The organism is Luteolibacter sp., assembly GCF_039920825.1.
In the GTDB taxonomy this organism is placed as follows: domain Bacteria; phylum Verrucomicrobiota; class Verrucomicrobiia; order Verrucomicrobiales; family Akkermansiaceae; genus Luteolibacter.
Window position 1 is genome coordinate 57,672 of sequence record NZ_JBDSCX010000046.1, and the last position, 46,702, is coordinate 104,373.

Annotated in this window: 33 protein-coding genes and 1 CRISPR repeat array (1 of these 34 running past the window's edge); of the genes, 7 read left to right on the top strand and 26 right to left on the bottom strand. The window is 58.5% G+C overall.

What is annotated here, in order from left to right; translation table 11 throughout:
• Window positions 1-285: the 3' portion of a hypothetical protein gene (locus tag ABIQ96_RS15085; protein WP_348215440.1), read on the top strand. 27 nt of this gene lie to the left of the window's left edge; only the last 285 of its 312 coding nucleotides appear in the window; its start codon lies off the left edge, out of view; it ends in the stop codon at window positions 283-285.
• A 207-nt stretch (window positions 286-492) separates the two neighbouring features.
• On the opposite strand, the gene ABIQ96_RS15090 is transcribed toward ABIQ96_RS15085, so the two are convergent.
• Window positions 493-945: a DUF5069 domain-containing protein gene (locus ABIQ96_RS15090; RefSeq protein ID WP_348215441.1), complete on the bottom strand. Its 453-nt coding sequence runs from the start codon at window positions 943-945 to the stop codon at window positions 493-495.
• On the opposite strand from ABIQ96_RS15090, the gene ABIQ96_RS15095 reads away from it, so the two are divergent.
• From ABIQ96_RS15095 to ABIQ96_RS15110, 4 genes are all read left to right on the top strand, one after another.
• Entirely contained in the window at window positions 944-1,675 is a 732-nt protein-coding gene (locus ABIQ96_RS15095) for a TetR/AcrR family transcriptional regulator (protein WP_348215442.1), read from the top strand. The genes ABIQ96_RS15090 and ABIQ96_RS15095 overlap by 2 nt on opposite strands.
• A gap of 440 nt (window positions 1,676-2,115) precedes the next feature.
• The gene (locus ABIQ96_RS15100; protein WP_348215443.1) at window positions 2,116-3,030 is read left to right on the top strand and encodes a PEP-CTERM sorting domain-containing protein; all 915 of its coding nucleotides are present in this window, start codon (window positions 2,116-2,118) and stop codon (window positions 3,028-3,030) included.
• A gap of 169 nt (window positions 3,031-3,199) precedes the next feature.
• Entirely contained in the window at window positions 3,200-3,415 is a 216-nt protein-coding gene (locus tag ABIQ96_RS15105) for a hypothetical protein (protein ID WP_348215444.1), read from the top strand.
• Window positions 3,403-4,053: a hypothetical protein gene (locus tag ABIQ96_RS15110; protein WP_348215445.1), complete on the top strand. Its 651-nt coding sequence runs from the start codon at window positions 3,403-3,405 to the stop codon at window positions 4,051-4,053. Before ABIQ96_RS15105 ends, ABIQ96_RS15110 begins: the two co-directional genes overlap by 13 nt.
• 76 nt (window positions 4,054-4,129) lie before the next feature.
• Here ABIQ96_RS15110 and ABIQ96_RS15115 read toward each other — a convergent pair whose 3' ends face one another.
• From ABIQ96_RS15115 to ABIQ96_RS15155, 9 genes are all read right to left on the bottom strand, one after another.
• On the bottom strand, window positions 4,130-4,789 hold the full coding sequence (locus ABIQ96_RS15115) for an HAD family hydrolase (RefSeq protein WP_348215446.1): 660 nt from the start codon (window positions 4,787-4,789) through the stop codon (window positions 4,130-4,132).
• Window positions 4,790-4,836: 47 nt separating this feature from the next.
• The gene (infC, locus tag ABIQ96_RS15120) at window positions 4,837-5,493 is read right to left on the bottom strand and encodes a translation initiation factor IF-3 (protein ID WP_348215447.1); all 657 of its coding nucleotides are present in this window, start codon (window positions 5,491-5,493) and stop codon (window positions 4,837-4,839) included.
• A 382-nt stretch (window positions 5,494-5,875) separates the two neighbouring features.
• Window positions 5,876-6,184 carry a type II toxin-antitoxin system RelE/ParE family toxin gene (locus ABIQ96_RS15125; RefSeq protein WP_348215448.1) on the bottom strand — a complete coding sequence of 103 codons (309 nt, stop codon included), beginning with the start codon at window positions 6,182-6,184 and terminating at the stop codon, window positions 5,876-5,878.
• Window positions 6,181-6,405: an addiction module protein gene (locus ABIQ96_RS15130; protein WP_348215449.1), complete on the bottom strand. Its 225-nt coding sequence runs from the start codon at window positions 6,403-6,405 to the stop codon at window positions 6,181-6,183. The genes ABIQ96_RS15125 and ABIQ96_RS15130 overlap by 4 nt, the downstream gene beginning before the upstream one ends.
• A 52-nt stretch (window positions 6,406-6,457) precedes the next feature.
• Window positions 6,458-8,332, bottom strand: coding sequence for a threonine--tRNA ligase (gene thrS / locus ABIQ96_RS15135; RefSeq protein ID WP_348215450.1), 1,875 nt, complete (start codon window positions 8,330-8,332; stop codon window positions 6,458-6,460).
• A gap of 127 nt (window positions 8,333-8,459) precedes the next feature.
• On the bottom strand, window positions 8,460-9,776 hold the full coding sequence (locus tag ABIQ96_RS15140; protein WP_348215451.1) for a bifunctional UDP-3-O-[3-hydroxymyristoyl] N-acetylglucosamine deacetylase/3-hydroxyacyl-ACP dehydratase: 1,317 nt from the start codon (window positions 9,774-9,776) through the stop codon (window positions 8,460-8,462).
• 83 nt (window positions 9,777-9,859) lie between these two features.
• Window positions 9,860-10,267, bottom strand: a complete 408-nt coding sequence (locus ABIQ96_RS15145) for a type II toxin-antitoxin system VapC family toxin (RefSeq protein WP_348215452.1) — start codon at window positions 10,265-10,267, stop codon at window positions 9,860-9,862.
• Window positions 10,264-10,491, bottom strand: a complete 228-nt coding sequence (locus ABIQ96_RS15150) for a type II toxin-antitoxin system Phd/YefM family antitoxin (protein ID WP_348215453.1) — start codon at window positions 10,489-10,491, stop codon at window positions 10,264-10,266. The genes ABIQ96_RS15145 and ABIQ96_RS15150 overlap by 4 nt, the downstream gene beginning before the upstream one ends.
• A 65-nt stretch (window positions 10,492-10,556) precedes the next feature.
• Window positions 10,557-17,444 (bottom strand): hypothetical protein, encoded by a 6,888-nt coding sequence (locus ABIQ96_RS15155; protein WP_348215454.1) that lies wholly within the window; start codon window positions 17,442-17,444, stop codon window positions 10,557-10,559.
• A gap of 447 nt (window positions 17,445-17,891) precedes the next feature.
• Between ABIQ96_RS15155 and ABIQ96_RS15160 the strand changes: the two genes are divergently transcribed.
• Entirely contained in the window at window positions 17,892-19,232 is a 1,341-nt protein-coding gene (locus ABIQ96_RS15160) for a DEAD/DEAH box helicase (protein ID WP_348215455.1), read from the top strand.
• 289 nt (window positions 19,233-19,521) lie between these two features.
• Here the strand turns inward: ABIQ96_RS15160 and ABIQ96_RS15165 are convergent, their stop codons facing one another.
• From ABIQ96_RS15165 to eboE, 14 genes are all read right to left on the bottom strand, one after another.
• On the bottom strand, window positions 19,522-20,391 hold the full coding sequence (locus ABIQ96_RS15165; RefSeq protein ID WP_348215456.1) for a hypothetical protein: 870 nt from the start codon (window positions 20,389-20,391) through the stop codon (window positions 19,522-19,524).
• Window positions 20,392-20,410: 19 nt separating this feature from the next.
• The gene (locus tag ABIQ96_RS15170; RefSeq protein ID WP_348215457.1) at window positions 20,411-21,571 is read right to left on the bottom strand and encodes a serine hydrolase domain-containing protein; all 1,161 of its coding nucleotides are present in this window, start codon (window positions 21,569-21,571) and stop codon (window positions 20,411-20,413) included.
• Window positions 21,572-21,631: 60 nt separating this feature from the next.
• On the bottom strand, window positions 21,632-22,720 hold the full coding sequence (locus tag ABIQ96_RS15175; RefSeq protein ID WP_348215458.1) for an Ldh family oxidoreductase: 1,089 nt from the start codon (window positions 22,718-22,720) through the stop codon (window positions 21,632-21,634).
• 185 nt (window positions 22,721-22,905) lie between these two features.
• Window positions 22,906-23,931 carry a hypothetical protein gene (locus tag ABIQ96_RS15180; protein ID WP_348215459.1) on the bottom strand — a complete coding sequence of 342 codons (1,026 nt, stop codon included), beginning with the start codon at window positions 23,929-23,931 and terminating at the stop codon, window positions 22,906-22,908.
• On the bottom strand, window positions 23,928-24,431 hold the full coding sequence (locus tag ABIQ96_RS15185) for a hypothetical protein (protein ID WP_348215460.1): 504 nt from the start codon (window positions 24,429-24,431) through the stop codon (window positions 23,928-23,930). Before ABIQ96_RS15185 ends, ABIQ96_RS15180 begins: the two co-directional genes overlap by 4 nt.
• A gap of 7 nt (window positions 24,432-24,438) precedes the next feature.
• Window positions 24,439-25,143 (bottom strand): hypothetical protein, encoded by a 705-nt coding sequence (locus ABIQ96_RS15190; RefSeq protein ID WP_348215461.1) that lies wholly within the window; start codon window positions 25,141-25,143, stop codon window positions 24,439-24,441.
• A 263-nt stretch (window positions 25,144-25,406) separates the two neighbouring features.
• Entirely contained in the window at window positions 25,407-25,907 is a 501-nt protein-coding gene (locus ABIQ96_RS15195; protein WP_348215462.1) for a peptidylprolyl isomerase, read from the bottom strand.
• Window positions 25,908-25,967: 60 nt separating this feature from the next.
• Window positions 25,968-30,221 (bottom strand): choice-of-anchor Q domain-containing protein, encoded by a 4,254-nt coding sequence (locus ABIQ96_RS15200; RefSeq protein WP_348215463.1) that lies wholly within the window; start codon window positions 30,219-30,221, stop codon window positions 25,968-25,970.
• A 133-nt stretch (window positions 30,222-30,354) separates the two neighbouring features.
• Window positions 30,355-31,848, bottom strand: coding sequence for a DUF642 domain-containing protein (locus ABIQ96_RS15205; protein WP_348215464.1), 1,494 nt, complete (start codon window positions 31,846-31,848; stop codon window positions 30,355-30,357).
• 193 nt (window positions 31,849-32,041) lie between these two features.
• Window positions 32,042-32,797: a DUF6261 family protein gene (locus ABIQ96_RS15210; RefSeq protein WP_348215465.1), complete on the bottom strand. Its 756-nt coding sequence runs from the start codon at window positions 32,795-32,797 to the stop codon at window positions 32,042-32,044.
• 530 nt (window positions 32,798-33,327) lie between these two features.
• Window positions 33,328-34,024: a CRISPR direct-repeat array (repeat unit 36 nt; unit sequence GCCGTGGTTGACCTCCTGATTTCAAGGTCCTAAAAC).
• Window positions 34,025-34,070: 46 nt separating this feature from the next.
• Window positions 34,071-34,397 carry a CRISPR-associated endonuclease Cas2 gene (cas2, locus tag ABIQ96_RS15215; protein ID WP_348215466.1) on the bottom strand — a complete coding sequence of 109 codons (327 nt, stop codon included), beginning with the start codon at window positions 34,395-34,397 and terminating at the stop codon, window positions 34,071-34,073.
• Entirely contained in the window at window positions 34,394-35,293 is a 900-nt protein-coding gene (cas1, locus tag ABIQ96_RS15220) for a type II CRISPR-associated endonuclease Cas1 (protein WP_348215467.1), read from the bottom strand. The genes cas2 and cas1 overlap by 4 nt, the downstream gene beginning before the upstream one ends.
• Window positions 35,269-38,643 carry a type II CRISPR RNA-guided endonuclease Cas9 gene (gene cas9, locus ABIQ96_RS15225; RefSeq protein WP_348215468.1) on the bottom strand — a complete coding sequence of 1,125 codons (3,375 nt, stop codon included), beginning with the start codon at window positions 38,641-38,643 and terminating at the stop codon, window positions 35,269-35,271. The genes cas1 and cas9 overlap by 25 nt, the downstream gene beginning before the upstream one ends.
• Window positions 38,644-38,960: 317 nt before the next feature.
• Complete coding sequence (eboE, locus tag ABIQ96_RS15230; RefSeq protein WP_348215469.1) at window positions 38,961-40,124, bottom strand: metabolite traffic protein EboE; 1,164 nt, start codon at window positions 40,122-40,124, stop codon at window positions 38,961-38,963.
• Window positions 40,125-40,302: 178 nt separating this feature from the next.
• Here eboE and ABIQ96_RS15235 point away from each other — a divergent pair, with 178 nt between their 5' ends.
• Complete coding sequence (locus ABIQ96_RS15235) at window positions 40,303-40,752, top strand: gamma-glutamylcyclotransferase family protein (RefSeq protein WP_348215470.1); 450 nt, start codon at window positions 40,303-40,305, stop codon at window positions 40,750-40,752.
• Between the two features lie 284 nt (window positions 40,753-41,036).
• On the opposite strand, the gene ABIQ96_RS15240 is transcribed toward ABIQ96_RS15235, so the two are convergent.
• Window positions 41,037-45,950 (bottom strand): autotransporter-associated beta strand repeat-containing protein, encoded by a 4,914-nt coding sequence (locus tag ABIQ96_RS15240; RefSeq protein ID WP_348215471.1) that lies wholly within the window; start codon window positions 45,948-45,950, stop codon window positions 41,037-41,039.
• A 93-nt stretch (window positions 45,951-46,043) separates the two neighbouring features.
• Window positions 46,044-46,484, bottom strand: coding sequence for an AraC family transcriptional regulator (locus ABIQ96_RS15245; RefSeq protein ID WP_348215472.1), 441 nt, complete (start codon window positions 46,482-46,484; stop codon window positions 46,044-46,046).
• Window positions 46,485-46,702: the final 218 nt, after the last annotated feature.

The following is a 46,702-nucleotide window of genomic DNA, read 5'->3' on the forward strand; positions in this document are numbered from 1 at the left end:
GCCTTTTCTGCCGTAACGATCGCCATCTGCCAAGCGGCCGCCGTGCGCCTGAGCTGGACCGGCCAAGGGCTTGCGGGCGATGTGCGTTACGGGGTCCACTCGATCATTCCCGGGGAGAGCGGATCATCGGAAACATTCCCGCAATCCCTGTTGTCCAGCAGCATGGAGGTTCATGATGGATCGATCTACTCCATGGACGAGGACTTTACCAACCGGGTTTCGCGGGTTTACAGGACCGATATCCAGAGTGGTTCCAGAACGCATGACAGAGGGACAGGCCTTTAGTCTTTGGCCTTTAGTCATAGCGGAGTAGATGGGTGGCGGAAGTTTCGTGTGGCAGGAAATGAGAATGAAATTTCCCAATTCCCGGCTACGAGGAATTTCTTCGGGAATCAATTCCAGACTGCCGCCACCCACCGTCGTTTCCTTCGGCAAACCAAGCTCACCACCGCCCGAATGCCGCAGCTTCGGACACAACCGTCCTGGGCCGAATCATGGTCTGCCACCAAAGCTGACATAATCGTCCGCCTCGATGTACTCGAACCAAGTCTGGATGTCCGCGCGGTGGGCGATTTTTGCCGCAGTAACCAGCTCATTAAAAAACGCGCGCCATTCATTGTCCGAGGGAACGGCCTGATTGACGGAGGCGGTCCACAGGGCGATTTCCCAGCCCATGTGTTGATTCGGCGCGTTTGCGGTGATCCACGCGAGCGCTTCCGTATCACTGAGCCCCTTCGCGATTTCAGCCTTCAGCGTCTCTGGATCGATTCCTGTGAACTGGAAGAAGCGCTGGTCCGTCGGGCAGGCGTAATGGTATTCGCCCTTCTTGCCTGCAAGCGTGGCGCGGCACTTGTCGAGCATGCGGGGCAGGATGGCGTAGCCGCCGAGCTGGGCGCGGGGACTGCGGGGCGGATAGGCGGCGAGATCAGGGGCGGAATAGTTCATGATTTTGATGTTCTGGTGGCGGCGGTCGAATGTCGCCGGGCAGATAGATACAGATCTGTCTACATTGCGTCAACAAGGAAGCAGACAAATCTGTCTTGTCGGCCTGCGGATGCGCGGTAAAATCCCAGCGATGAGTCACACCCCCTCGAAAAAGATCGCAACAGGCTCTGGCGCCCTTTCTCCACGGGACCGCGTATTGCAGACCGCGTCGAGCCTCTTTTACAAACATGGCGTCCACTCCGTGGGTATCGATCGCATCATCGCTGAAAGCAAAGTGGCGAAGATGACCTTCTACCGCCACTTCCCATCCAAGGCGTGCCTCATCGCCGCATACCTGGCTGCGAAGGAGGAAACATGGCTGCAGCTCGTCGGACGATTCACGGGCGACACCTCGCAGCCGGCGCTCGAACGATTGCTCGCGCTGTTCGATGCGCTCGATCTCGCGATCACCGATCCGGATTTCCACGGCTGCCCCTTCATCAAGTCTCTTGCGGAATTCGGTCCCGAACGCGACGAGCCCGAAGTCCACGCCCACATCGGCAGACACTTTGCATCAATCGAGAAGCTGGTGAACCAGTTGCTCGGTCAAATCGCGCCCGGGGACGCAAAGAACCTTGTGCTTCCCATCCTTTCCCTCATCCACGGCACCATCGTGGTCGCGCAGACCGCGGGTGGTGTGGAGGCAGCTCGCCACAACAAGGAACTCGCCCGAAAAATTCTGTCTCGTTGAACATTGGACCAAGGAACTTGGTTCGGACCCAGAGATCCCGTGCGGCGAAATACAGCCTCAAGGGCGCGGGCGATCCCGGTTTTCCTGAATCCGGGCTTCCTGGCGGTTGCGGCGACATTGTTCCAAGGCTTCTTCCGCAGTGACCTCACGGTTGTTTTTCGGAATCATGTTCTGACTTTAAAAGGGTCTAGCGATAATCGAAGGGGTCAGTCGAAGGGGGCAGTTACTAACATCGAAGGGGGCAGTCCCGACTAACAAGCGTTGAACCGATCAAAGCCTGAAAGACGAGCGCCGAGAATCCAAGGAAAGCGGCTTCCCTTCATGGATTTCTGAATTTTCACTTCATTCTCCCTGCGAGAACTCCCGAGCCTCACTCTTCCAACCGCTGTAGATTTTTTCACTTTCGAAACTCGAAAGGGAATTCAATGCTCCGCTCCCCGATGAAATCCTCCCTTGCCGTCCTGTTTGCCTTTTCTATCGTAACGATCGCCATCTGCCAGGCGGCCGCCGTGCGCCTGAGCTGGACCGGCCAGGGGCTTCCCGGCGATGTGCGTTACGGTGTCCACTCGATCATTCCCGGGGAGAGCGGATCATCGGAAACATTCCCGCAATCCCTGTTGTCCAGCAGCATGGAGGTTCATGATGGATCGATCTACTCCATCGACGAGGACTTTACCAACCGGGTTTCGCGGGTTTACAGGACCGATCTCCAGAGTGGTTCCAGAACGAAGTTGTATGAAATCAACCACGCGACCAGCGCCGGGGAATTCGCAGTCACGGACAATTACATTTATGTGAGCGACTCCTTCTACGACACGATCTGGCGGACCGATCTGAATGGTGGCAACCTGGAAACGGTTTACAGCCTGACTCCGCTAACGGCCCCTTCTCCCGTCTATCTGGCTGCCAACGAACAGCAGTTGTTCTGGACCCAGCTCGACGTGAACTCCAATGGCCGCGGGTCCATCTGGAGCCTCAATCAATCCAATCCCGCCACGCCCACGCTGCTACTGGGCGGGCTGAACCAGCCGCGCCACATCTCCGTCAATTCCTCCAGCCTTTTCTGGTTCGATAACATCGATCACAAAATCTACAGCATGAACCAGGACGGGACGAACCGCCAGACCCTCGTCTCTTCCGTCGGGACGCAGGGGATGGCGGTCGATGATGACTCCCTTTACTGGAGCGAGAACGCCAGGATCATGCGGTATGATCTCTCCAATGGCCAGATCGAGACGTTCCTGAATCTCCAAGGGGACGTTTACAAGGTGTTCCTCGATCAGATCCCGGAACCGGGCACCTGGCTGCTGGCGGCAGCCGGCGCGGGGTTGATGGTGCTGAGGAGAAGGCGGTGATTGGTGCCAGTCCTCGGATGGCAACATCGAGAGGGCGAAAATAGCCGCGACAGTCACGTTTTTGGGCCGCCATGACAAGGGGGATGCCTGAGAGGAGAGCTAAGATCGAATTCCCGTCCGCCTCATTCGCTCTTTTCAATCCGATGGCAGCGGTGCTAGTTTTCCCCGCATGGAGGAGGTGCCTGTCATTGAAACCGAGTGGGGCAGCGAACTGCACCGCAGGCTGATTGCGGAAAAGGCACGGCTCCGCATGGAATGGCGTGAATCTCCCGGTGCCCTTGAAGATGTCAGGCAGATGGCCATCGCGCCTCCCTTGCAGTGGGACGGAATCGCAGTGCCTGCCAAGAGCACGAGGAAAACGCCCATCTATCTATGGACAAGATAGTCTCGCTGTCGGATTTCTCCGTCGTGGTGAGGCAACTTGCGGACGGTTCCGAGTCCGACTTCGTGGTCATCGGTGGATTGGCGGTGGGAGCTTGGGCGCAGTATTTTGGAATCCCGACGGATGGTCCCATTTTCAGCAAGGACATCGACCTGCGCGGAGGTCGGCTTCTCGCACAGGCCTTCGGACAAGGGATGCGTTTGCAAGGGTGTCAACTGAAAGGCTTCGTGACGGCCACCAGGAACGAGCCGCCGGGGCTGGGTAAAAATTATGTCATTCCGCTGGTTCTGCCCGATGGCAGGGAGACGGTAATCGAAGTCCTTGAGGCGATGCCTTGGGTGGATGACGGGCCGGATCGTCCCTATGGCTTCGGAGTGATCATCGACGGCATTCCGCTGTTGGATCCGTTGTCATTGTTTATCGGCAAACTCCATGCCTGGCACCCCGGGGATCTTCCCGAGGTGGCAAACAACGACCGGATTCATCTGGAACTGCTGGCAAAAATCATCCCGGCATTTTCCTCGGAGGCGGAACAGCGCGGCCTTGACATTTCCGAGCGTAAGAATGCCTTGAAGGCGATTCTGGACGCACACAAAACTCCTGTTGATACTGAAACTGCCGCTGCGTTTTTCGATCCGTGAGCAGTGGAAATGGAATTTCCGGATAAGGAAAACGATCAGTGAGGAAATCCAGCTACGTTAGAGCCGATACACTGATTCAAATCCAAGCCAACGCCTGATCCAGCGATTCCACTACATGATCCGCACCGTGTATTTTCAACTCTTCGGCGGAAAAACGGCCGGTGGAAACCGCCAGGCAGCGGGCACCGATGGCATGGGCGCAGGCGATGTCCTTCGGCGTGTCGCCGATGACGAGCGTCTCGGCCGCTGTGAATTTCCGGCCCGCGTGGGCGGCGGCGCGTTCGAGCGCGACCGGTCCTAACAAATTTCGGTCCGCATGGTCGCAACCGTATGCCCCGAACGGAAAATGCGCTGCCAGTCCGTAGTGGCGCATCTTGCGGGCGGCACCGCCGGCGGTGTTGCCGGTTAGGAGTCCGACGGTCGCTCCGGGACGGTTTGCCAGCTCTGATAGAATTTCCGGCACTCCGTCGAACACGCGGCCGGGAAATCCGCCGTGAGCCAGATTCCACTCCAGCCGGGCGTGGTAAATCTCAAAATACGCATCGATGCGTTCCTGAGTCGGCTCGATTTCGAAGTGGGCGTGGATGTTCGCAATGATGCCGAGATCCGTGCTGCCCGCGAGATCGAGTTCCGGACCTTCGTGGCCGAACACCTCGCGCGTCGCTTCGTTCAAAGCCGTCATTCCCGCGCCACCGGTGTCCACCAGCGTGCCGTCGATATCGAAGAGATAGAGCATAAAAAAACGTGGCGGTGGAAATGATCCACCGCCACGGATTATTGAAATCAGGCTTTCGGCGACTCTTCTTCCTCCGCCGCGGGGATTTCATCCGGGACTTCGTCGGGCACTTCGTCCGGGATGTCCTCGTCGATGACTTCCTCGTCCTCGAAGTCGTCTTCTTCCATCAGCTCGCCGTGGAAGAGGTGGAACTTCCGCTTGCGCTGGTGGGCGGGAAGGGGAGAGAGGATCATGGCAACGGCGCGGCCGTTCAGGCGCGGAGCCTGGTCCACCTGGGCCATGGTCTTAAGGTCCTCGATGATGCGGTTGAGGACTACGAAACCGAGGTCCTTGTGGGCGTTTTCACGACCGCGGAACTGTAGGACGAAGCGGCACTTGTGATTTCCCTCAAGGAAACCTTCAGCACGGCCGAGCTTGATGTTGTAGTCGTGGGTGCCGGTGCCGACGCGGAATTTGACTTCCTTCATGCGGGTGGCGCTCTTCGACTTCTGCTTTTTCAGCTTCGCTTGCTCGTACTTGTATTTCCCGTAATCGACGATCTTGCAGACCGGCGGGTCCACTTGGCCGGCGATCTCGACGAGGTCGAGTCCGAGCGATTGGGCTTTTGCGAGCGCCTCGCGGGAACTCATGACGCCGAGTTGCTCGCCATTGGCGAGAACGACACGAACTTTCGGGGCACGGATGCGGTCGTTGATCCGCGTCATATCGCGGAAACGACCCCTATTTTGGTCTCTTTGTGGCTTAGCGATGGCTTTGTCCTCCAGTGGGTAGATGCGACACACCGGTGCACGGACGGACAAGGCCGCCGCACGAAATCGGTGCGAAGAGGGGTGCGGAACGATGGACCAAACGCCGGATCATAGATCGGAGACAGCGGGGCCGGACCGATCGAGAGGATCGGTTTTGAGAGTCATCATGTATCGTTCCAAGAAAATCATTGGGCGGCGGATGCCGGAATCAGGAGCGTTCGGACTGCCGAAACCTAAGGTTTTCGGCAACAACTGAACGTCTAAGGCGATTTAATAGGCAAGTGATCGGATTTCGGCAAGCCTGATTTTTCCTGCGTTCGGTGGCTGGGACAGAGATTCATCTCCGCTTTTCAAGAATGCCTTTTGCGAAGTCCGGGTTCCGTGCCGCATGAACCGCCAGCGTTACGATCCACATCTCGTCATGCAGCCGGAAATAAACCGAATAAGGAAAGGGCCTGATGATGATTTTGCGGAAATCCTGGTAGGCCATCCGGTAGGATTCTCCGTTCTTTTCGATTTTAGGGAGACTGGTGTAAAAGGTATTGATAAACCTATCCCCGAGACCGGGATGTCCTTCCCGGTCGTACCAAGCGGCGGCTTCCGCAAGATCCATCAGGACGGCCGGAAGGATCCGGATGTCTCTCATGCGCGCATCGCATCGAGCTTTTCCTTGAACTGCTCGGGAGTTAGTGCCGAGGAAGGATTTTCAAGATAGTCCGTCCAGCGCTGATCCAGCAGTTCCTTTTCTTTCTCTGAAACTTCCATGGCTTCGAGATCTGGAGCCACTGATTTCCAGATTTCGTCCACCAACTCCAGTTTTTCCCGGATAGAAAGTGCCTGAACCTGAGGAAATCCTGTCAGTGTCATGATGGGGAAGTTACCATCAAACACCGACAGGCCAAGTCCACAGTTCGCAAATTCAGAGACTCCGCTCCGCGATCTCCGATTTCACTTTGGCAACGAAATCCTCCAGCGACATGGTCGTGAGTTCTTCCGTGTCGCGGCGGCGGATGGAAACGGTGCCTTCGTCCACTTCCTTCTGACCGAGCACGATCATGTAAGGAATGCGGTCGAGACGGGCGAGGCGGATCTTCGCTCCGACCTTGTCCGGTGTGCGGTCGATGGTGACACGGATTCCGGCATCCGCTAGTTTCGCGGTCGCGGCTTCTGCGGCTTCGAGAGTCTTCTCGGAAATCGGAATGACGCGGACTTGCTCGGGTGCGAGCCAGGTCGGGAATTTTCCTTCGAAATGCTCGATCAGCAGGCCGGTGAAGCGCTCCAGCGAACCGAACGGCGCGCGGTGGATCATCACGGGAACGTGTTGGGCGTTATCCGCACCGACGTAGCTGAGGCCGAAACGAACGGGCAGATTGTAGTCCACCTGCACCGTGCCGAGCTGCCAATCACGGCCGATGACGTCCTTCACCACGAAGTCGATCTTCGGGCCGTAGAAAGCGGCTTCGCCGAGTTCTTCCGTGTAGTCCACGCCGAGCGTTTGCACGGCCTGGCGCAGCGCGGCTTCGGCTTTGTCCCAGTTTTCCGGATCGCCGACATACTTGTCCGAATCCGGATCCCGGAGCGAAAGTCGCACGCGGTAATCGTGCATGCCGAGCGTCTTGAGGACTTTTTTCACCAACTCAAGGCAGCCGGTGACTTCTTCCGCCACCTGATCCGGCGTGCAGAAAAGGTGCGCGTCGTCCTGCGTGAAACCACGGACGCGGGTCATGCCGCCGAGCTCGCCGGATTGCTCCCAGCGATAGACGGTGCCGAACTCCGCCAGTCTAACCGGAAGGTCGCGGTAGGAGTGGTGATCGCTCGCGTAGATCTTGATGTGATGCGGGCAGTTCATCGGCTTGAGCAGATAGCCTTCGTAGGTGCCATCTGATAGTCCATTGATGAGCGTGGCGCAGGTCGCGTCCTCGTCGGCGAGTTTTTCCAACACATCGCGCTCGGCGATGGCCGGATACTGGCTTTCCTGATAGTAGGGGAAATGCCCGGACGTTCGATAGAGATCGAGCTTGCCGATGTGCGGCGTGAAGACCTGCGAGTAACCCTGTTTGTCGAGTTCCTGGGTGATGAATTCCTGCAACGAACGACGGACCAGAGCGCCCTTCGGTTTCCAAAGAACCAGTCCCTGACCGACCATTTCATCGATGTGGAAAAGTCCGAGCTCGCGGCCGAGCTTCCGGTGGTCGCGCTTCTTCGCTTCCTCCAAACGATTGAGGTGCGTTTCCAACTCCTCCTTGTTTTCAAACGCCGTGCCGTAAAGCCGTTGAAGGCTGCCCTTCGATTCATCGCCCAGATAGAACGACGCCGACACCGACATCAGTTTCACGTTCTTGCACTTCGACGTGTAGCCGACGTGAGGCCCCGCACAGAGGTCGATGAAGTCACCGTTCTGGAAACAGGAAATCTGTTCGCCTTCCGGAATCTTATCGATGAGGTCGAGCTTGAAGCGCGACGGATTGCCCGGGCGCTCCGTGAGTCCGCCGAGGCGGCCGCTTTCCGCCATCGCCTTTGCTTCCTCGCGGGAAATCGCCTTGTATTCGAATTTCTGGTTTTCCTTCGAGATCTTCTTCATCTCCGCCTCGATCTTCTCGAAATCATCCGGCGTGACCCGATGCTTCATCTCGAAGTCATAATAGAAACCGGCCTCAATCGGCGGGCCGTAAGCGAACTGCGCGTCCGGCCAAATCCGCAGGATGGCGGTGGCCATCACGTGGGCGGAGGAGTGGCGGACCCGTTCCAGGTCGGTCATTTGGGCGCGTTCGTCGAGAGTCTTGCGTTCGGACATGGGAGAAGTTGATGGTTGAGAGTGGATGGTTGATAGTAAAAAGGACGATGACGAGAGGTGGGGCGAGAGGCGAATGACGGCGAGGTTTCTTCCTCTTTCCATCAACTCTCAACCATCAACCTCTTCCTCACCGATCCATCAGCGCGAACTTGAGTTCCGCTTCGGAAACGACCTCGCCATTGACGAGGCAGCGGCAGCGGGTCTGGCCGATGGCACCGCGCATCTTGACGATTTCGGTTTCGATGAAAAGCGTGTCGCCGGGGAAAACCGGACGCCGCCATTTCACGCTGTCCGCGCTCATGAAGTAGCCGATTTTTCCCGCGTTTTCCGGCTTGCGGAGCATCAGCACCGAGGAAACCTGCGCCATCGCTTCAAGCTGCAATACGCCAGGCATGATCGGGTGTCCCGGGAAGTGCCCGGCGAAATAAGGCTCGTTGATCGTGATGTTTTTCATCCCGGTGCACTTGCTGTCGCCCAGGCAATCGACAATGCGGTCCACCATCAGCATCGGATAGCGGTGCGGCAGGATTTTCAACACCTCGTTGATGTCCAAAACGCTTTCACCATTCGGGATCAAAATCGGAGCCGGCACCATCGAACGCATCCGGGCGTACTCGGTTTTCAGCTTGGATGCCATCATCGTGTTAGGTCCGTGGCCGGGCTTCACCGCGATGACATGGCCGAAAATGCGGACGCCGGAGAGCATCAGATCGCCGATGAGATCGAGCGCCTTGTGGCGGGCGAATTCATTGTGAAACCGCATCGATTCCTTCGACATGATTTCATTTCCACGGATCACCACCGCGCTCTCTAACGAACCGCCCTTGATCAGGCCCTTTTCCAACAGCGGCTTCACGTCCTCGTAGTAAACAAACGTCCGCGCGGAGCAGATTTCCTTTTCGTAGAGCTCCGGAGTCACCTCGCTGGAGAAATACTGCGTGAAGCGTCCTTCCGGGCCGACGTTGGTCACGGAAACCTTGAACGTCTTGCACGGGACGATGGTGATGATCGTGCCATCGCCCGTTTCCAAATGAATCGGCTCGCGGATTTCCCACACCTTGCGCGGGCTCTTCTGCGCCAGCGTCCCGACCTTCTTGATCATTTCCACGAACGGCCGCGACGAACCGTCGCCGATCGGCGGCTCGTTGGCGTCCATTTCGATCAGGCAATTGTCGACTCCCATCCCCGCCAGGGCGGAAATGACGTGTTCGACGGTGTGAACCTTGACCGATCCCTCTGCCAGCGTCGTCGCACGCTCCACCGTCTGCACCTTGGCCACGTCGGCATTGATGAACGGTTGGTCTGGCAAATCGATGCGGCGGAATTTGAACCCGTGGTCTTCCGGAGCTGGCTTTAGCGTGAGCGTGACCTTCTCTCCCGTGTGGAGCGAAGTGCCTTCAAGGGTGGCGGAACCGGCGAGAGTGTGTTGAACGGCTGCGGACATGGAGGCGCAGGTTTTAGTTTTACCCGGAAAGTATCAAGCCGGAATGGTGAGGTGCCGAAAACCCATGAAAACCCCGCCGCCAGCTAAGGTTTCCAAAGAGACACCAATCTCGAATTCCGGATTTTCCGGTCTTTGGTCGCCAATGGATGTTTCAGGAAACGCGCTGTCGCCACGATCAACCGGTCGGCAGGATCCCGATGGAAGCTTGCCGGAAGCCGGTTCATTTCCGCCACGATCCCGGGAGTGATCGGCTGCATCCTGACGGTCGATGGTGACGCCGCGACCCGCAGCCATTCTTCCACGGTCACATCGATTTCGACCCGTCCCATGTCCACGAGAGTGGCAAATTCCCACAAGCTGATGTCACAGAGCATCGGCCGCATGGTTGCTGGCAGCGCGTCCAGCGCATCCCGTTCCGCGCGGCTCAGGCTCGGATCGCCCAGCATCCACCAGATCCAGATGTGGGTATCCAGAATGGGTGGCAAATTCATTTCAACGCGTCGATTTCAGTTTCCTTCAAAACCGGCTCAAACGGATCGCCAACCATCCGGCCCCGGCCGCGCAGGGCCAGCCAGGGTTGCGCTTCCTTCTCCGCCACCACCCGCGCCACCGGCTTGCCACGCTTTGAAATGATGAGGTCCTCTCCGGTTCGTTGGACCTCGTCCAGCAACTGGAGACACTTCGCCTTGAATTCGGTGGCGCTGATGGTTCTCATCTGACCAGATTAAATGACCAGTCAGATGATTCAAGACGAATCCGGACCGGCCATTTCAATCGGTTTCACCGGTCATAAATCACCGTCCGCGCCCCCTTTTCCGGGTGGCTCACCAGGATGGCGACCCGTTTGACGGTGGATGGATCGACCGCCGTGTTGCTCAGGTAGTCGAATTTCCCGCGCAGATCGGTGTAGCCGTCCTTGTGGAAGACCATTTCGCCGTTGTTCATCTCGGCGTAAACCTTGACGTAGGTCTTCGGCAGCGGCTTGGACGTCACCGCGTCGAGAACCTGGATGGTCCGCAAAACGGGCGACTGCCGGATCTCCAAGGCCCGTGAATCGAGCACTTTCAGGATCTTCTTTGTCCCGGATTCGGCGGAAACGAGCAGGTTGCCCTTCTTCATACGCTCGGGGAAATCGACCGTCGTCTCCGCAGAATTCTTGTCGAGCGTCACCTCCAGATCCGCATTCGGCCGGATCGCCGGGTCGCCGCCCTGACTGCCATCGCCTTGCAGGAAGGGATCCTTCGAGAACAGCACTTCCAGATCCACGCTGAAAAGCCGCAGTTGCGCTTTTTCCAGCGAACGATGTTTGATTACCAGCTTGCCGTCGGTGGCGACTGTCAGATCGAGCTGCGGCGCGGGGGGCAACTCTTCCGGCTTTGCATTTTCCACCGGATGATCGAGCGCGGCGATTTCATCCGCCTGATCCACCACCGCCTGGAAGCGATCCCGCCAAAGTCCCGGCGGCAGCGAGGGCAGGGTTTGCACGGCGATCGCCTTCGCATCCTCCGCTTTCTCCCGGTGGAAAAGCACCACCGTCCGCAGATAGTCGTAGTTCAAGCGCCCTGGCAGTTTCGCCGGATCGATGAGGTCGAATCTCGCCAGCCCTTCCTCGATCCGATCCTGCAAAAACAGGAACGCCGTGAGAGTCAGTTGATCCGCCGCATCCAGCGATGGCTTCCATCCCGCCTGATCGAGAAATGCCTGATAGTGCTTCCGCGCTGCTTCGTGAGTGAGCCGCGATTCGTTCGCGAAACGATGCGCCCGCGCGTTCACCAGCGGATCGAACTCCAGCGTTTCCCAATCATGATGCACCCGCGGCCTCACATCGAGCAGCGGGCTGTCGAGCCAATCGCCGAGTTGTGCGACGGCCTTCGAGTTTTCCAAATACTCGCGGATCGTCGCGAGGTCGTTGTGCCGGAATCCATACGCCGCGACCGCCGGAGAAAAGAACAACCGCTCGCGGAGGATGGCGGTGACATCGAGGAAAAACGCCGCGTCCCTCAGCCGCCAGCGGATCGCTGATAGATCCAGCGTCTTCAAATTTTCCGTGCGCAGCCGGTTCAGCACTTCCTCGCTGGAACCCTCGTTCGCCAGCACGCCCCACGAAGCTGCATCCACCGGCGCGGGATCATTCGAGACCCGCAGCGTGCGGGCTTTTGTGTCCGCCAGGATCGTGCCGTCTTCGCTGACTTGCATGGGATAGACCTGGAAATCCCCGGCCACCGGGAAATAAAACGCCATCTCCAGCATCACCACGCCGTAGGGCTTCAATTCATGCGTGGACGACAGCGTTGCCAATTTTCCCTGCAACGGAATCGCACCCGCCGGGATCTGCGCCAGCACGTCGATCCGCCGGCCGATGCCTGTCGGATTCGTCACCACCAGCGACTCGCTGTAGGGAATGCCCGGCCGGAAATCTCCCGTCACCGGATTCTCCACCTGCCGGCCATTCACCGTGCGAAATGGTTCCGCCAGCGGGCTGAACGTTTGTCTAACGAGCACCGGCGATTCCTCCGCCACCTTCTCCGTGCGGCGCGTGTCCTTGTAAAATAACAGCATCGGCTCCCGGGCCTTCACCCGCAGCGTGCTGCCATCCACCTTGACCTCCGGCCGGTCCGCCTTGAACGGCAGATCCAACAGCGCAAGGCACATCAGCGCCTCGTTCGCCGTCGTGTGGCATGCATTGAAATGCGGCGAGAGAAACGACCCCTTGCCATCCCAAGCCGCGAGATCGAGCCAGAACCGGTTGAGCGGGATCAGCGATTCACCCGTGGGTTTGGTATTCTGATAGTAATTCGCTTCCAGCCAGAGACGCGTGCGGTCGGCAAACACGGGCGGCCGGACTTCGAGCCGTGCCGCGCCCGCAGTGGCGGCGAACGGATCAGAACTGCCTCCAAAGTTTCCAGCAGATTCGGATTGATTGCCAAAAGCCGGAGGGGTCATTGCATCCGCAACCGAAGCAAGATCGGGAAGTGGGGGCAGCATGCCCACATCACCGGCACCAGCTGCCGCCGCGCCAGATTCAGCCGGGCTTCCGATGACGTCCACGAGCTGTTGGACCTTGTCCAATTCACTGGGTGAGTTGGTGAGCAGAAGAATTCCATTGGCGGAAAGCGTGGCCGAAGTCCCTTCGGGAAAAGTGATTCCAGCCTGTTTCAGCAACTCCATGATGGGCCGCCTGGCGGTAAGACGCATTGACTTCCTGCCCGGTTCGGCAAAAGGATCCGCTTCACCGGCTTCGTCATCAGAAGAAAGGGCGCTCGCGAAATCGGGAGGAACCCTGAACGTGCGGGTGAAAATGTCTTCGCCTGTTTCCGTTTGTGGAACCAGCGTCACCGCAAAGTCATCCACCTTATAGCGGAGTTTTGTCTGATCGCAGATATACTTCAGGACGACCGCGATCGGCACGTTTCTTAACCGAAGCTCTCTGATCCTGAGGCTTCCCGGATCAGATCCCTCCGGCAACGACTCTCCACCGGCGGCCGCGCGGGGACGGCGAATGACGTAGTTGATCCCTTTCTTCGCAGGATCCAGTTCAGTGGTATCCATCTCCGCCGCGCGCAGGCGCAGGAAGTCGATGGCTTCCTCCACGGTGGTGTCCTCGAAATCAATCCGTGGAATGACAATCCTTCGAAGCTTGTCGGTGATGTAGGCGACGCCATCGGTGACGCTGTCACTTCCGTAACTATCCGGTGTCATCGGTGCGAGTTCCTTTCTCGCCAACCCGAGACTGTCCTGCAACGCAAGATCACTCCCGCGCAGCGTCTGCGTGAACAACGTGGTTTCCGCATCCGGCGCGGGGGCTTCGAGTTGCCAGCGCAGCGACAGCTCGCCGGAAATCCGTTCGCGTGCCTCCGGCAGGGCTTGCGACAGCAGCGCTTTCTCCGCCGCGTTGAGACGCTGCCAGGCGTAGGGCCGCAGGTAGGATTTTAGGTCGCGGCCTAGCAGGAAATCGTCGATGAAGGTCGGCTCCGGTTTTTGGGCGAGCATCGGCTTGACGTGCTTTTCAAAGAACGTCTTGTCCTTGCGGGCGAGGAAAAGATGGAACTCGTGACAGGCGTGCGTGGTCAGCAGTTCGAGCTTTTTCTCCTCGGTGAAATCCGGCCAATCCGGCAGGAAGGCAAACTCCCGCATCCGTTCGTCTCCGGTCATGCCGTAGAGGAACTGCTGCGCTTCCGATAGAGTCGTGAACGCCCGCCAATCGGCGTCCAACAGATTTTCAATCGAGGCTTCCGCATCTTTCTGCAAAACGGCGGCGCTGCGTGTGGCGAGGAAATGCGTCTGCGGATCCAGCGGTCGGGCAATCCGCCGGTCGCGCAGTGGCGTGTCGCTGGCAGGCAGCGGCAACCGCAATTCGTCACTCGCGAACGCATCCGTGGCGACGATTTCAATAAACTGGCTGCCGTTGAACTCCGCTAACGGAACACTCAGCGAGCCATCCGCATTTGGCTTCAGATCGAACTTCACGACGGCGGGCATGCCGAGGAAATCACAAACAATGGCGAGTTTCGAATCGGTGGTGTCCTCGCCTCTCGAACTCGGACGGTTTCCCGTCATGCTTGATCGTTTGGCCGCGCTGCGCCCGCTGCCACCACTTCCCGAACCACCGCTGAGAGTGCTTTGGAAGTCATCTTCCTCGGTCCAACGGTTCAGCAACATTCCGGGGCGGGGGAGCATCGATCCGGGAAATGTATTCGCCGCGCGGCGGTCGAGGATGTAGCGCATTTCATCACCCAAGCGGCGATCGATGAGATATCCGCAGCCGGTGAATCCCGGATCGAGCGTGTCCGGGATGGCCGGCGTGAACGGATAGAGTCCCGGACCGGAATTCCAGTAATGCCTGAAGCGGTTCCCCACCAGCGTGACCCGCGTGTCAGGACCGGAATTGCGGAGCTGGATGCGCACTTGATCGCCATCGATCGCGGCGGATTGGATCGCCGGAGAGCGCGGCGAGAACACCGGCAATACACGGGTCTTTGAAACAAGCAGGCCGCCGTTTTCCACACCCGGGGAAATCTCGATTTCGGTGCTGTGTTCCCCTTGCGTGAGGACGAAGTTGCCCGCAGGAAGCCCGTGGATGACGAGATCACCGGCATCGAAGGAGATCTTGTCGAAGTGGTCGCGGATCGGTATTTGATCGAGGGTTTCCAACAGCGAAAGCTTCAAATGATCGGGCATGTCGTCGGCCTGCTCGACCGGAAGCCGTATCTCCGTTCCAATGCGCAGCCGCAGCTCTTCCGGGAAATTGCGGTTGCCAGGTTTCGGCTGATAGATCGCCTTCGCGATGTCACTGCCGGTGGCGGTCAGCGAGTCGATGGCGTCGAGTTTTCCGAGATTCACCCGGCCGTCCGCATCCGTGCGGACCTGGAGTTTGACGGACTCTTTGAAATCCAAACGATGGCATTCGAGCGTGATCGCCCGCGATGGCAACCGCTCGCCATTGCGTCCGCGGACTTCGAGTCGGTGGCCCTCGGTGGTGGGTGAGAAAAACGCGGTGGCGACCCGTGAATCCTTGAGGTCGCCGTTGATTTCATAGGAAGCCACCTGACTCAGTTTGATCGGCTCGCCGCCTGTCGCCGGAGTGACGGTGCCACGCAGGGTGAGCGTGAGTTTCAACAAATCCGCCGGGACCTGGAAGGGGACTTCGAGCACGGATGTTAGTTTTAAGTCCTCGGCAATGACGCGCTCGGTGATGACACCGCCTAGCAGCTCCGCCTTGAGCACCAGCGCCGGGTCAGCGATGCGGTCGAGCGGGAGATCGTAACCGTGGTTGGTGAGGCGGACGCGGAGATGGAGTTTCGCCTCGTCGTCCGCAAGAAGTTGCTCGCGCTCCAGATGGAAACGGGCATCCATCGCGAGTTGGTCGGTGCGTGATCCGAGGTCCAGCGCCGCCGCGAGCTTGCCCGCCTGCACGATGCCGCGGGTGAATGGATCATTCGGTGCATTCGGGATGATGATCAGTCCGGATGTGTCTGCGGTTAGAGTTTCCCGTCCCAGCCTGGCGGTGGTGTTCATCACGGGATTTCCTTTCTCATCAAACACCCGGACGGTCTGTCCGCTGGCGGTGCGTTCGACATAGGGAATCAACTGGCCTTTGCGGATCAGCGCCCGTGCCGAAACCTGCCCGCCGACGAAATCCACCAGCCATGCTCCGGATCCCGTTAGTTCGGGAAGCCCGATGGTTTCGCGGTGGAGCAGGATCGGTGCCTGCGAAAATGTGAGATGCCGCTCGTGATGCGGGACGAGGCCGTCGAGATCGATGGAGACGTCGGGCTCGCCGCCGCCGCGAGCGAGTTGGGCCGGAAGATCGAGTTCGTAAATGCGGATCAGTACATCTGGCGTGTTCTTGAGGTCGAGTTTCAGCGCAACGGTGGCGTCCGAATCGAGCAACACCGGCGCACCGGGTGCGAAGCCGATGCGCGCTTCCTCCTGCAACGATTTATATTCCGCCGGATCGATGGCCGTGCCCCAGCGCGCCGGATCCGCTCCCGCTAACAGCCGGGCCCGCGCATGAAGATGAGCCAGCTCGTTGGCTTCGATGAACGGCGCGAATTCGGCGGAGGAATCGGTCTCGCCGAGGAAATGTTGGAGATACGATTGGATCAGTTTCAAATCGTCATGCACCGGCGGGCACTCGGTCGCTGTGGCGAAATCGGATTCGAACTGGATCCGTGTGAGGTTCGGCGCATCCGGAATTTTCAACAGCGAATGGCTGGTGCGCGGCAGCGCGAGGAATGTCAGGAAATCCTCCTTCGGGTAATTTCCCGCATCCTCCTGCAAGCGGAGATGATGGAAAAGGACATGCGCCTTGAGCGAGTTCAGCGCGGGCGGCAAGGTCAGAACGAAATCCCGGCAACGGCCGAGGTGGGCGGCGTGTGCTTGTGGATCGCGTTCGAAATCAGTCTCCGCACCGGGCCGCAGTTTGGTCAGATAGAGCAGGTCAAATTTGAGATTCGACCTGAGATCCGGATGGAGTTCGAGCAGCGAGGCAAGTTGGGTGGACGTGAGTTTTTCCCGCAGGGCGATGTCGTCGAATTTTACGGGGTGCTTCAGATTCATCGCCCGGTCAATGAGCGGGACGACGCCCGGAAGATCGGCGCGGTCCAGATTTTGCAGGAACCAGCGGATTTTCGCTTCGTCGAACTGCTCCACGCGTTCCAATTCTCGCAATCGCCGTTCGCCGTTGTATCCGGTGTAAGGTTGCTCCGGGGATTCCTTGGCGACGGCCTTTTCAAACGCGGCTTCGGAGATCCATTCCGGATCGACGCGTGTCGGCAGGCTTTCGGCGGCAGCGGCGGCGTCCGGACGTTCGTCGTCGAATTTCAAATCCAGCTTGCGGATCAGTTCGGCCAACGAGTGGATGGGATCTTTCTGATAGTCCATCAGCAGTTGGCGGTTCTCCAGCACCTGCATCCCGGTAGCGGACACGGCATTTTCCTTCCGTTCGGACGCTGCCTTCCAATCGGCCATGGTCTTCGCGAACTCGGCTTCGCGCCCGGCAAGCTGGTGATCGAGCGCCGTGTGGAAATACGCCTCCCGGCTGCCGGGAATCAGCTCCGCCAGCGCCGACCTGCGGGTCGCAGGATCGGCAAAACGTTCGCGGAAGGTGTCGTCGTCCGCTTGAAGCGAACCACACGCGAGGAACAGGCAAATGAGGGTTTTTCTCATGGGTAAGGTCTAGAGGTTTCTGCTAGCGGGGGAAGGGGAAAGTGCGGGGCTGGCGGGAGAAAGGGATTTTACCGCAAAGGCGCAAAGGTCGCGGAGGAACGCAAAGGGAAGACGAGGTGGATGGCGGGCGGTTGATCGTTGATGGAACAAGGAAAAATGAGATCCGGATATCCCCGATCTCCTATCAGATTTCACCGGTTTTCCTCTTCCTCCGCGTCTCTCTGCGACCTTTGCGCCTTTGCGGTAAATCTTTACCAGAGAGGAAAAGCCTTGCCATCGCCCGAATCCGAGGTATAGCAGCGGCGCACCGTGCTTCTTGCCGGTGAGGGTCGTTGTCCGGCCCACCCTTTTCCGGTCTTCATCGATGAGAGATTGTTTGAGGTTACTCCAACCGCTCATCGACACCGCCAGCCGCCCATCCGGGACGAGGCAGGCATTTTAAATAACATGACCCCGAATGAATTCGAGGCGATGCCATTGGCAGCGCCCCTCCACCGTGTTCTGCGCGAGCTGAACTACACCACTCCATCGCCTGTCCAGGCACAGGCCATCCCACTGCTGCTCGAAGGCCGCGACCTTCTCGGTTGCGCCCAGACCGGCACCGGAAAAACCGCCAGTTTCGCACTGCCGATCCTTCATGCGATCAGCGAGCGTCCGAAGCAAATCAAGCCCCGCCAATGCCGCACCCTGGTGTTGGCACCGACCCGTGAACTTGCCGGCCAGGTCGGAAAAAGCTTCAGCACTTACGGTGCCCACATCCGCTTCAAGCAAACGCTGATCTACGGCGGCGTCGGCCAGAACCCTCAGGTCTCCGCGATGCGCGGTGGCGTCGATGTTCTCGTCGCGACTCCCGGCCGTCTGCTCGATCTCATCGAACAACGCGCCGTCGATCTATCAGGCGTCGAGTTCTTTGTGCTCGATGAAGTGGACCGCATGCTCGACATGGGCTTCGCACGCGATGTGAAAAAGATTGTCGCCTTGCTTCCGTCTAACCGCCAGTCGCTGTTCTTCTCCGCGACCCTCGCACCAAGCATCGTCGAGCTCGCGCAAACGATTCTCCGCAACCCGGCCCGCGTCAGCATTGATCCGGGAACGACCACCGCCGAGCGCATCGAGCACCAGGTCTGTTTCGTGGACCGCGAAAACAAGCGTCCGCTGTTGGAGCAACTGCTCCGTGGCCAGGCCTCCGCGACCACCGGCAAGCTTACCATCGTTTTCAGCCGCACCAAGCACGGTGCCAACAAGCTGGCGAAAAGCCTTTGCGAAGCTGGATTTCCTGCGGACGCCATCCACGGCAATAAGTCCCAGGCCCAGCGTGAAAAGGCCCTCGAAAAATTCAAGAAAGGCCTCACGCCGGTTCTCGTCGCCACTGACGTTGCCGCTCGTGGTGTCGATGTGAAAGACGTCGGTCTTGTCGTCAATTTCGACCTGCCTAACGAACCGGAAGCCTATGTCCACCGCATCGGCCGCACCGGTCGTGCCGGAGCCGAAGGCCGCGCCGTTTCGTTCTGCGCGGAAGACGAACGCGAGTTCCTCCGGGAAATCGAAAAAGTCATCAAAATGGCCGTCCCACGCTGGGATGCGCACCAATGGCACGACGAAAGTCTGGCCGATCGCCATCTCCGGATGAGAACCGGCGGCGGCATGGTCCAAGGCGGCGGAAACCGCGGTCGCCAAGGCGGCGGTGGTGGAAACCGTGGCGGTGGTGGCGGAAATCGCGGTGGCGGTGGCATCGACTACAGCAACGCGACCCGCGGCAACAACCGCCGTCGTCCAGCCTCCCGCTAACAAGTAGCGGCGATCACCGGTCGCCGCGAATGACTTCTTCAGGCGTGGTGATTTCCCGAAACGGAAATCACCACGCCTTTTTTTTGATAGGGGGCGGGGACGTCCATGCCCCTGAGAGGCTTTCTGAAAAATGGCAGGGACCGTTCTCCGCAACGGTCCGGCGAATGAGGGGAGAACTTAAATGCCCATGACCGGCTTGGAAATCGACCCATGGGCGGTCGTTCGCCTCCCATTCTCTCGGACCGCCCGGAGGTCGATCCCTGCCACAGCGTGTTTTTCAGACGGCCCCTTACGGTTTGCCGATCTCCCTCAATGCTTCGGCCACCGCTTCGGCGTTCTTTTCCTGAATGTCATTGTGCCGCCCGCCGGAAATTTCTCTCAGGCGCACGATGTCTTTTCGATCCGCTGCCAGCGTCCGGCTCATCGTGACCGGGATCGATTCATCATCGCTACCGTGGAAAATGATCGCCTCCCCCGAACCTCTTGCCGCCAGTTCCGCCAGCCGTGCGGCATTATCAAAACGATGCCAGACCAGAAATCCCACCGGCAGTCCGGTCACGACGCGGCTCATGGCCATCGTGCTGGTGAACGGAGCGATGAGAACACCGCGCTGAATCTTGAATTCCGAGGCCGCGATCAAACAGGCCGCGCTTCCCAAGCTGTGACCGAAAAACCGCAACCGGGCAGACGGCGTTCCCTGCCAGCCGATCTCCCGCAGCGCCAACGGCACGGCGGTCGTTAGGTTTTCCCTGATCCGTCCCGGTGTCGGTGATCCCTTGCAATCGCCATATCCCGGAAAATCCACCAGCAGCCATGCGTCTTCGGCCGGCGCGTGGGTTTGAAGCCACTCCGCCCAATCGAGCGCGACCGTCCCATTGCCGCCGCAGACGATCCATAGGTTCCGCGGCGATTTCAGATTTCCTTGGAGAAAAGCGCGCTGCCGGCCTTGGGACGTCTGGTATTCGATGATTTTTCCACCGGTCGATTGCCGCCATTCCTTGACGGTGTCGGGTCCGTAGGGACGGGGGAAATAGATCAACTTCGATTGGCAGGCCACCAGCAACAGCATGGGGATCAAGATGAGGGAAACCAGGACCAACGCCAGCCTGACAAGCCGCCGGAGCAGGGTGGTGGGGGGGCGCTTTGCAACGATTTCCATGGATGGCGTGAAGCGAAGCCTATTTGAGAAACTTCTCAATCAGGAAACTCACCGCGTCATCGCAGGCTTTGGGGCCGAGTTGGCTGTCGATGTTGCAGGCGGCGACGGCGGCGAATTTTTTATCCGGCGCGAGCCACATGACGGCATAGTTCATGGTATTGGTGCCGTTGTGCATCAGCGCGGTGCCGCCAGCCCACGGGCGTTGCAGGATGACCCAGCCGACGCCATAGTCCTTGGCCGGAGGAACCACCGTGTGGTTGAATGTTAGGGATGCCTGGTCGAGCGGCGGGTGCTCCATCGTCCCGAGATGGAAGCTGGCGTATTTCGCGAGATCGAGGAGGGATAGATGGACGCGTCCCGCTGGAGTGATGGCGGGCGGGTTGTCATCATCGGGGCCGGTGGGAACGGGGAACGGAATGCCGTCCTTGAGAACATGTCCGAGCGGTTGGTCGGTTTTTCCCGGCGTGGCGGGCATTCCGAAGCCGGCGGAATCCATGTGGAGCGGTTTGAAAAGCCGCTGGCGGATGAGTTCCTGATAGGACTTGCCGCTGACCTTTTCCAACATCGCTCCGGCGATGGTGAAACCGCCGTTGGCATAGACGTTCTGCGTTCCCGGTGGATAGTCGGGCGGACTTGTCAGCAATGCCCGGACGAGGTCGAGGCGCTGTTTGCCCTCGGGTTTGTAGCGGTTCGCGCAGGTGGTTGCCCAGAGGGCGGGCGGAATGTCGTGGGGAACGCCGCCGGTGTTGGAGGCCATTTGTAGCAAAGTGGCTTTCTGATAGTCCGGGTGGATTTTAATTTCCGGGAAGACTTCGGCGACGGTGGTGGACCACTTGATTTTTCCGTCGGCCACAAGCATCGCGGCGAGGGTGCCGGTCATCGATTTGGTGCAGGAACCGATGTGGAATTTGTCCTCGATGGTGACGGGCGTGGGATCGCCGTATTTTCTAACGCCGGTGGCGCCGGTGGCGATGATTTTGCCATCGAGCACGGCGGCCACGACAAGGCCGGGGATTTTGCCGTCCTGGGTGAACTTCGCGAGATCCGCGGAGACGTCGGCGGGGGCCGCCAGAAGACGGGAGCAAAGGAGGATACCTAGGAATAGGGGGCATGGACGTCTCGTCCATGCGGTTGGGTGGCAATGTCCCACCGCTTTGGATTTTTTTGAGGAGCGGGTCATGATGGGCTGGACGTGAAGGGCTTAGATGACGCCGGGACGAGACGTCCCGGCCCCTTATTTTTAGGCTCTGGCGAGCTTGGCGATGTCCCAGTCGGGTTCTCCGAGTTCGGCGGCGATTTCGTTGAACTCGGCGACTTCGGCTTCGGTGAACAGGAGTCCGCCTGCGGCGTCGGAGCGTTTGCGGGCGGTGATTTCGAGCTGGCCGGGGAGCATGGCACCGTCGTTGCCGTGGCCGAGCACGTCGTCGATGACGGCCTTGAGGTTTTCCTTCTGGCTGCGGCCGTTGACGAAGTTTCCGCCGGAGATGGCGTCGGGGTGGACGATTTGGAAATAGAAGACGGCGGTGTTTTTCTCGCCGGGAGTTTCCAGCTTGCGGCCACGAAGGGTGGGGATGGATCCGCCGATGAGGCCGCCGAAAATTTCATTGAGCAGGCACATGCCGTAGCCTTTGTGACCGCCGAAGGGGAGGAGCGCTGAGACTTCGTTAGGGTCGATGGTGGGCTTTCCGTCCTTGTCCACGGCGGCACCGGGAGGGAGGGATTTGCCTTCGCGTTTCAAAGCTTGAACGCGGCCCATGGCGACGGTGGCGGTGGCCCAGTCCATGACAATGGGAGAGCCGCCATCTTCCCATGCAGGGATACCCCAGGAATGCGGGTTGGTGCCGAGGGTGGGGAATTTTCCGCCGAAAGGAACCACTTCGGCGAGGGTCGAGGTGCAGTTCGTGTAAGCGTAGTATCCACGTTCGGCGGCTTCCATGACGTAGCCGCCGCCCCAGAGGTAGTGGAAGCAGTTGTCCACGGCGATCTGGGCGATGCCGTATTGATCGGCGAGCTCGATGGCTCGATCGATGGCGCGGTAGGCGACGGATTGGCCTAACTTCTTGTTGGCGTTCCAGCGTTCGGATGCGGGGAAACGCGATGGCAGGACTTCGATTTCCGCGCCGGGGACGCAACCGCCGGCCTTGGAGCCGAATAAATGATCGAGGTGCAGGGCCTTGAGCGCATGGTGGGTGCGGATGCCGTGGCGTGCGGCTTCGGCGGCGAGCTTGGCTCCTTCAGCGGATTCGTCGGCGGTGTAACCGTGGGATTGATAGGCTTTGGAGACGAGGGAGTCGTGGTCCTGGCGGGGAATGACGAGAAATTCGGACATGAGTTTGATTTTGTGAACGGGCAGGAATGATGCCGGGATCACGGGCCATGTCGAGCGGGATGGTATCACCTGTTTGAGTGACACGCGCCGGGCAAAAAAGAGCCGGCCGGGTGACTGAGAATGCTTGGGGAGCCACATCCTCCGATCACACCGACCGGCCGTTGTTGGGGGGAGTGTTTGGAAAATCAGTTGCTGCCGTCGGAGAAATTCACCTGCATGGCGTTAACGGCGATGGTGCGCTTCGCGGAGAAAGTGACGGGCGTGGCCAGGAGTTCCATGCCGTAAACCGTCTGGCTCATCAGGGCGATGGTGTAAGTGCCGTCTTTGGTGATCTTGGTGTTAAGCTCATCCGACATGATGATTGTGGTTTGGGTCGCTTTGGGATCGTTCCACGGATAGGCCTTCAGAATGGTCCCTGTGACACCGTTGTATTGGGTGCCTTCATAGAGCATGAGATAGGTATCACTTCTCGGATAGAGATCGTAGAGATTCAATTGCACGGTCGGCATCTGATAGCGGTACTGGGTGCCGGAAACGATTCCCGAGATAGAGCCGGATGCGATGGGGTAAACCTGCACTTTCGCGGATGCGATCTGGGTTTGGGTGAAGGTGCCGTCCGACAATGCGTGGACGATGAAATGCTCCTCACCGGTGGCCTTGGTCGGGTCGGTGGCTTTGAGCGAGGAAGCGGGGTAATTGAGGACCGTCGAGCCGTTCTGCGTTAGATACGCGGAGCTGAGGGGCGTGTTCGCCGCGACAACCGCAGGGTCCAGAGAGGTTTGGCCGGTGGCGTAGTTCTGGATGTGCCGTTCCAACAGAACCTTGGTGGAGGCCTCGGGAAGCCCGGTTCCGGTTAGGAGTCCGGCCACGTCAATTTTCACGGTAAACGGCTTGTCCACGCGGGTGCGCGGAACGACCGAGTCGGTATCCAGAGTGGTGATCTTGATGTCGGCCTTGGGCAGATAGGCACCGACCAGTTTTTGATCGAGGAGATAGTCTTTCGCGAGGGTCTGATCGACGGTCCAGAGTTGGAAAAGCGAGCCTCCGGTGTCGATGGACAATGCGGAAGGTGCCGCACCGGCGGCGGCGACCGGCATGTCCCAAACAACGGCTGTTCCCTGTTGGTTCTGGCGCAAGAAGTTGACATAAGTGCTCGTCCCCGCGAATGCGTGGATGGAAGCGAGTGTGAGGAACAGGCTGATGGATTTCATCGTTGCGTGATGGTTTGGGGTTGCTTGGCGATATTGACCGAGATCGGGCCGCTTTGATGGACGGCGACGACGATCTTGTCCTGCTTGGCCCAGAACGCGACGCGTTCGGCCGGGAGTGAGACATTGCCGGCGGCTTGGTCGAAGGAGACCTCGTTGGTGGTGATCCAGGAGATGTTTTTAGTTAGGAATTCCATCCACGGGAGCAATGTTCCGACGGGCTTGACGTCCACCCGGTTTTTCAGGGCTTCCGGCAGGAAAATGACCGCGCCCTTGGGGACGAGGGTCCAGTTCGTGCCGTCGTGGAGAATCATCGACTGCTTGATGATGGATTGATCGTCGGGACGGGCGACCGGGGCCGCGTTAGCCGCCGGTCTTTCCAAGCGGGCCATCGGCGAGGACTGCTGGAGTTTCGCTAGTTCCTGGGGAGTGATCCGGGGGAGGATCGGCTGTTGGGCGAAGACGCTCGTAGCCAGTGCACAAAGGATGAGTGTGGTTTTCACGGGCGGTTCAGTTGACGATTTCGAAGCTGACGAGGACGACAAGGTCTTGCATGTCGAAGTAGGTGGTTCCCGGATCCGCATCGGAGCCTTCCCAGAGGATGATCAGGTCTTGTGCGCCGATTTTGATCTTGCCCGTGCTATCGAGATAAGGAGTCAGGAAGCTCTTGATGTTTCCCTGGCTGTAGGCAGGTGCATAGCTAGGGGGCTTGTCACCGTTTTTCAAAACCACGACGTTGGCGTCGGAGGTGTTGGTTTGGTGGTAATCATACCACGAGGTGCCGAGGGCGTTCGATCCGCCGCGGCCGCGGAATTTGATGACGTCGCCTTTGTTGATGGTGGTGTCTACCAGCACGTTGGTCGGAACTACCGAAAGGCTGGTGCCCTTGAAGAAGGTGGTCCAGCCGGAGCTGTTCTTGGTCCAGCTTCCTTCCATCGGAAAAAGAATCGATCCGGATTGGAAGGCGACACCGAGCGTGCGGACCTTCATTTTCACCTTGGCGGTGGGGATGAGATCCACTCCCACCGGTGAGACGGAAGGATACTGGATTGACCAATCAAGGTTTGAGCGACTGCCAACGCGAATCATGGTGCGGTCCACATTGAGCGTTCCGGTTGGTATGTCGCTGGCTGCGGAGGCGGTGTGGAGTGTGCACAGGATTGCAAGCAAACCAGTGATCAGACTTCCACCACGGGGGGAGTGGGGATATTTCATGGGGTGGGGGGGAGGTGTGTCAGCTCTTGCGAACCGACGGGGTCATTAGAAGCCTCCCGCGACAGAAAATCAAGATGTCCGGCTTAATCTACGCGATCACGTGGGGCAAATGAGCGTCTAACGGAAAATCGTTTTTATTTCGCAACTGATTTATTTTCAGTGAGTTTTATGCGGAACGAAAAATCCCCACCCTGCATTGCGACTGCAGAATGGGGAAAAGTCGATAGTTAAGGAACCTTAACTAAGCTGAATTTGAGGTGGTTTCAGCGGTCCAAAATCGAGTTCCAATGTTCCAGATTGTCCTTTTGCGATTCGAACAGCGCGGTTGTGTCTTCGTGGATGTCGATCGAGGTGATTTTGTCGCCCTTGGCGATCTTGTTCACCACGTCCTGCCCCGTGATGACTTCGCCGAAGACAGCGTGCTTGCCGTCGAGGTGTGGGGTTGCCAAGTGGGTGATGAAGAACTGGCTGCCATTGGTGTTAGGACCGGCGTTGGCCATTGAGAAAATACCGGGCTTGGTGTGTTTCAAGGAGCGGTCGATCTCGTCGGCGAACTTGTAGCCGGGGCCACCGGAGCCGGTGCCTGTCGGATCGCCGCCTTGGATCATGAAATTGGCGATGACGCGGTGGAAGGCGACGCCATTGTAGTAGCCACGCTTGGCGAGGTTCAGGAAATTCGCCGATGTGACGGGAACCTGAGAGGCGAAGATCCGGGCGTTGATGTCGCCGGCGGTGGTGTGGAGTGTGATTTTGATGTCGGACATGGGAGGGCTAGGTAACAGCGGAAATCCGGCGCTGGCAACCCAGTTTGCGGAGGAAACCGCTCACTTGTCCCGGCGCACGCGGACGAAGTCATGGCCCGCCATGAGTTCGACCTCCGCAGACCCCGTGAAGCCAGCGGCTGTCCCGAGGGGTAGAACCCGGCAGCCTGGTCCGGAAAAATCGAGATTCTGGTCGCATTCCAGCGTGTAGGAAAGCCCGGGGAACGACGTGAACGTGACATGGAATACGGGGTCTCCCGCGACCAGCGGGACGCCGGATGATTTTTCGAACGAAAGGATCTTCAGTAGGCTGTTGGAATTGCCGGGATCCGTCATATTGGCGATTTCCTCGCCGTCCCGCGAGCCGTCGCCATCCGTATCCCGGCTGCTGTCATTGGTGCCGACGGTCATCTGATAGGCGGGCTCCAGCCGGTCGTCGATACCGTCGTGGTCGCTATCGACGAGCGGCAGCGAGGAAAATGGAAACGCCTCGACCGCGCCGATATCGGGCAACGGGCCGTTCGGGCGGGCTTTGCCGCGCTGGTCGTAAGCGGCGTAGCTGTAGGCGGGAAAATCGAACGGCGGGGTGGACGGAAACACCGTGGTACCATCGATGGCCGGCGAGCCGGGAAGCGGTGGCATGGTTTTCGTCGGGCTGCCGTAAAAGTCGAGCGGGGCGAGCAGCGGATTCCCGCCAGTTAGATTGAGGCCGTAAAAGGCATCCACCGGTCCGTTGATATTCGGCCCGGCGACGGCCGTGTTTCCCGCGATGATGCTGTTGGCGATGCTCAGTCCCAGCTCGGGATTGGGGATCGTGGACGTCGAGGAAAGGCCGCCACCATTTCCGCCGCTGGAGCTGTTTCCGGAAATCGTCGAGTGGATGAGCTTCAAGCTTCCCGCCTCGATCGCGCCGCCGGAGCCGACCGAAGAATTGCCGGAAAACGTCGAGTTCACAATCACCATGCCGGTGCGGTAGATGCCGGTCTTGATCGCGCCGCCGTTGCCGCCGGCGTGATTTCCGGAAAACGTCGAGTCCCGCACCCAGACCAGCGCCTCGTTGTGAATCGCCGCACCATTGCCTCCCGCAGTGTTGTTTTCAAACGTGCAGCGGGTGACGTTCGCGTTGCTGAAAGAGGTGTCGTAAACGGCGAGTCCGGCGCCGTTGAATGCCGTCGAGTTGTTCCGGATGACGCAATCCGTCAGATCCAAGAAGCCCATGGCCAATGCGACACCGCTGCCGGTACTGCCGGTGATGCCGGTGATGGTCAGACCGTTGAGAGCCGCCGTGCTGAAGAAGACATCGATGACATCGGATTGATGATTTGCCGAAATGGTGATGCCTCCGGGAAGGTTCGTGGCGTCGATGGCCATCGTGACGCCGATGATGTAAAGCGCGGATCCGTTCAGCAGGATGGTTCCTCCGCTGAGAGCTGGAGCAAATCGGATCAACTCGGGTGGCAGGGGCGCGGAGGCCGGGCCGATGGCGTCACGCAGTGAAATGCCGCCGACGTTCAACCCGTCGTTTTCGTCAACCAACGTGTTGACGACGATTTCTTGGACTTCCACGGCCCCGATGTCCGGAGCCGTTCCTGACACCCGTGGTTGTCCGCGTTGATCCGTAGCAGGCAATCCGGCCGGCGCTCCCCCGGCGTCGAGCACTGGTGAATTTGTCCGCGGCTTCATGGTTTGCGTCGGGCCTCCGTAGTTTGCTAACGGAAGGAGCAGCGGATCGGCTTCCGTGAAATTGAACTCGGAAAACAGAAGGGCCGAGTTGAAAACATCCGGGGCGATTGCGGCGGTGTTTCCGCCGACAATGGTGTTTGAAAAAGTCAGGTCGGCCGATGATATGCCGCCGCCTTGGCCACCCGGTCCGGTGCAGCTATTGGCGGAAACGGTGCAGCCTAACAGATTCACGGATCCATTTCCCCGAATCGCACCACCGGCCAACGTGGACGTGTTTCCCGAAAAGGTGGTATTCCGCGCGTTGAGCACTCCGTAAGCCTTATAACCGAATAGACCGCTGTAGCCGCCGCCGTAGCTTCCCACGGTGTTGTTGGAAACCGTCGAGTCGGTGAGCGTGATCCATGCGCTGCCAAATCCTCCGGTGCAGCAAAGCGCTCCACCATTCGCCGACGCGCTGTTGCCGGACACCGTCGAGCGGGTGAAGTTCGCGTTGCCTCCGTTAAACAAACCTCCTCCGGAATCGGGGGCGTAGTTGTTAGCGAGAGTGGAGTCCATGATGTCGAGCGCGCCGGCGTTCATGATGCCTCCGCCGAAGGGGGCACCGGTATTGTTTTCCACTTGGCAATCCCGCAGCATCAGGGAGCCGTGGTTGTAAATGCCTCCGCCGAAGGTGGAAATCGCGCCGCCATCTCCATAGTTGGAGTCGCCATTCCGGATCTTGAGATGCCGGATGCTGTCAGTGCCCGAAGTTTCAAAGACGCGGGACGAGTTTGCTCCGGAGACAGTGATTCCATCTGTTAGTCCCGAGGCGTCGATCGCCACGTCCGAATTCGCGTATTTCGCGCTCAGTTGTTCCCCGCCGGCGAGGGTGATTGTTCCGTTGTTCAGTCCCGCGTCAAAAAGGATCGCATTCGTTCCCGGCCGCAGTTCCGCTTCCGCCAGCGCTTCCCGCAGCGAGTCGCCGGTTCCCATGCCGAGCGCGGGGTTGTCCTCGTCCGCCAGGGTCGTTACCATGATTTCGAAATCCGGTTTGGAGATACGGACGTTGTCGAGCATGAGGTCGAGATTCGCCGTGCTGGTGGAAACGTCCTGGAACACCAGCGTGGTGACCGGCCATTGCGCCACGAATTCGTAATGTTTGGGGGCCCAGACGTTGTTTCCTCCGCCCGTGCCGAAAATGGAAATGGTATCACTGAGAACGGCGGTAGTGGGAGGGTCCTGAACGTTTCTCACCTCCATCTTGAGGCGTTGCTCGCTGGTGTTGTAAGCAAGGACACCGGCATCGAAATCAAGAGAGTAGTGGGCTCCGACTTCAGTGGGTAAAGTCTGTGAGAGCACTCCGTTGGGAAGGCTGTTCACCGCATTGAAGGCGGCGATTTTCGCACCGTTGGTCGGGACGTAGGGAGCGCCCGTCTGAGGGCTGACATTTCCCGTGACCGTCCAGCCATCGAGATTGGATTCGAAACTGCCGTTGGCCAGCAGGTTGTTAGGATCCAGCGCCGCAAGCGACACATGAATCTCGGTATTTCCGGCCGGGGTTGAAATGACCAGCCGCCCCTCATGTTTTCCGGCGGGCAAGTCGAGCGCCAGTCCCGTCACCATGGCGCGCAGCGAAACCGTGTTTCCCGCAATCAGCGTCCCTCCCGGCGGCCAGACCGACAACCACTTGCCATCCGAACCTCCTCCGGTGACTTGGAACGATGCGCTCCAATCGACCGGTGCGGAGCTGACGTTGGCCAGAGTGTATCCTTTGTAGAGCGGACCGTAAGGCCCCGTTTTCACGAATCCCTTGGTCTCGAAAGGCTCCGCGGGATCCACGGACAGCGGAGGGCTGTGCACCGCCGTCATTGTGGTGTTTTGCGTTAGGCTGACGTGGATCGTTCGGTTGAAACTGTAGTGTTGGCCGTCTTTCAGCCATTCAAGGAACGGCCTGTTATATTCGACGGGCAATACCGAGAGCGTGATGTCGGTGTCTTCGAAATACCAGAGCGCGTCCTGCGTGTAGCCGCCATTTTTCCCGTCGATGCTATTGGGGGATGAGGTATAAACGACCCCGCCCGGTCCTCCCGGGGCATCGGTCGGAGATTGTAATAACAGAAGATGAGAAGGGATGAGTCGCACGTTGTCGAGAGTCAGATCGGTCGCAATGGAGGTCAGCGAGGTATCGGTGAATGTCAGCGTCGATGGCAGGATGGCGCTGGTGACGATGTATTCCTTGTGAATCCAGTGGGTGGATCCGTCAGCGTTGCCGGGGATGACGATGTCTTCCGAGAGTTTGATGTAAGGAATGCCGGCGATCAGTTCGGTGACCTGCACGTGCATCCGCTGCTCCTGATTGTTGAAGGAAAGGTTGCCGACGTCGAAGATCAGCCGGTTCCACCCGCCTGGCAGGACCTGGGTCTGGCTGAGCGAGCCGTTGGGAGTCGAGTTCACCGCGTTGAAGACGGCGAGCTTTGTCCCGTCGGTCGGCGCGTAGGGCGGGGAGTTCTGAATCGATACGTTTCCGGTCGTGGTCCAGCCGTCGAGCCCGGATTCAAAGCTGCCGTTCACGATGGGGCTTGCGGAAACCGGCGTATGAAGACCGCATGCCATCCACCCGAATAAAAGATAGCGTATGATCGGAAAGTTTTTCATTTGAGGAATCTTTCTGGAAGCAGTCTCCACGAAAGTGGAATGCAAGCCGGCGGTTTCCGGTAAATGTTAGATAAATTCCGCCGCCCCTCACGAACTTGCTGCCGGGGGCGGCTGAGATTTTGTTTTTTTCGGTTTACGGCACTGGAACGAGTCTCACGTGGTCCAGCAGGAGATCCTGCGAATTGGTGGACAGCGAGAGATCGTCAAACACCAGCGTCACGGTGTCGCTTTGAGGAATGAATTCATAGGACTTGGCCTGCCATCGGGTACCTCCCGACACCGATGGGGCGGGGATGTCGAAGGTGTCTTGCAGCGGCGAGTAAAAAACCGCACCCACATGTTCGGCCACCACCACCTGCATCCGTTGGGGGAGGGAAACGTAGGCGAGGTTTCCTGCATCGAATTCGAGCCGGTAACGCTGGCCGGGGACGGTCGAAATGGTTTGAGCGAGTGAGCCGTTAGGAGTGGAGTTTCCCGCGTTGAAGGCGGCCAGCTTGCTGCCATCAGTGGGAGAATACGGTGCGCCCGACTGCACGGAAACATTGGCGGTGGAGGGAACTGTCCAACCGGCGAAACCGGTTTCGAAGCTGCCGTTGGTGATGAGATCGGTGGAGGAAGCCGGAGTCAGCCTCACGTGATCCAGCACCAGATCCAGCGCGTTGGTGGCCGTTGAGACATCGGTGAAACGAAGCGTGATCACCGCGCTGCTGGTAGTGAACTCATACGACGCCGGCACCCAGGCGGTTGCCCCGCCACCCGGCCCCGAGATATCGATGGTGTCTTCCATGATTGGATAGAAGATACTGAAGATCCGGTACTGCACCTGAACCTTCATCCGCTGGTGAAGTGCGTTATAGGACAGATTCCCCACATCGAACTCCAAGCGGTAGCGTTGCCCGGGAATGATCACGAATTCCTGGCTCAACGAGCCATCCGGTGTGGAATTTCCGGCATTGAAGGCTGCTAGTTTGGTTCCCTCGGTGGGACCATAGGGAGGTGTGGACCGCACCACGACGTTTCCACTTGATGTCCAGCTTGCGAACCCGTCTTCGAATCCTCCGTTGACGAGCGAGGTCAGAGGTATCTCGGTCAGCCGGATGTGGTCGAGCACCAGATCCAGTGAGTTGGTCGCTGGCGAGACATCCCTGAAGGTGAGTCTCACGAAGTTGTCCAACGGCGTAAACTCATAGCTCGCGGCCACCCAGGCGGTTGCGCCGCCGCCGGGACCGGCGATGTCGATGGTGTCCGTGATGTAAGGTGGTCGTGCTCCCGGTGGTGGCGGGATGCTCACATTGTCCTCGATCACGACTTGCATCCGCTGATGCAGGGAATTGTAGGAAAGATTCCCCACGTCAAATTCCAGCCGGTAGCGGTGGCCGGGAACGATCGCCACGGCTTTTTCCAGGGCGCCGTTAGGTGTCGAGTTGACCGAGTTGAAAACAGCGAGCTTGGCTCCCTCCGTGGCGAGGTAGGGAGGCGCGGATTGGATTGTGACATTGCCGGTGGCCAGCCAACCGGAAAAGTCGGACTCGAATCCGCCGTTTGGCACATCGGCAGTCAGCCGGGCGGTTGATAGGATCACCCATGCGGGGACGGTGAGCCACTTGCGAAAAATGAGCGTTTTCATGATCGCGACGAGGGTTGTGGGGGGAGAGATTTCTCGTCCGAACGAATTCCGGGAAAAAACCGATGAAACTTCACTCTTCACCGGGCGCAATGCAATCTTTAAAAATGTAACGTCCGCCCGCTGGGACGAACGAAAAAGGCCGCGCCGGGAAATGGCGCGGCCTCGGGAATCGCCGGGCTTTTTCCGGCGGGAATCAAACCGTCGGCACCGGTGCTGGCGGGGTGTCCGGAGCATTCCGGCGCGTGCGTCGGCCGCGAGCGGGTGTCAGAATCAGGGTGATTGCTTCGTTCAGGCGGAGAATCAGCGTGTCGAGCGCCGGACGGGCATCCGTCGTATCCGCTTCGTCCAGCGAGCCGATCAGCCCTAGCAGCAGTTGCAACCGGTTGCCAAGCGTTCCCTTCGCGGCGGCGAGCAGGGGATAGTCTTCCGCCGCCAGTTCATCACCACGGGCGTTCAACTCCGCCTCGAAGGCGACCTGCGAAGCGCGCAGTTCCGTCAGCAGTTCACCCGCGCCGATGGCGGTTAGGGCCGCTGGCGCATCGGCAGTGGCAAATGCGGTGAAGAGCGAATTCAACGCGCCGGTTTCCCGGGCGTAGCCGAAGGAATGCAGCGAATAGCCCTGTGCGCGGATCAACCGCAGTAACAGCTCGCCCGCAGCCATTAGATCCGGGCTGGAGCGGCGGCGGGTCGCTTCCTCACAACGGCTGCGCAGCGCGATAAAAGCATCATCCCGCACGGCGTCCGCCTCCGTGATCGCGGCGGTGCGGGCGCTGCCGCGCACGCGCACCAGCACGGATTGGATCTGTGCGCGGTCCTTTCCGATGAGGGTGATAAGAGGAGCAAGCAACGGTTCCGCCGGAAGCGATTCGTTGACGAGGGTGATAATACGTTCCGCGGCGGCGTCCAGTTCGTCGCCGAGAAGCAGGGTGTGGTGCAGATTTTCGATCATGTTTTTGGATGGTGTTGAGACAACGATCCAGTAACTGATGGGAATTCTATCCGTTGGCAAGACGTCTTTTCAAAAATCTATCATCCGTCACGCGGGCCGCTTCTCCGGCATCGGGAAATGCGGAAAATCCGGACGCCATTTTCTGCCAGTAAGGAAAACGCCATTCATTTGGACTCCAATTTCAGCCAGCCTGCCGGAAATCACTTTCTGAAAACCTTGAAACGCTGCAGTCCTTGAAAATCCACCCATCCGGACGCCGGCCAGCGCCAGCCCCTGAAATCGCGCGATTCGAATGCTTGGCTGGCCCCACTCTCCGAAATTGTCCGAGTTGGGCTCCAGGCCAGTCACTGCCTGTTAAATTCCAGAAATCCGGATTCTGGCGCGCACCAGTTCCTAGAATTACATCAATCGAATACTTGGCTAGTTCCTGTCTGATAAATCGCGAAAACAGCGGAAAACTCATGTGCGAACTCCATATCGCCCATGAATAAGCTAAAATGAGGGATCCCAAACGCAATCAGATTAACAGGGCCGTGGTTGACCTCCTGATTTCAAGGTCCTAAAACACGGAGCGCATCGGCAAGGCGTTCGATCTCGCCGTGGTTGACCTCCTGATTTCAAGGTCCTAAAACGAGACACGGTTAGGAGCATCGGCGGGAAGGGCCGTGGTTGACCTCCTGATTTCAAGGTCCTAAAACGCGCCGGATGCCTACAAGAAGGCGCGGGTGGCCGTGGTTGACCTCCTGATTTCAAGGTCCTAAAACGGCACGTCAGAATTCCAGGGCGTTTGCACCGCCGTGGTTGACCTCCTGATTTCAAGGTCCTAAAACACCATGACAACCTTCGAAGATGGTCCGGCGGCCGTGGTTGACCTCCTGATTTCAAGGTCCTAAAACCGGCTCGACGGGGTTAGCCCGAGGTTGATGGCCGTGGTTGACCTCCTGATTTCAAGGTCCTAAAACAAGACTCTCGGCGTTAGCGGCAACCCAGGAGCCGTGGTTGACCTCCTGATTTCAAGGTCCTAAAACCGCATCCGTCTTTGGGAAGAAAGGGGCCAAGCCGTGGTTGACCTCCTGATTTCAAGGTCCTAAAACCAAGCCGGTGCGCTTCGTTGGGGGTAAATAGCCGTGGTTGACCTCCTGATTTCAAGGTCCTAAAACAGGGAAGGTTTTCAAATGCCTTGGAATCCTGCCGTGGTTGACCTCCTGATTTCAAGGTCCTAAAACCAGATGCCCGCAATCCCTTATAAAATAGGGGTTGCGGGCATTTTGGCTCAGAAAAAAAGCAATTGTTGACCGTCGATGCACTCGTCTGGAACTCGGTTTCCCAAGAGGATCTTCATGCGGGCATATTGCTTGTCCGTGACTTGAAGAGCTCTGATCGAACCCTCTTCCGGACATTTTCCCTGAATCCGACGGATATGTTTGTCCACGGCTTCCTGCGCACGGCACATGCGGGCATAGACCGAAAACTGGAGCATCAAGTAACCGTCGCTGAGCAGATCGTTACGGAAACGGGCCGCTGCTGTTCGTTGAGGCTTTTTGGTCACTGGCAGGTCGAAGAATACGATTACCCACATACGGCGGAGGTCTCCTTTCATGACAACGGGATTGGGAACGTGAGCATTTCGGGTTCTTTTGCATCCATCGCTCTACGGAGCGATTGCACGCAAAGCGCGAAGGTGGCGAAGAATGTCATTTCCTCACCTTCGTATGACACGGGCTTTTCCAGCAGTAGCGCGAGGGCACGGCGGTCATCCAGTGTCAGTGCTTCGGAGGAAGAGCGGTCTCCAAGCAAGCTGGCAGCTGCCTGATCGACAAACGGGCGATAAGGTTCGATTAAATCATCGGCTAGGTTGAAGGCATTGGCCATCGAGCGGTGAAACAGACCCAAGGACGGGATGAATCCATGGGCGCAAAGGTATCGAGCCAGTCCTGAACGGCAGAGTGAGTATCCGTAGTTGAGAAGGCCGTTTGGTAGATCATCGGTGTGGCGGAGAAAGTTCCGCTCCGGGAATAAGGATGGGAAATGAATCACTGCTGCCCGTGCTTCCACATTCCCAGTGTCTCCGGACTGGACCGTGGGGATGAGAGCACGAAGTAAATCCGAATTCTGCGCTCCCAGCGACTCCAGGCAGACGGCTTGAGCTCGGATTTTTTCGCAAACGATCCGCTGCCAGAGTCGTTTTTTGAGTGGAAGGCTGCATTCCAATTGGAGGTTGGTCACTTCCGCCTGCCGGTAATGCAGGCCCCATGGCTGGGAGGTCCAAGCAGGCATGTGTCGGTCGTCGCAGCCGAGAACCATGATGGAGCATTGGCTCATGCGCGTCATGAGAGCGCCGGTGAGCGAAACCTCAGGGGTATCTAGAATAAGATAGGCGATGTCTTCCAACGGGAGACGCGTGGCGGTCCCGCTATCGGCAAACTCGATGACCAGATTCCGGTGTTCAACCCGCAACCTAGCCGCCCGGCTCAAATGCACACCACGCCACGCCATGTTCGTTTTTCCGATTTAACGAGGAAGATCCTGCCGAGGCGATCCACTGAGATTTTTCGAAATGATAAAACTCCGCTTTTCGTTGAAAAAACCAAATCCTTTCCCGCTGGGTCTTTTTCCGCATTCCCATCGTCGGGCAGGCTGTAATCAATTCGGCCATTATTTCGGTTCAGCCCGTTGTAGTAGCCAGCATTGATTTCCCCATCAGTGAATTTGATTTCAAAGCGAGAGTTCTTCCAAAGGCTGAATTCAAAACGGAAAGTCGAATCAATCATTGTCCATTCGCTTTCCGGCTTTGCAGCCATGATCGCCCGCATGGGTGGTGTTCTTTCTATGAGGTGATGCTTGTAAATAGGTACCAGATGGAATTGCCCTTTTTTGGAAAAGACGTCGCAACGGACCATCGTGCCGCTGGTGACATGACCCTGGGGCTGCGGGCGCAACTGAATGGCTCTCTGTTTTGAAAAGACCTTGCGAATGACACAGCCTTGTGGATCGCGTGGAAGTTCCTCGGGGGTGATAGGAGAGCCGCGCTTGATCCATTCGAGGAGGCTATCCTTGAGCCAGCGGCTGCGCTCATCGTGGATACCCGCGATTTTCTCAAGGTCCTCCGCTTTGGTGAATGTTGCTTTGGCTTTGCCGTTTTCATTGCCGACGACCGATTCCCGTTTATAGGCAATGGTCTTTCCATTCTCGTCCTGCCGGGCACGATAGATGGTTTCCAAATGGAGCGGGCCGCCCGCGCCGCAGCGTTCGCGGCGGGACACGGTGATCAATCGGAGTGCTTCCACTACATCATTGCGGAAGTTGCCCCATGGGACTTCCAAGTTCCGCAAGGCTAGATGAGAGGCGTGGGGCTTTTCCAAGCTGCCGTAAGCCTTACTGATTTTGGCAATCCATTGGGCGTCACCTTCTGCCAGACAGGCACAAACGAGAGCATCGACAGCGTGGTGCTTGTCGCCGATGCGTTGCCCGTCGAAATCCTTTTTCAAGTTTTCCAATCCCCATGCTTTGCGGACTAGTGATGTCATCGCACCAGGGCGGGTGAAGACTCTGCGCTTGCCGCCATTTCGGGCGGAGGTGTGCCCGGCTTCTTCATAGAGTGCTTCGAGATAGGACATGATCACCTTCGAGATGTAGCGGGTGTCGTTGAGATTCCGTTCCGCGAAAATGGCTTCTTCGTTGGCGAAGGTGTCATTCAGGAGATTTCTCTTTTTGCGCCGCCTGAGGCTCTGCATCGAAAGGATGCGGGTTTGAAATCCTCTCCATTTCTCCGGTGAGGCGGAAAGCCATTCATAGGGAGTCTGGCTTTTTTTGTCCTGATTGGATTTGGTGTAAACCAGCACCTTGTTGTCGAATCCGTTGTCATGGCTGCGGCTGCGGGGGAGGATGTGATCCACCTGTAGGTCAGAGTCATAGAGTCGCTCCTGATTGGGAAGCTGCTCGCCGGAGTAGGGGCAGTAGCCGCTCTGTTCGAGATAAAGCTCGTAACGCAGGAGATCCTCGTCGCTGACAGAGCCTGAGGCACAGTTTTTGAGCTTCGCCACTTCGTCGCGGTTGGAATCCTTGGTTTTTGTCCGGTCTTTGATTCCTCGGTCCATTTCATTGCGCTCGTCAATGGATTTTCCGAGATCCCGCCCGAGTTCGATGAAGATTCGCCCCGGAAGTGCTCCCGCCTCATCGATCAAATTGACCACCTGCTTCATCACTTCTCGGATCACCGAACTCGCAACCGGATTGGTGATGTCCTTAAACGGAAAGGTCGTATCCGTATGATTGAATCCGGCCTCCGCCATCGCCTTGTCGTAGGTGAGTCCCAGCATGAGGTGAGGAATCAGTCGTCGGGAAACTTCCGAGGAGACGCCGCATGCTCCCTTGAACTCGTGAAGGGTGGGGCGTTCGCTGTTCAAGTCCTCGCGCACAGAATCCACAAGAGCACCGGCGATGTTTCCGGTGGCCAATGATCCTAGGATGGTAAAAGGAGATTCGGTATCTTCTACTACCTCGTAGAAAGCCAAACTGAAAGCGACCTGATCCAACTCGTGGAATCCTGTTCCGAGTGCATGACCCCAGACTTCCTCTCCCAACGCATTGCGGAGACGGTGAGAACCCTCCGCACAGCCGCGCTTGGAAGAGCGGTTGCAGAAATCCTCCTTCTCGATTGCTGTTTTGGATGACGGTGTTTTGTCTTTGGCTGTTTTGCGAGTTCCTTCCCTCACGTCTTGGAAATCGACGTTTTCGGGAATGTTCCAAAGTTTACGGAGTGCGGTCCATGATATGGTGCGCGTTTTCCCAAATCCTGATACAAACGAGCCGTAGCCAACTCCATCCTGAATTTGGCTTGAAAGAAGCAACTTTGATCCATCCGGACGGATTAGTGTGATGTTGTTGAGCCGTTGGAGCGCACGGGACAGCTCGAATGATGGAGCGAACGATGTTGTTCGTTTCTCGGCGGGAAGAAATGGGCAATCTCCGAGCAAAGTGACGGGATCCTGCATCGACTTCTGTGCATTCAGAATGGCCAAGTATTCCTGTTCGATAACGGCGGCTGCGTGAGAATTACCAAATTGCCGCTGCGCGTCGAAGACCGTCCTGATCTCATTCAGCAGGTCATCGCGCAGCACCATGGAGGTATAGTTTCCGTCCTTATTCCTTTTTAGTTTAACTTCGCCAGTGGTGCCATCAGCCGATTTCAAGGCGACTGTGAACCTCTCGTCTTTGTCGAACATCTCAGCAACCGTCCGGAATGTGGAGAGCGCATCGTGATTGGCCTTCGTGCTTTCCAGCGTGCCGCCTTTCGATCCTTTTGCTGCAATGTCTCCCTTGCGTGCGCTTTTGAACCCCCGGCGTTTTGAATAGTGCATGAGGATGACCGCCCATTCCCAATCGGATAATGCTCGTTCAAGAGCTTCCAAGCGCCATTGCCATGGTGTTGCTTGTTCATGGCGGAGACGCCATTCATCTTTCATGCAGTGGTAGTCTGCCGGAAGCACGCCGCAATTTATCAGATATTTACGTGTCTTTATCATCCGGTGTGCCCGCCTTGCTGTCACTCGGCGCAAAAGGCGCTTTCCACGGCGTTCCGGGTTTTTGAGCTTAACCCCGGTTTTCTCCTTGGTTTCCGGAATATCAAAAGCGCGAACGCCCAGAAAGCTGATTACCCCAGGGAGGTTTTCAAAACCTCGGACGGTTCTTTTCTCTTTCGACGTCGATATCAGTGCTTGTCCGCATGAGCCGATGCCCAGATCTAAGCCACAAAACAGCGATTCATCGATTCTTGTCGGAAAGGACTTCGGGAGTTTGGTGAGTGGTGCGTCAAGACCGACGATAGGAGATTTTCGCGTTTCCATAAACTATCGGATTCTGCCTTGACGGATCAGAAGATCAAGACAAGATCTAGCCGAAATCAGGAGGTCAGCCACGGTAAGATCAAATCTTAACTGGTTTGAACCGTAAAGTCACCCTCGGGGGCAACCCCGGGGGAATCTTGTTTCTAGGGTAAGGACACGCCCCGGAGATTAATATCATGATCTTTGCCGCTCCTGGCGGAGGTTTGACGGGGGCGATAAGGTGATTCAGGGAACCGGCACGATTCTAACGTTGTCCATCACCAGATCCAACGAGTTGGTGGTGAGCGAGACCTCGGAGAAACGGAGGCTCACGAAGCCTATGCATTCTCCATCACCCACCGGTATTCCCCTGCGATCTGTTCTTCAACCGGGCGTTGCATACCTTCGGGGAAAACGCCCCAGGTGTAGGTTTCGATTTCGTAATGCTCGCAGAGATCCGGATGGTCTTTCCGCCACGCGAGGACTTCGCGGGTTTGGTCGCGGGTGGACTTGAGCGGCAATGCGGGTTCGGCATCCAACGGGATGTGGAAGTGGACGCGCATTTCCTCGAAATTGGCGGGATCGATTGTTCCTTTTTCCACCACGCCGAAGAAATCGGGGAGATCTGGGAAACGCATGAGATTGCCATCCCCGGACCTCAGAAGCACCTGATGGAAATACACCGGCTCATTGAAAGCGCGGATCGCCTCCAGCGCCCCCGGGTCGCGCGGGTCGAGCGCGAGTGCGCTTGATAGATGGATTTTCGAAATGCGGATCTGTGCGGCGACCAGTGTGTCGAGAGCCCATTTCGCGGGATCATATTCCAATGCGAAATGGCAGGCGTCGAAGTTCACGCCGATCCTGCGGCGGAGGATTTCCGAGTCCGTGCTTTCGCCGTGGAGAAATTCGAAAAAGCGGACCGTTTCATCGGTGTTTTCAAAATGTCCTAACGGCTCGGGCTCCAGGCCGAGATGGAAATCGATGCCGGTTTCGACGGCGAGTTCCTCCAGCCAGAGCGCGAGCTCGATCAGGTGGCGGCGAATCGGTTCGACTTCCGCGGAGAACGTCTTGTGCGAGCCCGGCAGTGTGGAAACGGAGGCGGTTGTTCCCGGTTTCGCGACTGCGGCGAGGATTTTGAAAAGGTCCTTGGTGTAGTCCAGTCTCGCCCGGTCCGTCCAATCCGGCTTGAACACCTGCTCCTTCACGCGTGTGCCGTGGAAACTGCCGTAGGGGAAACCGTTGATCGTGAAGACATAAGTATTCGTCTCCTGCAGCCACTGTTTGAACCACTCGATGTTGTCCATCCGCAACAATTCCCGCGCGGCCACTGCCGAAAGCCGAAGGCCGATGGCGAACGGGGCGTCCGCTTCCAATGAGCCGCTTGCCCGCAGGCGATCCCGGACTGCGAGGACGTGGGTATTCAGAACCTCGGCCGTTTGCTCCCACGTCTCAGCGGGGTGAATGTTGGTGCAGTAGGAGAGATGGGATGAGTCGAGTTTCATGCGGGTGACGGAGCCTGAAATCGCAGTCCTCCGGCCGCAAGCGGGATTTCCCGCGCTGTTCCCGTTCCGATCTTTTCCAGCGCGGAACAGGCCGTGGGATGCAACCGGCGGCAAGCCCGCAAGTTGAATTCAAGCTTCCCATGGCCGGAGCATCCGCTCAAAACATCGGGCAAGGAAAATGAAGCTCTACTTCGCCTACGGGTCCAACATGTGGATTGAACAGATGAAGGCGCGTTGCCCCGAACACAGAAAGATAGGCACGGCACTGCTTTCCGGTTACCGCTGGATGATTACGACGCGTGGTTACGCGAGTGTCGTCGAAGCCAAAGAGGATGAGGTCGAAGGTGTGCTTTTCGAACTCTCCGAGTCGGATGAGCGCTCCATGGATAATTACGAAGGGGTGGCCGATGGTTTCTATCACAAATTCGAACTTCCCGTTTTATGTAACGGAAAATCGCAACTGGCACTCGTTTACATCGATCCAATAACAGAGGAGGGGCCGCCAAAAGAGGAATATATCGGACGCATCAATGCCGGGCTGGCGGATGCCTGCCTCTCTAACGAATATGTCCTCCGTCAGGTGCGGAAGTTCATACCCGCCCGGGTTCAAGAGGCCGTCTTAAAATAGGGGTGCGGACGTCTCGTCCCCACGCATGGACGAGACGTCCATGCCCCTTATCCGCGGTTCACGCGGAAAAAAGTAGCAGGGGTATCATCCACCGCACCCGGAATGGAATTTTCAGAGAAAGGCCGCTCCGGTGCGATAACCGGAGCGGCCTGTTTTGAACCCGGGTCTCCCGGAAGATTTCTATTTAACGAGCTGCAAGCGACCGAAGAGCTTTCCTCCGGCAGCCAAAGTGCGCGGGATTTGCACGGTGACGGTGCCTGTTAGGGTATTTGTCATTTTTCCGCTTACGGAGTCACCGTGACATTGAGGCGGACGAAGCGTGCCGGGTCCCCTGTGGCCGGAGTGTAGGTCACCGAGGTGCCGTTATCGACCGCCGAGGCGGTGACGTCAGTCCAAGTGACGAGGTTGGTGGAGGTTTCCACTTTGTAGGTGCCGGCGAACGTGGCGCTCTTCGGCCAGGTGATCTTGCCTGCGACGAGCGCCGGATTCGCGGTGAACGTCGAACCGGTGGCACCGAAGAAGAACTCCATGCCATTCCTGACGCCGTCATTGTCGTAGTCGCCATCGGCTGCTCCGCCGCCGGCGTTGGCGGTCGCCCAAGTATTGTATCCGGCGGGTGCCGTTGTCACGCTGACCACGCCGGTTCCGGAGAAATGTGTGTTATCGATGTGGGCGGGGGTCGGCACCGCGGTCGAGGAACCCCACGTTCCGGACGCTTGCTGGACTGCGCCGAAGAACAGGGTGCCCACGACTTCCGTGCCGGTGGGTTGGACCTTGCCGCCGGTGATTACGAGTTTCCCGGCATTGGGGATGGCAGTGCCATTGACGGCAAGGATGCCTGCCGCAACGGTGGTATCGCCGGTGTAGGTGTTCGCTCCGGTGAGGGTCGTGGTGCCCGAGCCGATTTGTTTCACCTGACCGCTTCCGGAGATGATGTTGGAGAAGCTGCCGGCCGCGTCGGAGCGGTTGAAGGACAGGGTGGCGTTGTTCGTGACATTCATCGTACCGAGCGAGCCGGTTGTTAGGCCGTTTCCGACCATGAGGGTGCCGCCGGAGACCGTGATGTATTTGGTGGCGCTGCCTGTGATGGTGTTGGTGCCCGAGAAGGCCACCGTCCCGCCGCCGATGATGTTCAGCACGGCGTTTGCCGCGTCGCCGGAGGCCGAATTTTTGATGACGGACTGGATATCGAGATCGATGCCAGAGGCCGTCGTTCCTTGGCTTACGATGAAGGTGGTGTTGCCTTGGCGCAGCGGGGACAAGGTTGTGCCACTGATCGTGGAGGTCGTCGAGGAGCCGAAGGAGTTCAGCGCGGAGGCACCGGCGAAGAAGTCGAGATTCGCGCCCGCGATGCCGGTGATGCTCGCGCCAGTCATGTTGATGGTGGCGCTGCCCAACGTCTGGTTGGCCGTCGAATTCACATTGAGTGTGCCCCCGTTGAGGTGGATGGTGCTAAGTCGCGTGGTGGCATCGTAACCAGTCGCATCGCCGGTACTCAGCCGGAGGGTCGCGCCGGTATTGATGGTGGCGACGCCGCGGATGGCGCCGTTCACGCCTCCTCCTCCGGTGAGGTCGAGCACGCCTTGGTTGACGGTGGTGCCGCCGGTGTAGGTGTTCGTTTTGTTAAGTGTGAGCGTGCTCGTCGTGCCAGTGTCCTTGATCAGCGCGCCGACGCCGCTGATGACTCCGGCAAGCGTCTGATTCACTGACGACGAATACTGGAACGTGCCTGCGTTGGAGATGGTGCCGGGGTAATTGCCGGAGCCGAGCGAGCCAGCACCGCCAATTTTCACCGTGTCGGCGCTGATGGTGGTCGCGCCGGTGTAGGTGTTGGCCCCGGTGAGGGTCAGCGTGCCAGTGCCGAGCTTGTTAAGGCCGATCACATTGGCACCACCATTCGTATTGGCGATGATGGAGCCGTAGGTGAAACTCCCGCCCGCCGCATTGGTGATGTCGAGACCGAGGATGGAGCCGCTCATGAAACCGCCCGTGGCGGAGCCGAGACCTTTGAGGATGTCGATGTCCGCGCTGGTGAACTCATCGGCAGCGTTCACATTGAAAACGGCGGTGGCTCCGGAGTTGACGGTGAGGTTCGCAGTCGTCCAGGCGCCCGTCGTGCCGTTGTAGAGCGAGACCCTTTTGGCGAATTGCAGCGTGCCCGTGCTGACGGTCGTAGCACCGGTGTAGGTGTTCGCGGCGGTGAAGGTGACTTTGCCGCCGGCGCTTCCACCGGTGTTGGTGATGGTCAGGTTTCCCGCCCCGCTGATGGTATTGGTGAAAGTCGCCGGTTTGCCGCCCCAGACGTCATTGATCGTGTTGTTGGTGCCCGCCAGCAGGTTCACCGTTCCCGAGTAGGTGAGGGAGCCGTCCTGGGAGCTGAGCGTGCCGTTATCGAGTACGAAATTATTCGCGTAGCTCTGGGCGTTGGCCGTGCTGGCTGTGAGGAGGGTCAGCTTGGCGTTGTTCACGGTCACCGTGCCGGTTCCCAGTCCGGCCTTCGCGGCAGCGGCGGTGCTGCTGGTGACGGTGAGCGTGCCTCCGTTGACGGTGGTGCCGCCGGTGTAGCTATTGGTGCTATCGACACCCGTGGATCCGACGCTGACATTTCCAAAGGTCTTCAAGGCCACGGCACCGGAGCCGTTGTCAGTGAGCTGCGAATTGATGGTGACGGCATTCGCACTGCCGTTTTGGACATCGACGGTCCCCGCCGTGTCGGCCGCGCCGCCCGCGGTCAGGATGCCGTTCTGAAGGATCAGCGCGGAGGAGTCGGCAGCGGCAATTAGGCTACCGTTTAGTCCTAGGCGTAGAATGCTGCCGACCGTGGTGGAGAGATCCACCGTCGTGGCGGCACCGTAAGCGGTGTGGAGGAGGGTGCCGATGTCCGTGGTAACGCCCGAGGCAATGGTGATGGGGTCTGCGATGCTCCCCGAGCCCTCGATAATGCGCACGATGGAGCTGTTGTTCGGGATGATCTTCGCTCCGTCATCGAGGCGGGTGACATCCGCGTAGGTCAGGCTGGTCGCGGCGACGATGTTGCCCAGCCCGTCTTTCGCGGCGAAACCAGTGCCACCGAAGGTCACGCCACTAAGATAACCGGAACCATTGTTCGCCACGGTGGTGGTGGCGAGTCCGGTCTCGGCCACATTCAGCGTGCCGTTGTTGGTGAAATTGCCGAGTGCGATCTTCGCGGTGTTGAAGCCGCTGCGGGTGATATTAACGACACCGTTGATCGTGACCGGCCCGACGATCTCCAGGTGATTGCCGAAGTCTCCGGACATTTGGATGGTGCCGCCATTGATAACAAGTCCGGTATCGGAAAGCTTCGAGTTGTTCTGCGAATCGTAGTTCAAGGAAAGAGTCCCGCCATTGAGAGTGGTGGAACCCGTGTAGGGGTTGGAACCCGAAAGCGTCTGCATGCCGGTGCCGATCTTGACGAGGGCCACGGTGCCCGCGCCGTTTTGAATCGTGCCGTCGAAAGCACTGGTGGTGTTGGTTTCACCGACCGTCCAGATCGCATTGGTGGCGGCAGCCGAGTTGGTCACCACACCGGTCGCAGTGCCGTTGAAATAGCTGGTGCTTTCCGAATGGCCGTTGAGATCAAGCGTTCCGTCGAGACCGCTAATCCCACGGTTATTCGCGTTGCTGCCGCCATATATCTGATCCCCGCCGGTGCCGGTGAGTTTGACGATCGCTCCGGAGGCGACGCTGGAGATGCCCGCGACGGCCCGGGTCGTGGTGCCGCTCTTGGCCAGATCCACTTCGCCGGTGGAAACGGCGAGAACCAGGCTGGCGTTGTCGAAGCTGCCGCCAAGGACCAGCATGCCCGGGCCCGTTTTGGTGAGAATGGCCGTGCCGTTGGCCGCTGTCGCCACCCCATTGGCGATGGTCAGCAGGGTGGCCGCGCTGGTCAGTTCCAAGGTGCTGGATGCCGTGAGGTTAAAAGCACGGTCGGTGGTCACGCTGGCCCCGGTGTATTGCAGCGTGCCACCACCGAAGACCAGGTTTGCGGCTGCCGTGGAAGCGGCACCGATGTTGCTGGCGACGCCGCCGTTGGCGAGCGTGGCCACGCGGAGGACTCCGGCCGAGATGGTGGTCGCGCCGGTGTAGGTGTTCACGCCGGAGACGATCAGAGTGCTGCTCGTGTCGGTGTCCTTGGCCAGTGCTCCGGTACCGCTGAGAATTCCGGAAAGGGTCTGGTTTGCAGAAGATGAATACCGGAAAGAACCTGCGTTGGCGATGGTGCCGGCGTAGTTGCCGGAGCCGAGCGAGCCGGCACCGCCAATTTGGACCGTACCGTTGGTGATGGTGGTGCCGCCGGTGTAGGTGTTGGTGCCGTTGAGAACATAAGTGCCGTTCAAGCTCGTGGTGCCGAAGGTCAGTATGTAGGGGCTGCCTGAATCCCCAATATTTCCGTTAAAAGTGTTCGAAAAGCCTGCGCCGTTGCGACCGGCGATTGTGGCGTTACCGGAAAGGGTCACCGTGCCGTCAAGCACGACATTGCAGCTCGCGTTACCCAAACGCAGGGCGGCATCGAAACCGGTTTCACCGTAACCCGTGCCCGCGATGGTGATGTTTGCTGAAGTAGAGCTGCTGGCGTTCCAAAAGCCGAGCTGGCCTCCGGAAGCGACGGTGACCGAGGTGATTCCTCCCAAGGACGTGCCTGCGCCGAGGCTCAGACGACCCCCATTGATGGTCATCGCGCCGCTGAGGTTGGAGAGATCTCCGCTGAGCGTCAGCTGGTTGGTACCAGACATCGTGAACCCTTGGGTGCCCGAAATGGCGGTGCTGATGGTCTGTCCCGCGAAGCTGTTCACGACGCCAGTGCTGCCGATAGTGATGGTCGGGGTGCCAGTGCTGGTCGCGAGCGTCAGGGCGCTGGCGTTCGCAGTGGAAATGGTCCAAGCGGAGTCTCCCGTGGCACCGGTGTCGTCAAACTTCAGGGTGCTGACCGAACGATTCGAGTCCAGTGTCACGGTTCTTGCGGCCGTGATGTCGAGGGTGCTGAAGTCGGCGGACGCGTCGGCGCTGCCGGCGACGGCACCACCGGCGACAGTGCCGCCGGACCATTTGGTCGTGTCGCTCCAATTGGCGGTGCCAGTGTTATTGAACGTCCAAGTGCCGTTGGCTGCGTGGGCGGTGGGCGCGGAGAACGCAACGAAGAATGGAGCGAGGCAGGCGAGGCGGCGGGTAGGTTTCATCGTGGGATAGTTTTTGAGTTTAAGAAGTCGGTGGGGATCGGAGATTGGAGATTGGGGAAAGGAGAGCGAGCGGTTGAATCGTGCGGCAAGGTGTCATCCGGGGTTATCGTTCCCACGTGTTTCACCTGAAGAAATTGAGGTTGAGGACGGCGTGGATTCGCGCAGCACATGCGGCACCTCGCAGCCCGCCGCTGTGAAGGCACGTGCCGCCGAGCGGATGTCGGGGAAACCGCATTGCTCAGCGATGAACTGCGGCGAAAGCTCGGTCCGCAAAATCAGCCGGCGCACTTCGTTCAACTGCCGCAGGCGGATCGCCGCTTCCAGCGTCAGGCCGGTGGCGGCCAGAAAATGCGGATGGAACATCTCCAACGTGATCTTCTGCGTTTCCGCGACCACTCGCATCGGGGTCAAGCCATCGCAGGCATGCCGCTCGATATAACCCAGAGCCACGTCAATATCGGTCCGAGAGACGATGGAGCGCGCCGCCTTTCCGACAGCCGGGCCGTGGCCCTGTTGGGAAATGGGATCAGGCATCCGTGACATGACATCACCGTGCCGGAAATAATGTGGGGGTTCTACGGTGTTTGGTTGAAATCGATATACATTTTGTCTAAGGGGTCTGACGAGAATGGCACTGACTTAAGCGAGATTTCGGCGAAAGGAGTGGTCGGAAATCCGGTGATCAGGTTGCTTCTCGTGTGACCTCAAACCAACCCTTCCTCACCGGATTTCCTACGCAGATTTGTGGCCGG

Bases quoted from the DNA above. Each gene is read 5' to 3' on its own strand.
- ABIQ96_RS15095 (WP_348215442.1), top strand. From the start codon at position 944: ATGATTTTGATGTTCTGGTGGCGGCGGTCGAATGTCGCCGGGCAGATA.
- ABIQ96_RS15090 (WP_348215441.1), bottom strand. From the start codon at position 945: ATGAACTATTCCGCCCCTGATCTCGCCGCCTATCCGCCCCGCAGTCCC.
- ABIQ96_RS15100 (WP_348215443.1), top strand. From the start codon at position 2,116: ATGAAATCCTCCCTTGCCGTCCTGTTTGCCTTTTCTATCGTAACGATC.
- ABIQ96_RS15105 (WP_348215444.1), top strand. From the start codon at position 3,200: ATGGAGGAGGTGCCTGTCATTGAAACCGAGTGGGGCAGCGAACTGCAC.
- ABIQ96_RS15110 (WP_348215445.1), top strand. From the start codon at position 3,403: ATGGACAAGATAGTCTCGCTGTCGGATTTCTCCGTCGTGGTGAGGCAA.
- ABIQ96_RS15115 (WP_348215446.1), bottom strand. From the start codon at position 4,789: ATGCTCTATCTCTTCGATATCGACGGCACGCTGGTGGACACCGGTGGC.
- infC (WP_348215447.1), bottom strand. From the start codon at position 5,493: ATGACGCGGATCAACGACCGCATCCGTGCCCCGAAAGTTCGTGTCGTT.
- ABIQ96_RS15125 (WP_348215448.1), bottom strand. From the start codon at position 6,184: ATGAGAGACATCCGGATCCTTCCGGCCGTCCTGATGGATCTTGCGGAA.
- ABIQ96_RS15130 (WP_348215449.1), bottom strand. From the start codon at position 6,405: ATGACACTGACAGGATTTCCTCAGGTTCAGGCACTTTCTATCCGGGAA.
- thrS (WP_348215450.1), bottom strand. From the start codon at position 8,332: ATGTCCGAACGCAAGACTCTCGACGAACGCGCCCAAATGACCGACCTG.
- ABIQ96_RS15140 (WP_348215451.1), bottom strand. From the start codon at position 9,776: ATGTCCGCAGCCGTTCAACACACTCTCGCCGGTTCCGCCACCCTTGAA.
- ABIQ96_RS15145 (WP_348215452.1), bottom strand. From the start codon at position 10,267: ATGAATTTGCCACCCATTCTGGATACCCACATCTGGATCTGGTGGATG.
- ABIQ96_RS15150 (WP_348215453.1), bottom strand. From the start codon at position 10,491: ATGAGAACCATCAGCGCCACCGAATTCAAGGCGAAGTGTCTCCAGTTG.
- ABIQ96_RS15155 (WP_348215454.1), bottom strand. From the start codon at position 17,444: ATGAGAAAAACCCTCATTTGCCTGTTCCTCGCGTGTGGTTCGCTTCAA.
- ABIQ96_RS15160 (WP_348215455.1), top strand. From the start codon at position 17,892: ATGACCCCGAATGAATTCGAGGCGATGCCATTGGCAGCGCCCCTCCAC.
- ABIQ96_RS15165 (WP_348215456.1), bottom strand. From the start codon at position 20,391: ATGGAAATCGTTGCAAAGCGCCCCCCCACCACCCTGCTCCGGCGGCTT.
- ABIQ96_RS15170 (WP_348215457.1), bottom strand. From the start codon at position 21,571: ATGACCCGCTCCTCAAAAAAATCCAAAGCGGTGGGACATTGCCACCCA.
- ABIQ96_RS15175 (WP_348215458.1), bottom strand. From the start codon at position 22,720: ATGTCCGAATTTCTCGTCATTCCCCGCCAGGACCACGACTCCCTCGTC.
- ABIQ96_RS15180 (WP_348215459.1), bottom strand. From the start codon at position 23,931: ATGAAATCCATCAGCCTGTTCCTCACACTCGCTTCCATCCACGCATTC.
- ABIQ96_RS15190 (WP_348215461.1), bottom strand. From the start codon at position 25,143: ATGAAATATCCCCACTCCCCCCGTGGTGGAAGTCTGATCACTGGTTTG.
- ABIQ96_RS15195 (WP_348215462.1), bottom strand. From the start codon at position 25,907: ATGTCCGACATCAAAATCACACTCCACACCACCGCCGGCGACATCAAC.
- ABIQ96_RS15200 (WP_348215463.1), bottom strand. From the start codon at position 30,221: ATGAAAAACTTTCCGATCATACGCTATCTTTTATTCGGGTGGATGGCA.
- ABIQ96_RS15205 (WP_348215464.1), bottom strand. From the start codon at position 31,848: ATGAAAACGCTCATTTTTCGCAAGTGGCTCACCGTCCCCGCATGGGTG.
- ABIQ96_RS15210 (WP_348215465.1), bottom strand. From the start codon at position 32,797: ATGATCGAAAATCTGCACCACACCCTGCTTCTCGGCGACGAACTGGAC.
- cas2 (WP_348215466.1), bottom strand. From the start codon at position 34,397: ATGAAAGGAGACCTCCGCCGTATGTGGGTAATCGTATTCTTCGACCTG.
- cas1 (WP_348215467.1), bottom strand. From the start codon at position 35,293: ATGGCGTGGCGTGGTGTGCATTTGAGCCGGGCGGCTAGGTTGCGGGTT.
- cas9 (WP_348215468.1), bottom strand. From the start codon at position 38,643: ATGGAAACGCGAAAATCTCCTATCGTCGGTCTTGACGCACCACTCACC.
- eboE (WP_348215469.1), bottom strand. From the start codon at position 40,124: ATGAAACTCGACTCATCCCATCTCTCCTACTGCACCAACATTCACCCC.
- ABIQ96_RS15235 (WP_348215470.1), top strand. From the start codon at position 40,303: ATGAAGCTCTACTTCGCCTACGGGTCCAACATGTGGATTGAACAGATG.
- ABIQ96_RS15240 (WP_348215471.1), bottom strand. From the start codon at position 45,950: ATGAAACCTACCCGCCGCCTCGCCTGCCTCGCTCCATTCTTCGTTGCG.
- ABIQ96_RS15245 (WP_348215472.1), bottom strand. From the start codon at position 46,484: ATGCCTGATCCCATTTCCCAACAGGGCCACGGCCCGGCTGTCGGAAAG.